This is a genomic window from Cupriavidus sp. 10L45, from assembly GCF_056395225.1.
On sequence record NZ_JBFTJC010000004.1, the window covers coordinates 1 to 56,578 of the forward strand.

General features: G+C 66.9%; 51 protein-coding genes (1 of these 51 cut by a window edge). 23 read left to right on the forward strand and 28 right to left on the reverse strand.

Annotation, left to right across the window (positions count from 1 at the left end):
* Both AC1DFU_RS08060 and AC1DFU_RS08065 read right to left on the reverse strand, forming a co-directional pair.
* The coding region (locus tag AC1DFU_RS08060) for a bifunctional UDP-4-keto-pentose/UDP-xylose synthase (protein WP_441592685.1) at positions 1-446 on the reverse strand (446 nt) is incomplete at its 3' end.
* 39 nt (positions 447-485) lie between these two features.
* Positions 486-2,258 carry a glycosyltransferase family 39 protein gene (locus AC1DFU_RS08065; protein WP_441592686.1) on the reverse strand — a complete coding sequence of 591 codons (1,773 nt, stop codon included), beginning with the start codon at positions 2,256-2,258 and terminating at the stop codon, positions 486-488.
* Between the two features lie 139 nt (positions 2,259-2,397).
* Between AC1DFU_RS08065 and AC1DFU_RS08070 the strand changes: the two genes are divergently transcribed.
* Genes AC1DFU_RS08070 through chrA form a run of 3 tightly spaced genes read left to right on the forward strand, consistent with a single transcriptional unit; the run spans position 2,398 to position 5,689 of the window.
* Complete coding sequence (locus AC1DFU_RS08070) at positions 2,398-3,087, forward strand: response regulator (protein ID WP_092295131.1); 690 nt, start codon at positions 2,398-2,400, stop codon at positions 3,085-3,087.
* Entirely contained in the window at positions 3,084-4,478 is a 1,395-nt protein-coding gene (locus tag AC1DFU_RS08075; RefSeq protein WP_441592687.1) for an ATP-binding protein, read from the forward strand. Before AC1DFU_RS08070 ends, AC1DFU_RS08075 begins: the two co-directional genes overlap by 4 nt.
* Complete coding sequence (gene chrA, locus AC1DFU_RS08080) at positions 4,475-5,689, forward strand: chromate efflux transporter (RefSeq protein ID WP_441592688.1); 1,215 nt, start codon at positions 4,475-4,477, stop codon at positions 5,687-5,689. Before AC1DFU_RS08075 ends, chrA begins: the two co-directional genes overlap by 4 nt.
* Before the next feature lie 12 nt (positions 5,690-5,701).
* Here the strand turns inward: chrA and AC1DFU_RS08085 are convergent, their stop codons facing one another.
* Positions 5,702-6,133, reverse strand: a complete 432-nt coding sequence (locus AC1DFU_RS08085; RefSeq protein ID WP_441592689.1) for a VOC family protein — start codon at positions 6,131-6,133, stop codon at positions 5,702-5,704.
* Positions 6,134-6,225: 92 nt separating this feature from the next.
* Between AC1DFU_RS08085 and AC1DFU_RS08090 the strand changes: the two genes are divergently transcribed.
* Both AC1DFU_RS08090 and AC1DFU_RS08095 read left to right on the forward strand, forming a co-directional pair.
* Positions 6,226-6,819: a TetR/AcrR family transcriptional regulator gene (locus AC1DFU_RS08090; protein WP_092295068.1), complete on the forward strand. Its 594-nt coding sequence runs from the start codon at positions 6,226-6,228 to the stop codon at positions 6,817-6,819.
* The gene (locus tag AC1DFU_RS08095; protein ID WP_092295067.1) at positions 6,819-7,460 is read left to right on the forward strand and encodes a DUF2459 domain-containing protein; all 642 of its coding nucleotides are present in this window, start codon (positions 6,819-6,821) and stop codon (positions 7,458-7,460) included. The genes AC1DFU_RS08090 and AC1DFU_RS08095 overlap by 1 nt, the downstream gene beginning before the upstream one ends.
* 54 nt (positions 7,461-7,514) lie before the next feature.
* Here the strand turns inward: AC1DFU_RS08095 and AC1DFU_RS08100 are convergent, their stop codons facing one another.
* A complete protein-coding gene (locus AC1DFU_RS08100) occupies positions 7,515-9,053 on the reverse strand; it encodes a catalase (protein ID WP_092295065.1) in 1,539 nt (512 codons plus the stop codon).
* A gap of 232 nt (positions 9,054-9,285) precedes the next feature.
* On the opposite strand from AC1DFU_RS08100, the gene AC1DFU_RS08105 reads away from it, so the two are divergent.
* The gene (locus AC1DFU_RS08105; protein WP_441592690.1) at positions 9,286-10,770 is read left to right on the forward strand and encodes an alpha/beta hydrolase; all 1,485 of its coding nucleotides are present in this window, start codon (positions 9,286-9,288) and stop codon (positions 10,768-10,770) included.
* A 59-nt stretch (positions 10,771-10,829) separates the two neighbouring features.
* On the opposite strand, the gene AC1DFU_RS08110 is transcribed toward AC1DFU_RS08105, so the two are convergent.
* The 3 genes from AC1DFU_RS08110 to AC1DFU_RS08120 form a co-directional block, all read right to left on the reverse strand.
* On the reverse strand, positions 10,830-11,270 hold the full coding sequence (locus AC1DFU_RS08110) for a hypothetical protein (RefSeq protein WP_441592691.1): 441 nt from the start codon (positions 11,268-11,270) through the stop codon (positions 10,830-10,832).
* Positions 11,271-11,380: 110 nt separating this feature from the next.
* Positions 11,381-11,821 (reverse strand): hypothetical protein, encoded by a 441-nt coding sequence (locus tag AC1DFU_RS08115; RefSeq protein WP_144203527.1) that lies wholly within the window; start codon positions 11,819-11,821, stop codon positions 11,381-11,383.
* A gap of 12 nt (positions 11,822-11,833) precedes the next feature.
* A complete protein-coding gene (locus AC1DFU_RS08120; protein WP_441592692.1) occupies positions 11,834-12,841 on the reverse strand; it encodes a M35 family metalloendopeptidase in 1,008 nt (335 codons plus the stop codon).
* A gap of 471 nt (positions 12,842-13,312) precedes the next feature.
* Between AC1DFU_RS08120 and AC1DFU_RS08125 the strand changes: the two genes are divergently transcribed.
* Positions 13,313-13,621: a hypothetical protein gene (locus tag AC1DFU_RS08125; protein ID WP_092295057.1), complete on the forward strand. Its 309-nt coding sequence runs from the start codon at positions 13,313-13,315 to the stop codon at positions 13,619-13,621.
* 137 nt (positions 13,622-13,758) lie between these two features.
* On the opposite strand, the gene AC1DFU_RS08130 is transcribed toward AC1DFU_RS08125, so the two are convergent.
* A complete protein-coding gene (locus AC1DFU_RS08130) occupies positions 13,759-14,832 on the reverse strand; it encodes a porin (protein WP_092295055.1) in 1,074 nt (357 codons plus the stop codon).
* 302 nt (positions 14,833-15,134) lie between these two features.
* Between AC1DFU_RS08130 and AC1DFU_RS08135 the strand changes: the two genes are divergently transcribed.
* Positions 15,135-17,690: a penicillin-binding protein 1A gene (locus tag AC1DFU_RS08135; RefSeq protein ID WP_441592693.1), complete on the forward strand. Its 2,556-nt coding sequence runs from the start codon at positions 15,135-15,137 to the stop codon at positions 17,688-17,690.
* A 12-nt stretch (positions 17,691-17,702) separates the two neighbouring features.
* Here the strand turns inward: AC1DFU_RS08135 and AC1DFU_RS08140 are convergent, their stop codons facing one another.
* Entirely contained in the window at positions 17,703-18,551 is an 849-nt protein-coding gene (locus AC1DFU_RS08140; protein WP_255370827.1) for an EAL domain-containing protein, read from the reverse strand.
* A gap of 406 nt (positions 18,552-18,957) precedes the next feature.
* Here AC1DFU_RS08140 and AC1DFU_RS08145 point away from each other — a divergent pair, with 406 nt between their 5' ends.
* The 10 genes from AC1DFU_RS08145 to AC1DFU_RS08190 all read left to right on the forward strand — a co-directional run bounded on the left by AC1DFU_RS08145 (position 18,958) and on the right by AC1DFU_RS08190 (position 29,295).
* Positions 18,958-20,049 (forward strand): substrate-binding domain-containing protein, encoded by a 1,092-nt coding sequence (locus AC1DFU_RS08145; protein ID WP_092295125.1) that lies wholly within the window; start codon positions 18,958-18,960, stop codon positions 20,047-20,049.
* 75 nt (positions 20,050-20,124) lie between these two features.
* Positions 20,125-21,159, forward strand: coding sequence for an ABC transporter substrate-binding protein (locus AC1DFU_RS08150; protein ID WP_441592694.1), 1,035 nt, complete (start codon positions 20,125-20,127; stop codon positions 21,157-21,159).
* A gap of 92 nt (positions 21,160-21,251) precedes the next feature.
* A complete protein-coding gene (locus AC1DFU_RS08155; protein ID WP_092295123.1) occupies positions 21,252-22,070 on the forward strand; it encodes an ABC transporter permease in 819 nt (272 codons plus the stop codon).
* Between the two features lie 32 nt (positions 22,071-22,102).
* On the forward strand, positions 22,103-22,987 hold the full coding sequence (locus AC1DFU_RS08160) for an ABC transporter permease (RefSeq protein WP_092295121.1): 885 nt from the start codon (positions 22,103-22,105) through the stop codon (positions 22,985-22,987).
* Positions 22,980-24,047 (forward strand): ABC transporter ATP-binding protein, encoded by a 1,068-nt coding sequence (locus AC1DFU_RS08165; protein ID WP_092295051.1) that lies wholly within the window; start codon positions 22,980-22,982, stop codon positions 24,045-24,047. The genes AC1DFU_RS08160 and AC1DFU_RS08165 overlap by 8 nt, the downstream gene beginning before the upstream one ends.
* A complete protein-coding gene (locus AC1DFU_RS08170; RefSeq protein ID WP_441592695.1) occupies positions 24,044-24,892 on the forward strand; it encodes a phosphodiesterase in 849 nt (282 codons plus the stop codon). The genes AC1DFU_RS08165 and AC1DFU_RS08170 overlap by 4 nt, the downstream gene beginning before the upstream one ends.
* A gap of 161 nt (positions 24,893-25,053) precedes the next feature.
* On the forward strand, positions 25,054-25,746 hold the full coding sequence (pepE, locus tag AC1DFU_RS08175) for a dipeptidase PepE (protein WP_441592696.1): 693 nt from the start codon (positions 25,054-25,056) through the stop codon (positions 25,744-25,746).
* Positions 25,747-25,824: 78 nt separating this feature from the next.
* Positions 25,825-26,793 carry a chromate resistance protein ChrB domain-containing protein gene (locus AC1DFU_RS08180; protein WP_441592697.1) on the forward strand — a complete coding sequence of 323 codons (969 nt, stop codon included), beginning with the start codon at positions 25,825-25,827 and terminating at the stop codon, positions 26,791-26,793.
* A gap of 48 nt (positions 26,794-26,841) precedes the next feature.
* Positions 26,842-28,050, forward strand: a complete 1,209-nt coding sequence (locus AC1DFU_RS08185; protein ID WP_092295044.1) for a chromate transporter — start codon at positions 26,842-26,844, stop codon at positions 28,048-28,050.
* An 18-nt stretch (positions 28,051-28,068) separates the two neighbouring features.
* The gene (locus tag AC1DFU_RS08190) at positions 28,069-29,295 is read left to right on the forward strand and encodes an MFS transporter (protein ID WP_092295042.1); all 1,227 of its coding nucleotides are present in this window, start codon (positions 28,069-28,071) and stop codon (positions 29,293-29,295) included.
* 39 nt (positions 29,296-29,334) lie between these two features.
* Here AC1DFU_RS08190 and AC1DFU_RS08195 read toward each other — a convergent pair whose 3' ends face one another.
* On the reverse strand, positions 29,335-29,715 hold the full coding sequence (locus AC1DFU_RS08195; RefSeq protein ID WP_092295119.1) for a hypothetical protein: 381 nt from the start codon (positions 29,713-29,715) through the stop codon (positions 29,335-29,337).
* A 198-nt stretch (positions 29,716-29,913) separates the two neighbouring features.
* Here AC1DFU_RS08195 and AC1DFU_RS08200 point away from each other — a divergent pair, with 198 nt between their 5' ends.
* Positions 29,914-30,936, forward strand: coding sequence for a class I fructose-bisphosphate aldolase (locus AC1DFU_RS08200; protein WP_441592698.1), 1,023 nt, complete (start codon positions 29,914-29,916; stop codon positions 30,934-30,936).
* Between the two features lie 60 nt (positions 30,937-30,996).
* Here AC1DFU_RS08200 and AC1DFU_RS08205 read toward each other — a convergent pair whose 3' ends face one another.
* Positions 30,997-31,422, reverse strand: coding sequence for an amidase family protein (locus tag AC1DFU_RS08205; RefSeq protein ID WP_441592699.1), 426 nt, complete (start codon positions 31,420-31,422; stop codon positions 30,997-30,999).
* A gap of 110 nt (positions 31,423-31,532) precedes the next feature.
* Between AC1DFU_RS08205 and AC1DFU_RS08210 the strand changes: the two genes are divergently transcribed.
* From AC1DFU_RS08210 to AC1DFU_RS08220, 3 genes are all read left to right on the forward strand, one after another.
* A complete protein-coding gene (locus AC1DFU_RS08210; RefSeq protein WP_092295038.1) occupies positions 31,533-32,195 on the forward strand; it encodes a response regulator transcription factor in 663 nt (220 codons plus the stop codon).
* Between the two features lie 18 nt (positions 32,196-32,213).
* The gene (locus AC1DFU_RS08215; RefSeq protein WP_441592700.1) at positions 32,214-34,022 is read left to right on the forward strand and encodes an ATP-binding response regulator; all 1,809 of its coding nucleotides are present in this window, start codon (positions 32,214-32,216) and stop codon (positions 34,020-34,022) included.
* Positions 34,023-34,189: 167 nt separating this feature from the next.
* Positions 34,190-35,644 carry an aldehyde dehydrogenase family protein gene (locus AC1DFU_RS08220; protein ID WP_441592701.1) on the forward strand — a complete coding sequence of 485 codons (1,455 nt, stop codon included), beginning with the start codon at positions 34,190-34,192 and terminating at the stop codon, positions 35,642-35,644.
* Positions 35,645-35,684: 40 nt separating this feature from the next.
* Here the strand turns inward: AC1DFU_RS08220 and AC1DFU_RS08225 are convergent, their stop codons facing one another.
* From AC1DFU_RS08225 to AC1DFU_RS08250, 6 genes are all read right to left on the reverse strand, one after another.
* Positions 35,685-35,852 (reverse strand): hypothetical protein, encoded by a 168-nt coding sequence (locus tag AC1DFU_RS08225; protein WP_177219923.1) that lies wholly within the window; start codon positions 35,850-35,852, stop codon positions 35,685-35,687.
* A 181-nt stretch (positions 35,853-36,033) separates the two neighbouring features.
* Entirely contained in the window at positions 36,034-38,625 is a 2,592-nt protein-coding gene (locus tag AC1DFU_RS08230) for a hypothetical protein (RefSeq protein WP_177219922.1), read from the reverse strand.
* A 161-nt stretch (positions 38,626-38,786) separates the two neighbouring features.
* The gene (locus AC1DFU_RS08235; RefSeq protein WP_441592702.1) at positions 38,787-39,902 is read right to left on the reverse strand and encodes an NADH:flavin oxidoreductase/NADH oxidase; all 1,116 of its coding nucleotides are present in this window, start codon (positions 39,900-39,902) and stop codon (positions 38,787-38,789) included.
* Between the two features lie 110 nt (positions 39,903-40,012).
* Positions 40,013-41,260, reverse strand: a complete 1,248-nt coding sequence (locus tag AC1DFU_RS08240; RefSeq protein WP_441592703.1) for a YbfB/YjiJ family MFS transporter — start codon at positions 41,258-41,260, stop codon at positions 40,013-40,015.
* A gap of 116 nt (positions 41,261-41,376) precedes the next feature.
* Positions 41,377-41,985: a TetR/AcrR family transcriptional regulator gene (locus AC1DFU_RS08245; RefSeq protein WP_092295024.1), complete on the reverse strand. Its 609-nt coding sequence runs from the start codon at positions 41,983-41,985 to the stop codon at positions 41,377-41,379.
* Between the two features lie 151 nt (positions 41,986-42,136).
* Positions 42,137-44,542 carry an acylase gene (locus AC1DFU_RS08250; RefSeq protein WP_441592704.1) on the reverse strand — a complete coding sequence of 802 codons (2,406 nt, stop codon included), beginning with the start codon at positions 44,540-44,542 and terminating at the stop codon, positions 42,137-42,139.
* 133 nt (positions 44,543-44,675) lie between these two features.
* Here AC1DFU_RS08250 and AC1DFU_RS08255 point away from each other — a divergent pair, with 133 nt between their 5' ends.
* Entirely contained in the window at positions 44,676-45,698 is a 1,023-nt protein-coding gene (locus AC1DFU_RS08255; protein ID WP_092295020.1) for a helix-turn-helix domain-containing protein, read from the forward strand.
* On the opposite strand, the gene AC1DFU_RS08260 is transcribed toward AC1DFU_RS08255, so the two are convergent.
* From AC1DFU_RS08260 to AC1DFU_RS08310, 11 genes are all read right to left on the reverse strand, one after another.
* Positions 45,695-46,963, reverse strand: a complete 1,269-nt coding sequence (locus AC1DFU_RS08260) for a serine hydrolase domain-containing protein (protein WP_441592705.1) — start codon at positions 46,961-46,963, stop codon at positions 45,695-45,697. The genes AC1DFU_RS08255 and AC1DFU_RS08260 overlap by 4 nt on opposite strands.
* Before the next feature lie 33 nt (positions 46,964-46,996).
* Positions 46,997-47,386, reverse strand: a complete 390-nt coding sequence (locus tag AC1DFU_RS08265) for a type II toxin-antitoxin system VapC family toxin (RefSeq protein WP_092295016.1) — start codon at positions 47,384-47,386, stop codon at positions 46,997-46,999.
* Positions 47,383-47,649, reverse strand: coding sequence for a type II toxin-antitoxin system Phd/YefM family antitoxin (locus AC1DFU_RS08270; protein WP_441592706.1), 267 nt, complete (start codon positions 47,647-47,649; stop codon positions 47,383-47,385). The genes AC1DFU_RS08265 and AC1DFU_RS08270 overlap by 4 nt, the downstream gene beginning before the upstream one ends.
* Before the next feature lie 62 nt (positions 47,650-47,711).
* On the reverse strand, positions 47,712-48,344 hold the full coding sequence (gene pssA / locus AC1DFU_RS08275) for a CDP-diacylglycerol--serine O-phosphatidyltransferase (RefSeq protein ID WP_092295012.1): 633 nt from the start codon (positions 48,342-48,344) through the stop codon (positions 47,712-47,714).
* Between the two features lie 14 nt (positions 48,345-48,358).
* A complete protein-coding gene (locus AC1DFU_RS08280) occupies positions 48,359-48,649 on the reverse strand; it encodes an antibiotic biosynthesis monooxygenase family protein (RefSeq protein ID WP_092295010.1) in 291 nt (96 codons plus the stop codon).
* Between the two features lie 100 nt (positions 48,650-48,749).
* Positions 48,750-49,220, reverse strand: a complete 471-nt coding sequence (locus AC1DFU_RS08285) for a DUF2127 domain-containing protein (protein ID WP_092295008.1) — start codon at positions 49,218-49,220, stop codon at positions 48,750-48,752.
* Between the two features lie 69 nt (positions 49,221-49,289).
* Positions 49,290-49,697, reverse strand: a complete 408-nt coding sequence (locus tag AC1DFU_RS08290; protein ID WP_441592707.1) for a hypothetical protein — start codon at positions 49,695-49,697, stop codon at positions 49,290-49,292.
* Positions 49,698-49,828: 131 nt separating this feature from the next.
* Positions 49,829-51,346 (reverse strand): efflux transporter outer membrane subunit, encoded by a 1,518-nt coding sequence (locus tag AC1DFU_RS08295; protein WP_092295006.1) that lies wholly within the window; start codon positions 51,344-51,346, stop codon positions 49,829-49,831.
* 37 nt (positions 51,347-51,383) lie between these two features.
* A complete protein-coding gene (locus AC1DFU_RS08300) occupies positions 51,384-54,572 on the reverse strand; it encodes an efflux RND transporter permease subunit (protein ID WP_441592708.1) in 3,189 nt (1,062 codons plus the stop codon).
* A 104-nt stretch (positions 54,573-54,676) separates the two neighbouring features.
* Complete coding sequence (locus AC1DFU_RS08305) at positions 54,677-55,942, reverse strand: efflux RND transporter periplasmic adaptor subunit (protein ID WP_441592709.1); 1,266 nt, start codon at positions 55,940-55,942, stop codon at positions 54,677-54,679.
* A gap of 181 nt (positions 55,943-56,123) precedes the next feature.
* Positions 56,124-56,578, reverse strand: partial view of an alpha/beta hydrolase gene (locus AC1DFU_RS08310; protein WP_092295001.1) — the 3' end only. Its footprint extends 463 nt past the window's final position; 455 of the gene's 918 nt are visible here — the last part of the coding sequence; the start codon falls outside the window, past its right edge; its stop codon occupies positions 56,124-56,126.

Below are 56,578 nucleotides of genomic sequence, written 5' to 3' on the forward strand. Positions count from 1 at the left end.
CAGCGCGGCTTGTTGATCGGGCCGTAGACCAGCGGGGACGCTTCCGGGTCGAACTCATCGTCGGCGCACATGCCGTAGACCTCGGAGGTCGACGGGAACACCAGGTGCTTCTTGTACTTCACGGCCGCGCGGACCATCGGCAGGTTGGCTTCGAAATCGAGCTCGAACACGCGCAGCGGGTGACGCACGTAGGTGGCCGGGGTGGCGATGGCCACCAGCGGCAGCACCACGTCGCACTTGCGGATGTTGTACTCGATCCACTCCTTGTTGATGGTGATGTCACCTTCGGAGAAGTGCAGGCGCGGATGGTTCACGAGATCGCCGAGGCGGTCGGAGGCCATGTCCATGCCGTAGACCTCCCAGTTGGTGGTCTCGAGGATGCGGCGCGTGAGGTGATGGCCGATAAAGCCGTTGACGCCAAGAATCAGGACTCGCTTGGGATGCATGGTTTCAGACAGGAACAGAAAGGTAAGCAGGAAAGCCGGTCAGCGCGACGTCGGGCTCGGGGTGGGCACGTTGGTCACCACCACCCGGCGCCAGTCGCGCGCCACCACGTACAGCGGCAGCGTGGGCGACAGCGCCAGATAGTTCTCCGGCGACATCACGGCCATGGCGGGCTGGCCGTTGCGCCAGACCTTGGCGAACGCGGCCATATCGGGCAGCCAGCGCTCCGGCTCCACCTCGGTGCCGAAGGACAGTTCGTCCGCCTCCGCCACCATGGTCAGCGGGTGCTGGACGTAGAACGGCAGGGTGTGATCGAGCATCTTCACGCCATAGAACGGCATGCCCGGGGTGAGCTTCTGCTGGACCAGCGGGGCGATGTCCGCGCCGGACGCCGGGCCGCCCACGGTTTCATGGCCGACCAGCGCCACCGTGAAGCCCAGGTACATGCCGAGCGCATACACGGCCACGCTGGGCAGCACGCCGCGCCGCAGGAGCCAGCGCGCGGCGGCAATGCCCAGCAGCATCACCACGAACGCCGCCGCTGCCCAGATCGCATAGGCGCGATAGAAGGCGTTCGGCGTATGGTTGGCGTTGAGCGTGGCCACCACCGGGCTGACCAGCAGGCCGCACGCGGCCACGATGGCCATGCCGCCGAGCTGGCGCCGCCAGGCGCGCACGTCGAGGCGGTCCAGCGCCACGCCGGCCAGGATGCCCATCGCCGGGATCACGGGCACGATGTAGCCCGGCAGCTTCGAACGCGACAGGCTGAAGAACACGAAAATGGCGATGGCCCAGATGCCCGCCAGCAGCGCCGGGCGGAAGCGCTCCGCCGCATCATCCGGCTCATCGACCGGCGGCGTACCGATGGCACGCCACAGGCGCGGGAACAGTCCCACCCACGGCAGGAAGCCGCCCACCACCAGTGGCAGGAAGTACCAGATCGGCCCCGGCCGCGAGTGGACGCCCGAGGTATAGCGCTGCCAGTGTTCGTGGATAAAGAAGAAATGCAGGAATTCCGGGTTCCGCACCGATACGAGCCAGAACCACGGCACGGCCACGGCCAGCAGCACCAGCATGCCGGTGAATACGTGCAGCCGACGCCACAAGCGCCAGTCGCGCGTGATGCCTATATAGATAACGAGGACCAGCCCCGGCAGCGCTACGCCCACCAGCCCCTTGGTCAGCACGGCGGCGCCCATCGCCGCCCAGCAGGCGAGCATCCAGCCGCGCCGCGCGCTGGCCGAAGCGGCGGGATGCTGCGCCAGCAGCATGCAGGCGAGCACGCAGGCCATCACGCCGGCCAGCGTCATGTCGAGGGTGTTGAAATGCGCCGCGACGCTCCACATCGGCGCCGCCAGCAGGGCCAGCCCCGCAAAGGCCGCCGCGCGGATGCCGAACCAGCGCCACGTGGCCAGCATCGACATGACGATGCCCGCCAGCCCGGCCAGCGCCACGCAAAGCCGCGCCTGCCATTCGCCCACGCCCCACAGCGCGTACGTCAGCGCCGTGACCCACATATGGAACGGCGGCTTCTCGAAGTACTTCAGCGCGTTGTAGCGGATGGTGACCCAGTCGCCGGTAGCCAGCATCTCGCGCGAGATTTCGCCGTAGCGGCCCTCGTCCGGCCCCAGCAGGTGCCGCATGCCGAGCGTGCCGAACCAGACCAGCAACGCCACGGCGATGAACGCAGCGGCCCAGGCCATGGCTGGCGACCAGGCGCCCAGGCGCCAGCCCTCCAGCGGACGGGCCGGGGTGACGGCGGGCTGCTGAGTGGACAGGGAGGGGGACTGCGGATGAGACTGCGATTGCGGCATGCGCGCGGGGGGACTGGGTGAGACGAGCGCGCAGGTTAGGAGAGCAACCTTAATCCCACATTAAGCGTGCGACGCCGCCCGCGCGGTGCTACGCTTCACGCCGTTCCCCGTGCCGTATGCGCCCTTTTTCGCACCCAAGATGAGAATCCTTATCGTTGAAGACGACCCCATGCTCGGCGACGGCCTGCAACGCGGGCTGAAGCTCAAGGGGCATGCCGTGGACTGGTTCACCACCGGCGCGGAGGCGGATCGCGCCATCGCCAACATGCAATACGACGCCGTGGTGCTCGACCTCGGCCTGCCCGACGACGACGGCGTGGCCCTGCTCGCCCGCTGGCGCCAGCAGGGCTGCCAGACGCCGGTGCTGATGCTGACCGCGCGGGATGCGGTGTCCAGCCGCATCGGCGGCCTCGATGCCGGCGCCGACGACTACCTGATCAAGCCCGTCGATCTCGACGAACTCGCCGCCCGGCTGCGCGCCGTCACGCGACGCAGCGCGGGCATGCCCGAGCCGGTCTGGCACCACGGCGCGCTGGCCTACCAGCCGGCTGCCCGACAAGCTACGTGGCAGGGCCAGCCCGTGGACCTGACTGCCCGCGAGGCCATGCTGCTCGAGGTGCTCCTGGCGCACCCGAGCCGCGTGCTGACGCGCGAATTCCTGCGCGAAAAGCTCTACGCCTGGGAACAGGGTTCGGAGAGCAACACGCTCGAGGTCCACATCCATCATTTGCGCCGCAAGATCCACCCCGGCATCGTCCGCACCCTGCGCGGCGCCGGCTACACGCTCGGCACGCCGGAAGCCATCGCCAGCCCCGGAGACGACGCATGACCCTGCAGCGGCGCCTGATCCTGGCCGTGCTGGTGGGGGTGGCCCTCGCCTGGAGCCTCACCAGCGTGTTGATCTACCTCAGCACACAGGAGGAGATCAACGAGCTGTACGACACCGCCATGGTGCGCATGGCCCAGCAGATGCAGGCCGTGCTGCCGCTGATCAATGTGGGCGCGGTGCCGCAGCCGCCGCCCCAGAACGGTCCCCTGCCCGGCGATGCCGATCTGGGCGACATGGGTGACGCGGGCCTGGGCGACCTCGCCATCGCCGCGTGGCGGCCCGGCGGCGAGCCGCTGCATATCGATCCGGACGGCGACCGCCTGCCCCGCGCGCCGCGTGTGAAGGGCTTCACCAACGTCTCCATCGACGGTGTGCCGTGGCGGCTTTACTACCTCGACGATCCGGTGGAAGGCTGGCGCGTCTGCGTCGGACAGATCCAGGCCGAGCGCGAGGAACTGGTGGTGTCCTACCTCCAGGCCCAGGTGCTGCCGTGGGTGCTGGGCGTGCCGCTGCTGATGGCGCTGGTGGTGTGGGCCGTGCGCGCCACGCTGCGGCCGCTGCGCGCGCTCTCCACTGCCATCGCCGCGCGCGCCCCCGGCGACCCCGCGCCGTTGGAATTGGCCGATGTGCCGCCGGAACTGGCGCCGTTGGTCGGCGCGATGAACACCCTGCTCCACCGCGTCTCGGCGCTGATCGAGCACGAACGCCAGCTCACCGCCGATGCCGCACACGAGATGCGCACCCCGCTGGCCGCGCTCAAGGCGCAGTGGGACGTGGCGCGCCAGTCGAACGATCCCGAGGAACGCGCGCAGGCCTCTGCGAACGTGGAGGCCGGCATCGACCGGCTGAGCCATCTGGTGTCCCAACTGCTGACCATGAGCCGGCTCGAGGACGAGGACACGCAGCCGGTGCGCGCGGCGGTGGACTGGCGCGAGATCGTCCAGCAGGTGCTGTCCGATTGCCTGACGYTGTCCGAGCGTCGCCAGGTGGACATGGAGGTCACGTGGCCGGCGGCCATCCACCCGCCCCTGCCGGTGTGCGGCGATCCGGCACTGCTCGGCATCATGCTCCGCAACCTGATGGACAACGCCATCCGATACAGCCCCGCCGGCACGCTGGTGACGCTGGCCTTCGCCCCAGACGCGATCACGGTGTCCGACCACGGCCCCGGCGTGGCGCCCGGCCTGCTGCCGCGCCTGGGCGACCGCTTCTTCCGGGGCGTCGGGCAGCGTGAACAGGGCAACGGGCTGGGCATCTCCATCGCCCGGCGCGTGGCCACGCTGCACGGCCTGTCATTAACTTTCGATAACCTCGCCAGCAGCGGCCGCACCGGGCTGCTCGCCACCATCCGCCCCGCCGAGGGCCAGACGCCGCCCCCCCAATCGCCATGAGTGCCGTGCCAGACCTCGAACACACAGACGCCCGCGGCAACGCCTGGGCGGTCTTCCTGATCTTCCTACGGCTGGGGCTGACGTCGTTCGGCGGCCCGGTGGCGCATCTCGGCTATTTCCGGGAGGCCTTCGTCACGCGGCGGCGCTGGTTCAGCGAGCAAGCCTATTCCGATATCGTCGCGCTCTGCCAGTTCCTGCCCGGGCCGGCCAGCAGCCAGGTCGGCATGGTGATCGGGCTGTCCCGGGCCGGCTACCGGGGCGCGCTGGCGGCATGGCTGGGCTTCACCATGCCATCGGCCATCGCGCTGATCGTGCTGGCGATGGGGCTGTCGGCCACCGGCAACCATGTGCCGGAAGGCCTGCTGCACGGCCTGAAGGTGGCGGCGGTGGCCGTGGTGGCGCAGGCCGTGTGGGGCATGGCGCGTTCGCTCTGCCCGGACGCGCCGCGTCTGAGCGTGATGGCGCTGGCGGCGACGGCGGTCATCGTCGTGCCGTCGCCGTGGTGCCAGGTGGCCGTGATGCTGGCGGCGGGGCTGGCCGGCGCGCGCTGGTTCCGGCCCGCGCAGGCGCAGCCGCACGCGGCGCTGCCGGTGCCCATCGGCCAGCGTGCCGGCGCGGCCTTCCTGCTGGCGTTCGTCGTATTGCTGGTGGCACTGCCGCTGGCCCATCGGCTGTTTCCGAGCCAGCCGTTGGCAATGTTCGATGCCTTCTACCGGGCCGGCGCGCTGGTGTTCGGCGGCGGCCACGTGGTGCTGCCGCTGCTCCAGGCGGCCGTGGTGCCTACGGGCTGGGTCGACAACGACACCTTCCTGGCCGGCTATGGCGCCGCGCAGGCCGTGCCGGGCCCGCTGTTCACGTTCGCCGCCTTCCTCGGCGGCGCGATGCAAACGGCCCCCTCAGGATGGGCGGGCGGCATGCTCTGCCTCGTGGCGATCTTCGCGCCATCGTTCCTGCTGGTCTTTGGCGCGCTGCCGTTCTGGGAGCGGCTGCGCCGCAACGCCGGCACGCAGGCGGCGCTGGCCGGGGTGAACGCCGCCGTGGTCGGCCTGCTGGTGGCGGCGCTGTACTCGCCGGTCTGGACCAGCGCGATCCACGCCCCGGCGGACTTCGCGCTCGCGCTGCTGGCACTGGTGGCCTTGGCCGCGTGGCGGCTGCCGCCGTGGGGCGTGGTGCTGGCCTGCGCGGCGGCGGGCTGGGCGCTCGGGGGCTGAAGTGTCGAGGTATTAGCCCGGCAGCAATGCGCTGGCGTCGTACATCGCCGCGAACTCGGGGCTCGGCGGAATGGGCTGGATGATGTCCAGCATCACGCCGCTGGGGTCCACGGTAATGAAATGGCGCTGGCCGAACGCTTCGTCGCGCAACGACAGCAGGATCGGCAACCCCGCCGCCTGCATGCGGGCGTGCACCGCGTCCACATCCTCCACTTCGAAATTGAGCAGCAGCCCCGCCGCCCGCTGGCCGCGCGCCGGGGTGGGAATCGTCTCATGCGTGCAATCGAGAATGGCGAGGTTCGTGCGCGCGTCGGCGTTGGACTGCAGGTGCACGTACCAGTCGCTCTCGAACAGCGGGCGGAAATCCACGTGCTGCGTGTAGAACGCCACCGTCTCCGCCACGTTCGTGGTCATGATCACCGGGTAGTAACTCGTGGTTTTCATCGCAAGTCTCCGTTGTGGCGCGCCGGCCGGGCGCGGATCGCATAACATACAGCCTGTATCTTTCCAGAATTTATAACATACAGGCTGTATGTATGCAAAGTAAAAAGACCCGTTCGAACCAGGAACGGACAGAAGCGACGCGCGCTGCCCTGCTATCCGCCGCGCGCAAGCTGTTTGTCGAAAAGGGCTATGCGGCCACTTCCACGCCCGAGATTGTGGCGGCGGCAGACATCACGCGCGGCGCGCTCTATCACCATTTCGCGGACAAGCAGGACCTGTTCCGCGCCATCCTGGAGGAGGAGGCGCGCGCCGTGGCCGGGGAGATCGAGCTGGCCGCGCCGGACGCGCTGCCGGTGCGCGCGGCATTGATCGCCGGCAGCGAGGCCTATCTGGCCGCCATGACGGTGCCGGGCCGCACCCGGCTGTTGCTGATCGACGGACCGGCCGTGCTCGGCACCGAAGCGATGTTCGCGCTCGATGCCGCCCACGCGGGCCGCACGCTGCGCGAGGGTCTGGCGATGGCGGTCGGCCACGGGCTGCCCGGCGGCACGCCGATCGATGCGCTGGCCGCCCTGCTCTCGGCCGCCTTCGACCGCACCGCGCTGGCCATCGCATCCGGCGCGGACGCCAACGCATTCCGCGCGGCGATGATCGGCATGATCGAACGGACAGTGGCGCCATCGTGATGCGCGCGTGGCGGTGGCTCGTCGGCAGCGCAATGGCCGCCACGCTGGCAGGCTGCAACGCCACGCCTGCTGCCGCCCCGGTCACGCCGGTCACCACCATCGACGTCGTGGAAGGCGACTGGCACACCGAACTCTGCATCCGCACCGAGGACGCCGATGCGCGTCTGCTGCGGCTGACCGTGGGCTACGCCGGCTCGCGTTTTCTTTGTTTTGGATTTGGGGATCGTCAATACCTGCTGAGCCGCGAGCGCGGCCCGATGACGCTGATCTCGGCGCTGTTCCCCGGAGAAGGCGCCATCCTGCTGACGATCCTGCGGGATACCCCAGCGGCGGCCTACGGCGCCGGTAACGTGGTGCGGCTCGCGCTCGACGAAGCCGGCATCTCGCAATTGCGCGAGTTTCTTGGCGATGCGGTGCAGACGGACGCGTCGGACAAGCCCATCGGCCTCGGGGATGGTCCCTACGAAGGCGGCCTGTATTTCGCGGCCACGGCCACCTACGCGGGCTTCTACACCTGCAATACGTGGACCGCGCACGCCCTGCGCACGGCCGGCGTGCCGGTGCGCGGGCCGGTGCTGTTTGCCGAAGGGGTGATGCGGCAGGTGCGCGAGATTGCGGCGGCGGCCCCGGAGGCGCCCTGAGACAGCTAGCGGGGCCGCCGCCCGCCGTTCTCCTAACGGCGTGGCGTCACGCCATCAGTCCTTCAGCAGCGCGGCGCGTCGTTGCACATCGGCAAGATCGCCGCTGACCGCCTTGGTCAGCCGCTGGCCATAGTCGGCATCGGCCTTGTAGAAGTGGCTCAGCATGATCTGCTTCACTTCCGCATGCTTCACCACGCCGAGGTCGGCCGCCAGGTTGCCGATCAGGTTCTCCTGCCCCGATTTGGACAACTTGCGATAGTAGTCGCCGGCTTGCGTGAAGTTGTCCGTGCGAGCGATCGGCGCCTGCTGGGTCGTGCCCGCCAGCGGCGTGCGTGCAAAGCGATAGTGCGGATTGTCGGAATACGCCCCGGCCATCCGCGACGGCTGGTAGTTGATATCGCCCGTCGTGCCGCCGATATCGCCATGCCCGTCGCTGTTGTAGTTGCGGACCGCCACGCGCGGACGGTTGACCGGCAGCTTCTGCTTGTTGGCGCCGAGCCGGTACGTCTGCGCGTCGTAGTACGAGAACAGCCGGCCCTGCAGCATGCGGTCTTCGGACGGCTCAATGCCCGGCACAAGGTTCGACGGCGCGAAGGCCGACATCTCCGAGGTCTCGAAGAAATTCTCCGGCACGGTATTCAGCGTCATGGTGCCGAGCTTGCGGAACGGCACGTCGGGCCAGACCTTGGTCGAATCAAGTGGATCGAATCGATATTTGCCGAGATCCTCGGGCTTCATCAGCTGCACGTAGAAGTCCCATTTCGGGAAATCGCCCCGCTGGATGGCGCCGAACAGATCGCTGGTGAGGTTGTTGAAGTCGGCGCCCTGGATCTTCGCGGCCTCTGCCCGGGTGAGATATTTCTCGCCCTGGCGCGGACGCCACTGGAACTTGGCGTAGTGCACCTCGCCCTTGGCGTTGATCAGCTTGTACGCGTGCACGCTGTTGCCCTGCATCATCCGGTACGACGCCGGGATGCCGAGGTCCGAATAGAGCTGCGTCAGCATATGGGTGCTCTCCGGCACGCTGCTGAAGAAGTCGAAGAAACGGTTCGGGTCCTGCAGGTTGGTCACGGGCGACGGCTTCAGCGAGTGAACCATGTCCGGGAACTTGATCGCGTCACGGATAAAGAAGATGGGCGTGTGGTTGCCCACCAGGTCCCAGTTGCCCTCGTCCGTGTAGAACTTGGTGGCGAAGCCGCGCGGATCGCGCACGGTCTCGGGCGATCCCTTGCCGTGGATCACCGTCGAGAACCGCACCGTGACCGGCGTGCGCTTGCCAGCCCCGGCGAACACCTTGGCGGTAGTCAGGTCCGAAAAATCGCCTTCGGACACAAATTCTCCCTGTGCTGCAGTGCCGCGTGCGTGCACCACGCGCTCGGGAATCCGCTCCCGATGGAAGCGCTGGAGCTTCTCGATCAGGTGGACGTCCTGCAGCAGCGTGGGACCGTTCGGGCCGGCGGTCTGGGAGTTCTGGTTGTCGCCGATGGGCGCGCCGTTGTCGCGCGTCATGGTCTGGGCACCGGCGGAGAGGGAAAACAGGGCAGCAAGGCCGTAAGCGACGGGTCTGAGTGCGAATCGTCTGAATCGAGCCATTTTGTGGGTCCTCGGAAATGCCTGAAAACAGGCAAGTGAGGGGGCGCCGCGCCATCTTATTTGGCCCGCCTGCCACGGCGCCAATTGTGATGTTCAATGACCCTGATGCATTGCATCAATCGATGCGCCGCACCATTTCTTACACCCGTTTGAGATGTTGGATGCCGCGTGCGCCAGCGCTACAGTGACGCGGCTTCACCTATCGAATAAAAACGAATTCCAAGGAGACATCATGCATCGAGCTGTTTCGCAGGCAGCCCTGTTCGTCGTGGCCGGCCTCCTCTTGTCGGGATGCGGCGGTAGTGACGATCCACCACCTGCTCCGCCTGTCGCCGAAACCCCGCCGCCCACCGTGCAGCCCGAGGACGCGCGACCGCAGGACACCCGCACGTTCACCATCGACACCGCCGCCGTGACGCAGAAATTCACGCCGATGGCGGGCGCACCCGCCGCCGACCGCTGGTCCGGCGTGCTCGGCAAGGCCGGCTACATGGTCGAGGTACCTGCGGCCTGGAACGGCAAGCTCGTGATGTATGCGCATGGCTACGCCGGCACCGGCAACGCGCTCGACGTCAATCCGCCAAGCATCCGCCGTCACCTGCTGGAAGCCGGCTATGCCTGGGCCGCGTCCAGTTATTCAACGAATTACTATGACGTGCGGGCCGGTGTGGAAGACACGAACGCGCTCGCGCTGGCCTTCGTCAACATCGCCAAACAGAACGGCCGCACGCTGGCCGCGCCGACGCGCGTGTACATCATCGGCCATTCGATGGGCGGCCATGTCAGCGCGGCGGCCGTGGAAGCCGAGACGATCGCCACGGCCAACCACAAGGTCACGTACCACGGCGCGGTGCCGATGTGCGGCGTGGTGGGCGACACCGAGCTGTTCAACTACTTCGGCGGCTACCAGACCGCCGCCCAACTGCTGGCCAACGTGCCGGCCACGTCCTGGCCCGTGAGCAACTGGGCGCAGATCGTGACCTCGGTGCAGGCGGCGCTGTTCACCACCTACCCGGTCACCAACACGGGCCAGGGCGAGAAACTCCGCCAGATCGTCAAGAACCTGACCGGCGGCGAGCGGCCGATGTTCGCCATCGGCTTCAGCGGCAGCCCCGCCTCCAAGAGCCTGCAGGACGCGGTCTGGAGCACCTTCGGCCAGGATGGCACGGTCAACGGCGTGCTGACGCAGAACGTGGTGGACACCACCGGCCTGACCTTCCAGATGGATGACGACGCGGCGCTGACGCCCGAGGAGCAGGCGATCAACACCTCGATCTTCCGCGTGAAGCCGGTGGCCGACGCCAACCGCCTGCGCCGCGACGGCCTGCGCTGGATCCCGAAAACGGCCGCGCAGATCAGCGTGCCGGTGCTGACGCTGCACACGCTGGGCGACATGTACGTGCCCTTCAGCATGGAGCAGATCTACAAGCGCCGCGCGGACACCAACGGCACGGCGAAATGGCTGGTCCAGCGTGCGATCCGGGGCATCAGCCACTGCGATTTCACCGTGGCCGAGCAAGTGCGCGCGTTCGACGACATGGTGGCCTGGGAGCAAACCGGCACCCCTCCCACCGGCGACGACGTGCTGACGCCATCGGTGGTGGCCAACGCCAACTACGGCTGCAAGTTCACCGACAACACGCTGGGGGCGGACGACTCAGACACCAACAAGGCCCTGCGGCAGGGGGCGGCGATGGCGGCGCCTTGTTTGCCGTAGCGGGCTGGAAATGAAAACAGAGCCGTCGGGAGACGGCTCTGTTTGTCAACTAGCGTGGATTATCTGGCGATATGGTCGGAAGCTGGACAGCAGTAATTGGGGCACCGTGCCGCGACAGCAATCTCGACTGTGTGGAGCATTTGGTCGTCGGCTCCCCTCATGTCCGTGTGGCGGATCTGCGGAGGTTCAGCCAACGCGCTATCCGGCATACCCGAGTTCTTCAGCAGTCGCTGCACGTGTTCCACTCTCGTTTCGGCCGTTTTACGGGTAACCCCATAGCCCTCCCACGCGACGATTATTATTGCGTCGAACCCCGAGGGAAAATACTTTCGCGTCTGGATCCGCCAATCCGCAAACCGCTTGACCTCCGTGGTCGAGAGCGTCGTCGAACCGGGAAGAAACTTCACTTCGTGCGTGGCTGCCGACAGACTGCAGGTGTGGGAACCAAAGCTTGTGAGCGTGAACGTTGCGATCACTGCGAGGCACGTCAGGGTTTCCATTTGTGGTCTCCGGAGCCGTGCGGGAACATAGCCGACGGCCACCAGATTTTCTCGGCTGAACCGCTCGAAGAGCCGTCGGGAGATGGCTCTGTTTGTCGTGTTGGATTGAATCAGCGGACGACGTTGTCGGGGAGTGGTTCGAGGCTGCAACAGTAGTTGGGGCAGTGAGCAAGGGCGTCGATACGCACCACATCTGGCCCATCGGTTATTGATGCGGTATACCACGGCCGTATTTCCACCTCTTTCAGCGCATCCTGAGGCAGGCCGGAGTTCAATAACAGCCTCTGAACCTCTGAGATCCGCTTCTTCGCCATTTCACCGGTAATGCCGCGCCCTTCGAATCCCAAAAGGTAGACATCGAAGCCAGAATAGAATTTCTTGCGGGTGCCAACTCGCCATTCGGCAAATTTCTTGATCTGGTGGACTCCCACAGCTGTAGCGCCATTTTCGAAGTACACGGTGTGCTCCACTTCGAGCATATGGCAGGCGCCGGCATTAAATGTTATGGCGGCGAGAATTAATGCAACTGTAAGGCGACTCAAGGATTTCATCGTCCCCCTCCATTACCAGTTCGGAACGTCGGCGACATATGCAGCGATGTTATCGGCATTTTCAATGACGAATCTATTGCGGAGCTTCGCCAGCAGCCGGGCCGCCTTGATGCCAGAATAGCGATCTACCGTGTCCATTGCAGCGGGAAAATGGGAAACCTCATGAATAAAAACCGTGGTCATACTGCTGACATTTTCGATTATTCCTTGATAATTCCTCTTTTCCTCATGCAAATAACAAAACGTGGTGCCAATGAATATCGCAAACGTCTTATCGGGCTTACAGACGCTCGCCCATGCCGGTTCAGCGCCTTTCCCGGCGGCGGGCACACAGCCAACGCGCCGCACCGCTTCCTCACTAAAGCGCTCGAAATTTTTCTCGGTAAGCGATAGAGAGATTTTCCGAATTCTCGTGATTCCCTCACGCAAGCGTTTGCGAATGTCCGGCGTGGCATTCGCAAACCAGATGCGTACCTTATCCTTATCCGACTCGCTCCAGCGCGCCAGTTCCATCAAACGCGCCTCCATGTGTGCGACGGCAATATCCCGTACCCGCATGACCGCCGCATAGAATTCCGCGTTGGTCATATTGGGACAAATCATCGTCGGATCCGCCTCGTACGCGGCAAGACTCGCTGCGTCAGGCGTGGTTGTACGGCCCGCCAAATTGTTATGGGTGTACGGCATTTTCGAATCGGCGCCCGCCGCCGCGCCCTTCACATTGCCGCTGACAACCTCCGTGGACATCGTGAACTGCGATGCAAACACCCGCGGCTTTTCCTTGCATTGGCAATACACGCGCGCGCCTTCCACCAGCACGGATTTCCCCATGTCGGTCCAGCGTGGATCGCAGTCGTTGTAGACCGGGCCGCCGACCTTGCAGGCGGGGCACGTGGCGTGGTCCCCTTCCAGGCCAAGGCGTTTGCCCATGTTTGTAGAATCGCTGGTGGCGATCAGCCAGCCACCAGTGCCGGTGCGGCTCGCCCCATCCAGCATGTGCCGCTTGTCGTTTCGCATCATGTCCTCTTCCATTCATGGTAAGAGCACACAGCATCACGTGACGCGATTGAGGCGGTCTATAGCAGTTCTCTGAATTCGCGCGGCGTGCGGGGAGTTTCCCGCCGCGGCTTCCGAATCGTCGTGGGACTGCAATGGAAATGTGCCGGCGCACAAACAAATAGAGCCGTCCTTAGGACGGCTCCGATTCCCCGCTTGCTTGGCAATCCACCCGACCCATCCCGTAGCTCTATGGCTTGTCGTGGATATCGGTCAGGCGGTGTTTTGTCGGGCCCGTGGCAACCCCTCCGGTCGCATTATTCAGTGCGATATATACAGCGGACGCGACAAGATGACATTCTGCGCACGCAATATTTCCGTAATAAGTCGCAGTGGGGCAGCATCACGCACATCCAGCCTCTGCTGACACAAATTTCGAAAACTACGCGACCTGATCCATCGTTAGAATGAAACGGCCCTTAACTCGGAGTTGCCATGAAACGCCATCCCATTGCCGTGACGGAAACGACACCAGAGGGCCTAGCTGCCCTCGTCTATCACCTTGCCCATGGTGCCAGCCAGGGGCAGCTCGACCCGGAATTCGTGCGTAAGCTTGCCAAGCGCGTTGGCAAGGAGCTGGAGGCCATGGAAGCCGCCGACATGCTGTCGCCGCACGACAAGACGCAGTTGCATCAGGCCATCAACACGCTGTGCCACACCGCTGAAGCCGAAGAGGGTGCGATGTTGACCAAGGCGCTGGAGCGCCTGCGCGCCGAGGACGCGAGCCACGCCCGTCCCATCTGATCCATTTCCGCGCCGCCCCCAATACCGAACACAAAAAGCAGAACGCCCCTTCCCGCCAAGCCGGGTAAGGGGCGTTGTGCTTTCCGGCAGGACGAGGGGAAAGGCCTCGCCTGCCGGCTCTCGCTCAAGCGTGGTGCTTAGAAGCGATGACGCACGCCGACGACTGCGCCGGTCTGGTTCTGGCCGGCCACAGCCGTGCCAACACCGCTCAGGCCCAGGTTGGACGTGCCCTTGTTGCGCACGTAGCCAACGTTCAGGTAAGCGTCCGTACGCTTCGAGAACGAGTAGTCGGCCGACAGGACAAACATCCACGGATCGTTGCCGCTGTCGTTGGCATCGGTGTAGTACGCGGCGCCGGTCAGCGACAGGGCCGGCGTCACGCGGTACAGGCCGCCGAGCCAGTAGACGTTGCTGCGGGTCGCTGCCGTGGCTGCGGTAGCGATGCCGTCATCGCGCATCCAGCGGTAGCCGGCAAACACCTTGGCCACGCCGAAGTCGTACGACGAGCCCACGGCCAGGCGCTTGGCAGCGCGGTCGGACGTAGCCGACGTGGCGCCCTGGTACTGGTCATACGCCGTGCCGATCGAGAAGCCGCCGGCGGTGTAGGCCACGCCTGCGCCCACGTTGCGGCCAGCCTTGTAGTCGCCCGGCAGTTCGCCCGGCGAGCCAGCCACGGCGTCACGGCCCGTGCTGTAGAAGGCCGTGGCGGTCAGGCCGCCGAACTTGCCGGTGTACTTCAGGGCGTTGTCGGCGCGGCCGTTGAAGCCCGAATCGACGCTGTTCAGCGAGTAGCGCGGGCCCACGCCCATCGGGTCATAGGCACCGAACAGGTCGTACAGCGAGTTCTGCTGGCGACCCAGGGTCACGGCGCCGAAGCTGCCTTGCAGGCCGACGAAAGCCTGGCGACCGAACAGGCGGTTGCCCTGGCCGGACACGCCGGTGTCAATATCGAAGCCCGATTCCAGGGTGAAGATGCCCTTCAGGCCGCCACCGAGGTCTTCCACGCCACGCAGGCCCCAACGCGAGCCGGACAGGTTGCCCGAGTTCATGCGCACGGCCGTCTGACCATTGCCGCCCGGCACGTGGGTCGCCACTTCTACGCCGGCGTCGACGATGCCATACAGCGTGACGTTGGATGCGGACTGGGCGAGGGCTGCGCCGGACGTTGCGCAGGTAGCGGCTGCCGCCAGGGCAAATAGAGCTTTCTTCACTGTGGTTTCTCGTTTTGTTAAGACATTGAGATGCTTCCCCGTTCCGGTCGCGGCGCGCGCGCGGCGGCGCCTTGCTGGACCAGATGCCCGTGCGGGTCTTTGGGGGGCGAGGCGGATTGTTACAACCCAATATGAAATGAATGTGTCGTAGGCATTACTGCAACACCCCACTACCGGGGGATACGCGCACGCAAAACATGCAAAATCCGGGTTTTCCCGACCCGGGTTTTGGTAGGATTCACACCTTTCGAGATTGGCGTGTGAGCGGACCGGATGTGATGCGGACGCAACATGTCTGCGTCATGCCCCTGGACCCCATCAGAAGACCTGTCAAGCCAAGGCTTGCCGCTCCGCTGGCTCGACTGCGCACCCACCTGCAATCGCGGTGGCTGCCGGTCTTGCAACCGGCAATCCAGCGGCTGCGCCGGCCCACCCGGCGCGAAGTCCTGCTGGGCCTCGCGGCCATCCCGGCGCTGTTCCTGCTTTATCTGCTGGTCCTGATTCCGTTCACGCCGGGCATCAGCGACATCCGCAAGGCCAAGTCCGAACAGCCAGCGCAGGTACTCTCCGCCGATGGCAAGGAACTGGCCGTCTACCGCTGGGCCAACCGCGACTGGGTCGGGCTCAAGGACATCTCCCCCAATGTCATCGATGCGCTGATCGCCACCGAGGACCACCGCTTCTACCAGCACCACGGGCTGGACTGGCGCCGCACCGCCTCCGCCGCGTTCCACACCTTCTCGGGCGACCGCCAGGGCGGCTCCACCATCACGCAGCAGCTGGCCCGCAACCGCTATCCCGAGGACATCGGCCGCGCGCCCACCATGACGCGCAAGCTCAAGGAAGCGATCACCGCGTTCAAGATCGAGGCGCTGTATTCCAAGGACGAGATCCTTGAGACGTATCTCAATACGGTGCCCTTCCTGTACAACGCGTTCGGCATCGAGATGGCCGCGCGCACCTATTTCGACAAATCCGCCGACAAGCTCGACGTGCTGGAAGCCGCCACGCTGATCGGCATGCTCAAGGGCAACAGCTACTACAACCCGGTGCTGAACCCCGAGCGCGCGCTGGAGCGGCGCAACATCGTGCTGGCGCAGATGGTCAAGCGCGGCAAGCTCGACGCCGGCCGCTTCGAGACGCTCAGGAAACGGCCATTGCGGATCGACTTCGAGCGCCAGACCGAGGCCCCCGGCCCGGCCGCCCACTTCGCCCAGCAGCTACGCAAATGGCTGATCGGCTGGGCCGATCGCAACGACTACAACCTCTATACCGATGGGCTGGTCGTCCGTACGACCATCGATTCGCGCCTCCAGGCCATGGCCAACCAGGCGGTCACGCGCCAGGGCAACCAGCTTCAGTCGATTGCCAACGCGGCCTGGGCGCCGCGCGCGGGCTGGGCGGAAAGCCGGGCGCTGGTGCAGGCCTTCGTGCGGGAGACGCCCGAGTTCCGCAACGCCGTCGCCAGCGGCCAGAGCGAGGAGGACGCGCTCAAGCGTCTCTTCGCCGACCGCGCGTTCATGCAGGCGCTGCGCCAGCAGAAGACGCGCGTGCAGGCCGGCTTCATGGCGCTGGACCCGTCCACGGGCGCCATCCGCGCCTGGGTCGGCAGCCGGGACTTCACGGTCGATGCCTTTGACCACGTGGCCCAGGCGCGCCGCCAGCCGGGCTCCACGTTCAAGCCCTTCGTCTATGGCGAAGCCTTCGCGCACGGCCACGCCCCCGAGGAAACGCTGTTCGACAACCCGGTGGAAATGCAACTGGCCGGCGGCGAGATCTGGCGCCCGACCGACGAGTCCCCCGCCACGGGCCGCGCCCTGAGCCTGCGCGACGGGCTGGTCTATTCGAAGAACACCATCACCGCGCAACTGGTGCAGGCCGTGGGGCCAGACCGCGTGGCGCGGCTGGCGCGGGCCATGGGCGTGCGCGAGAGCAAGCTCGATGCCGTACCGTCGCTGGCGCTGGGCACCAGCCCGGTCACACTCAAGGAGATGGTGTCGGCCTACGGCACCATCGCCAACGGCGGCCTGTACATCGCGCCGACCATGGTCACGCGCATCGAGGACCGCGAAGGCAATGTGCTGGCGCAGTTCCGCGAGCCGTCACCCGAGCGTGCGCTGTCGGCCACGGCCACCGAGACGCTGGTCGATGTGATGCGCGATGTGATCGACCGCGGCACCGGCACCGCCATCCGCAGCCGCTACGGCATCCGCGCCGACGTGGCCGGCAAGACCGGCACCACGCAGGACAACGCCGACGGCTGGTTCATCCTGATGCACCCGCAATTGGTGGCGGGCGCCTGGGTGGGCTTCAACGACAGCCGCGTGACGCTGCGTAGCGACTACTGGGGCCAGGGCGCCCATAGCGCGCTGCCCATCGTCGGCGATTTCTACCAGCGCGCGCTACGCACGCGGGTCATCGACGGCCGCGCGCGGTTTGCGGAGGCGGACGAGAAGACCTGGTACACGTCGATCACGGGGCAGGTGCGTGGCTGGTTCCAGCGGCTGTTCGCTTCGAACAAGTCTGATCAGGCGCCGGCCACCCCGCGCCCGTCGCCGCGCCGGCCGGTACTGCCGGCCACGGAGGCGGAGGCCATGCCATCCGGAGGTTCGGGAGGTTCGGGGGGAACTGGTGCCTCTGCGGCGATGGCTGGGAACAGTCAGGCAGGCGGGGCAAATACCGAGCACGGGGAAGCCGCCGAGCCCGGCATGGCGCTCGATGCCAATGAAGTCGTCGAGGTCATCCCGGCATCGGAGCCAGAACCGGTGATGGCTTCTGCGCCAGGCGCGCCGATCGGACCCAGCGCACCCTCCCCGCTCCCTGCGGGCCCGTCGATGGCGCCGGCGCCCGTCCGCTAAGGACGGCCGGGCTTACTCGCCGGACCGCAGGCGCATGGCTGGGTCGGTGCCCGGCTCGGACACCTTGTCGCCCGGCAACACCTCCACCGGGCCGGAACGGATCACGCGCAAGGCGTCTTCCGAAATCGTCAGCGGCGGCTCGGCCGTGGGCCGTGCCAGCAGGTAGCCCTGCGCGTAGTCGATGCCAAGGTCGCGGCAGATGCGCAGATCCGCTTCCTGCTCGATACCCTCTGCCACCAGCGCCGTGCCGCTGCTATCGGCCAGCCGGCGTATGGCGCGCAGCGCCTCCAGCTGGAACGGCGACGTCGCCACGCCATCCACCACCACGCGGGCGATCTTCACGTAATCAGGTTTCAGGGCGATCCACTGCCCCAGGCTGGCGTGGCCGGTGCCGTAGTCGTCCAGCGCGAACTGGGCGCCGCGCCCACGGATGGACTCCACCGCCCGCGACAGGCTATCCAGCGAGCCCAGCGGGGCCTGCTCGGTCAGTTCGATGACGATGCGGTCCGAAGTAATGCCGTGGGTTTTCAGGAAGGCGCGCACTTCGTCGCGATGGCTGTCCACCTCGCGAATCGAATCCGCGCTGTAGTTGATGAAGAGCTTGCCGGGGAGCCCGGCGCGCATGAACGCGGCAATACAGATGCGTGACGCCAGCCGCTCGAGCCGCACCAGACAACCCAGACGCGCCGCTTCAGCGAACAGCGCAACAGGGCTCTCCAGCGGCGTCCCGGCGGGACCGCGGATCAGGGCCTCGTAGCCAATGATCTCGCCATTGGCGAGCGACCCGATCGGCTGGAAGACAGGCCGCAGGCGTTGGTGTTCGAGGCAATCGGCAATAGTAGGCGTCAGAGGTCGCGACAAGGGCTTGCACTCAAACTGGCTGTGGATCGTGCTGTGGGCAAAAGCCACTCCCACTGTTGGCTAACGGCGCGCCCAAGACGCAACTTGATCCCCCACTTGCAGGGGGGATGCCATGCAGCGTGCACTTTGCGTCACACCGGTGCCGTACCCGCGACAAGGCGGCGGTCCATGCGCCCGGTCCGGCATATTCCCGATCTTGTGTGGCAATTTTGTGACGAAAGGCGCATGGGTGCTGTCATGGCGGCGTCATGAAACGGCCGGAGAATCCACCCCGATTCAACAGGCGCAAGCCCGCCGGGCCTGCCGCAAATGCGGCACCGCAGCGACGGAATACCTTGACGCCTGATTTTTTGGCGCTTCAATGAAAACGTTTTCATTGCTCGCCGACTACCCGCCGAACCTGCCCATGCCCAACGCCCGCCGTTCCGTTTTGCTGTCTGCCGATACCGAAGGCGAACGCGGCAATGGCGTGACGCTGGCGGACGTGGCGCTGGCCGCCGAAGTCTCGTTGGCCACGGCCTCGCGCGTGTTCAGCCATCCGCAGCTGGTGCGGGAGACCACCGCCCAGCGCGTGCACGAGGCCGCGCGCCGGCTGGCCTTCCGGCCCAACCTGCTCGGCGCCAAACTGCGCTCGCAGCAGACGCGCATCCTGGGCGTGATGCTGCCCACGCTGGAGAACGCGGTGTTCGCCGAATGCTGGGCCGGGATCGAGGAAGTCTCGCTGGCCACCGGCTATTCGCTGATGCTGGTGACCAGCGGCTACGACTCCGCCCGCGAGCGCGAACGTGTGGAATATTTGCTGCGCCACCGCGTGGACGGCATGGTGCTGACCGTCTCGGACGCCGCGCAGAGCGCCGTGCTCGACCAGCTCGACAGTGAAGGCGTGCCCTACGTGCTGGCCTACAACCAGGCCAGCCCGGCCGGCCAGCGGCACTCGGTCTCCGTGGACAACCGCACCAGCGCCTGCGAGGGTGTGAACGCGCTGATCGCTGCGGGCCATCGGCGTATCGCGGTGGTGTCGGGCGCGTTCATGGCGTCCGACCGCGCCCGCCAACGGTTTGCCGGCTATGAGGATGCGATGCGCGCCCATGGCCTGCCGCCGCTGCCGCCCGTGAACCTGCCCTCCCATACCGCCAGCCATAGCGAGCGGATTGGCACGCTGATGGGCGGCGCCACCGCGCCCACCGCGTTCTTCTGCACCAACGACCTGCTGGCGATCGGCGTGATTTCGGATCTCAAGCGCCTGGGCCTGCGCGTGCCGCGCGACGTCTCCGTGCTCGGCTACGACGGCATCGCGCTCGGCGCACTGGTGGAGCCGCCGCTGGCCACCGTGGTGCAGCCCAATACCGACATCGGCGCCACCGCCGTGCGCCTGCTGCTCAAGCGCCTGCACGCCGGCACGCGTCCGGAGGCGCTGTCCGCCTCCGCCCCGAGCGTGACCCTGCTGCCCCACGCGCTGCGCGTGGCCGGCACCGTGGCCGCGCCGCCTGCATCCTGACCGATCGCCTGACTGACCGTTTCGCCTGCCGCCCTGCTGTCCTTATCCAATCGATCTCAAACCCGGGAGCCTGACATGACAACGCAATTTTCCTGGCGCCGCCCGCTGCGCTGGCTGGCCACTGCCGTGGCGGCCACCGCCTTCGGCGTCGCCTTCAGCCAGGGCGCGGCCGCGCAGACCGCCATCTGCTACAACTGCCCGCCCGAATGGGCCGACTGGGCCGCGCAGATCCGCGCCATCAAGGAAAAGACCGGCGTGACGGTGCCGCTCGACAACAAGAACTCGGGCCAGGCGCTCGCGCAGCTGGTGGCAGAGCGCGCCAGCCCGGTGGCGGACGTGACCTACCTCGGCGTGACCTTCGGCATCCAGGCCAAGGCCGACGGCGTGACCCAGCCGTACAAGCCGGCCCACTGGGCCGACATCCCCGAGGGCCTGAAAGACCCGCAGGGCAACTGGTTCGCCATCCACTCGGGCACGCTGGGCTTCATGGTCAACGTCGATGCGCTGCGCGGCAAGCCCGTGCCGCAGTCGTGGGCCGACCTGCTCAAGCCGGAGTACAAGGGGCTGATCGGCTACCTGGACCCGTCCAGCGCCTTCGTCGGCTATGTGGGTGCCGTGGCCGTGAACCAGGCCCTCGGCGGCTCGCTGGACAACTTCGCGCCGGCCTACAAGTTCTTCAAGGACCTGCAGAAGAACCAGCCGATCGTGCCGAAGCAGACCGCCTACGCCCGCGTGCTGTCCGGCGAAATCCCGATCCTGCTCGACTACGACTTCAACGCCTACCGCGCCCGCTACAAGGACCGCGCCAACGTGGCCTTCGTGATTCCGAAGGAAGGCTCGCTGGTGGTGCCGTACGTGATGAGCCTGGTCAACAACGCGCCCCACCCGGCCGAGGGCCGCAAGGTGCTGGACTTCGTGCTGTCGGACGCCGGCCAGGCGCTGTGGGCCAACGCCTACCTGCGCCCGGTGCGTAACGTGCCGATGCCGAAGGACGTGGAAGCGCGCTTCCTGCCGGCCGCCGACTACGCCCGCGCCAAGCCGGTCGATTTCGGCAAGATGGCCGCCGCGCAGAAGGTGTTCAGCGAGCAGTACATGAAGGAAGTACGGTAAGCATTTGCAGCTTGCCGCGTGTGTTCTCCCCTCTCCCGCTCGCGGGAGAGGGGAGAACACCAATCTTGGACCAATCCGCCCCCGTCACTGCCATGACCAAGCGATCTCTCCCGCTGTTCCTGTTCGCCCTGCCCGCGCTGGTGGTCTTCCTGGCGTTCTTCTGCCTGCCGATGGCGCGCCTGATCGAGGTCAGCGTCACCGGCAAGCAGGGCGCGGGCGTCTACTGGACCGTGCTGACCAGCGCGCGCTACCTGCATAGCCTGCTGGTGACGGTGGCGCTCTCCGCCGCCGTCACGCTGGCCACGCTGGTGATTGCCGGCATCGCCGGCACCTTCCTCCAGCGCCACCCCGTACCCGGCAAACCCGTGCTGGTGGCCATCCTCACCTTTCCGCTGGCCTTTCCCGGCGTGGTGATCGGCTTCATGGTCATCATGCTCGGCGGGCGCAACGGCCTGCTGGCGATGGTCGGCGACGCGCTCGTCGGCGAGCGCTGGACCTTCGCCTACGGGCTGGCCGGGCTGTTCGTCGGCTACCTGTATTTCTCGATTCCGCGCGTGATCCTGACCGTGATGGCCGCCGTGGAGAAGCTCGACCCCTCGCTCGAGGAAGCCGCGCGCTCGCTCGGCGCCAGCCCGTGGCGCGTGGTGCGGGATGTCATGCTGCCCGCGCTGATGCCGGCCATGCTGTCCAGCGGGGCGATCTGCTTCGCCACCAGCATGGGCGCCTTCGGCACGGCCTTCACGCTCGCCACGCAGCTCGACGTCTTGCCGCTGACCATCTACAACGAGTTCACCAACTACGCCAACTTCGGCATGGCCGCTGCGCTCTCGCTGCTGCTCGGCGCGGTCACTTGGGCCCTGCTGGCTGTGGCGCGCTGGATCTCGGGCGACGCCGTCGCCGCCACCGCATGAGTACCGCGAAAAAAGCCATGAAGAAGCCGCCGATGACCGCACCGCGCCGCCGCGCCGGCTACTGGCTGCAACTGGCGCTCACGCTGGCCGTCTGCCTGTTCATGACCGTGCCGGTGGTGCTGTCCGTGCTGGCCGGGCTGACCAACAACATCTTCGTGGGCCTCTCCAGCGGGCTCACCACGCGCTGGCTGCTGGAGGTCTGGGCGCTCTATCGCAACACCATCTTCCTCTCGCTCGGCATTGCGCTCGCCTGCCTCGCCTGCACGCTGGTGATTGGCGTGCCTGCCGCCTACTACATGGCGCTGCGCCGCAACCGCGTGACGCGGCTGATCGAGGAACTGCTGATGCTGCCCGTGGCCGTGCCGGGGCTGGCCACCGCGCTGGGGCTGATCCTGCTCTATGGCGGCTGGCAGGCGCTGCGCACGAGCTGGGTGTTCATCCTGATCGGCCACGTGCTGTTCACGCTGCCGTTCATGGTGCGGGCAGTGCTGGCCATCCTGTCCGCCATCGACATCCGCACACTGGAAGACGCCGCCGCCAGCCTGGGCGCCACGCGGCTGCAGCGCTTCTTCACCGTGGTGCTGCCGAACTGCCGGCAGGGCATCCTGGCCGGGGCGCTGATGGTGGTCACGCTGTCCGTGGGCGAGTTCAACCTGACCTGGATGCTGCACACGCCCACCACGCAAACCCTGCCGGTGGGGCTGGCAGACAGCTATGCGTCGATGCGGCTGGAGATCGGCTCCGCCTACACCATCGTCTTCTTCGTGATGATCATTCCGCTGCTGGTAGCGATGCAGGCGTTCAGCGCCATGGGCGCCCGCGCGCGGCGCCATGTATCAGAACCTGCCGAGCCGGCCACCGCCCCACTCCCCGCCGCCACGCCCGTAACCGCCTCCGCCGAGACCCGCCATGCATGAGCCCACCCCGATTCGCCTGCGCCAGTGCGCCAAGACCTTCGCGGATGGCACGCTGGCCCTGCAACCGCTTGACCTCGACATCGGGGCCGCCGAGACCGTGGTGCTGTTGGGGCCGTCCGGCTGCGGCAAGACCACCACGCTGCGCATCATCGCCGGGCTGGAGCAGCCGGACGCGGGTGGCGAGGTCTGGTTTGGCGAGACCCGCGTGACCGACCAGCCGATCGAGCAGCGCGGCGTGGGCATGGTGTTCCAGAACTACGCGCTGTTCCCCAACATGACCGTGGCCGAGAACATCGGCTATGGCCTGCGCGTGCGGCGCGTGGATGGTGCCACGCAGCGCCGGCGCGTCGGCGATATGTTATCGATGATGCACCTCGAGCCGTTCGCCGACCGCCGCGTGGACCAGCTCTCCGGCGGCCAGCGGCAGCGCGTGGCCCTGGCGCGCGCCATCGCCGTGCAGCCGCGCGTGCTGCTGCTCGATGAACCGCTGACCGCGCTGGACGCCAAGCTGCGCGACGCCCTGCGCGCGGACATCAACCAGCTGCTGCGCAGCCTCCATATCACCGCGGTCTACGTCACCCACGACCAGGCCGAGGCGATGGCGCTGGGCGACCGCATCATCGTCATGGACCGCGGCCGCATCGCCCAGTCCGGCACGCCGCAGGAGATCTACCGCGCGCCGGCCAACGCCTTCGTGGCGGACTTCATCGGCACCATGAACCACCTGCCCGCGCAGGCCGAAGCCGGCCTGTGGCGCGTGCCAGGCGGCAGCGTGCCGATGGGGCCGCCCAGCGACGCCCCCGCGACGCCAGCCGCGCGGCTGATGTTCCGGCCCGAGGACGTGGCGCTGGTGCACGCTGATAGCGCCGATCGCGCCCATGTGGAAGGCACCGTGGTCACCGCGCTGTTCCTCGGCAACCACACACGCCTGCTGGTGGACGTGGGCGCCGCCACGCCGCTGATTGTCGATACCGCGCGCCGCGACGGCTGGCCGGCTGGCGCGCGCGTCGGCCTGCGCATCGACACCGCCCACCTGATCACCCTTCCCGACGCTGCATGACCGCTCCTTCCCCCTATCTCGTCGCGCAACTGAGCGACCTCCATATCAAGGCCGGCGGCAAGCTGTCCTACCGGCGGGTCGATACGGCCGGCGCGCTCCATCAGGCCATCGACACCCTGCTGGCGGCCCCGCAAATCCCCGATATGGTCATCATTACCGGCGATCTGGTCGACTTCGGCAGCGAAGACGAATACCGCTTCCTGCGCGACATCCTGCAACGGCTGCCGATGCCGGTGCGGCTGCTGCCCGGCAACCACGACCACCGCACCACGCTGCGCAAGGTGTTCCCCGACCACGCCTACCTGTTCGACCACGGCGACGGCGAGGCGCCCATCCACTATGCGATGGCGGCGGGCCCGCTGCGGCTGGTCGGCTTCGACTGCACCGTCCCCGGCCAGCCCGGCGGCCGGGTGACGCCCGAAGGACTGGCCTGGCTCGATGCCACGCTGGCCGCCGCGCCGGCCCAGCCGACGCTGCTGATGCTGCACCATCCGCCCTTTGTCACCGGCATCGGCCATATGGACCAGCAGGGGCTCGACAACGCCGCCGCGCTGGAGGCCCTGATCGCCCGGCACCCGCAGGTGGAGCGCGTGGTCTGCGGCCACCTGCACCGCCAGATCACGCGGCGCTTTGGCGGCACCATCGCCATCACCGCGCCGGGGCCGGCCCACCAGGTGGCGCTGGACCTCGATCCGCAGGCCGCCTCCCGCTTCCGCATGGAGCCGCCCGGCTACCTGCTGCACTGGTGGCACCCGGCCCACGGGCTGGTGACCCACCTCGCCGCCAGCGGGGACTACGGCCCGGCGCACCCGTTCTTCGACGCCAACGGGCGGCTGATCGACTGATCCGGCCCGGAAACCGCAAGACACACTAATAGATATAGGGAGATGAACAGGAGATGAGCGGGGCGCGGTTGTCATGCGCCCGCCACCTTGGGTACCATCGTCGGCTTACCCAACTTCCGGATCGCGGTTCCGCATAACGGAACACGACGACCTGCTTCGACATGGATCTCCTGCTGCTGAGCAATTCCACCTCCGACGACGGCTACCTCGTGCACGCGCACGCGGCCATCACGGAACTGGCCGATGGCCGTACCGACGCGCTGTTCGTCCCCTACGCCGGCGTCACGCGTGACTGGGACGCCTACACCGAACAGGTCCGCGAGGCGCTGGCGCCCATCGGCATCACCGTGCGCGGCCTGCACGCCGAGGCGGACCCGCTGGCGGCAGTCAACGCGGCCACGCTGATCGTGGTGGGCGGCGGCAATACCTTCCGCCTGCTCCAGGTACTGCGCCAGCAGGCGCTGCTGGCCCCGATGGCCGCCCGCGTGCGCGCCGGCGCCGCGCGCTATATCGGCTGGAGTGCCGGCTCCAACCTCGCCACGCCCAGCATCCGCACAACTAACGACATGCCCGTGGTAGACCCGGGCGGCCTCGACGCCCTCGGCCTGATCCCGTTCCAGCTCAACCCGCACTACTACAACCTCGTGATCCCCGGCTTCCGCGGCGAAACCCGCGACCAACGCCTGGCCGAGTTCACCACCCTCTCCCCCGACACCCCCGTCCTCGGCCTGCCCGAAGGCAACTGGGTCCGCGTGTCGGGTAATCGCCACACTTTGCACGGCCCGCATGCGGCGCGGTGGTTTTTGGGGGATCGGACTTGGGATGTGGCGGCGGGGCCATTGGCAGCGCCTTGACTTCATAATCGGCGACCATTGGGCTGTAGAGATCTCTACAGCATTGAAGCAGGGCCTACGACCCATTAAGCTGGGCGCATGACTGCTCTTCAATTCGCTTCCCCCTGGGTGGTGCTGGTTGTCAGCCTGCCCACCTCGGCCGCCACCGCTCGCATGCGATTCTGGCGCGGCATCAAGGCGTTGGGCGCGGCGGCATTACGCGATGGCGTCTATGTCGTGCCCGACGTCGCAGGCTTGCGAGACCCGTTGCAAGCCCTGGCCACAGACGCGACCAGCGAGGATGGCAAGGTCTGGACGCTTTCCGTGCAGGCCACCGACACACAGCAAGATGCCGAGTACCGCGCGTTGTTCGATCGGACTCCCGAATACGCCGACTGGATGGCCGAACTCTCCCGCGCCCGTGCGACGTTGGCGGAAACGGACGAAGCAAGCCTCCTACGCATGGCTCGCCGGTACGGCCGTGGATTCGAAGCGATCCGCAAGATCGACTTCTTCCCGAATGAGGCCTCGGCCCGCGCCGAAGCACAGTGGCGCGATTTCAATGCGGCCATCGACATCATGCTGTCGCCGGGCGAACCACAGGGCATGGCGGGCAGCATTCCGAGACGCGACCCAAGCCAATACCAAGGCCGACGCTGGGCAACGCGCCGGCACCTCTGGGTGGACCGCGTTGCCTGTGCCTGGCTGATCCGGCGCTTTATCGATCCCCACGCCAACTTCCTCTGGCTGGAGGACGTTCGCCAATGCCCAAAGGAGGCGCTGGGGTTCGACTTCGATGGTGCGACATTCACCCATGTCGGCGACCGGGTCTCCTTCGAGGTGCTGCTCGCCAGCTTCGGGCTCGACGAGAACAAGGGACTGGCGCGCGTGGGCCAGATGGTTCACGTACTGGACATCGGCGGGACACCCGTTGCGGAGGCCAGTGGTTTTGAAGCGGTACTGGCAGGCGCACGCGAGCGCCTGCCCGATGACGATGCGCTACTGGAGGAGGTAGGGAATGTCCTCGACTCGCTCTATGCGCACTTTTCCAGCGCGCGCAAACGCTAGGTCGTTGCCTGCTGCCAGACTGCCGGACCGCTCTCCACGCAAGCCAAGATGAACTCACCCCAGCCGCCTGCTTCCGCCCCTTCCGGCCCTTCTGCGCACGAACGCCCCGGTTACACGCTGCGGCAACTGGTGATGTACTTCCTGCGGCTTGGCACCTTGGGCTTCGGGGGACCGGTGGCGCTTGCGGGCTATATGCACCGGGATCTGGTCGATGCGCGGCAGTGGATTACCGATGCCGACTACAAGGAAGGCCTTGCCCTCGCGCAACTGGCGCCGGGCCCGCTTGCCGCCCAACTCGCGATCTACCTCGGATACGTGCACTACCGCATCCTCGGGGCCACACTCGTCGGCGTCGCCTTCGTGCTGCCATCATTCCTGATGGTGCTGGCGCTCGGCTGGGCCTATGTACGCTTCGGCGGTCTCACCTGGATGCAGTCGGTGTTCTACGGCGTGGGCGCGGCGGTGATCGGCATCATCGCGATCAGCGCCTACAAGCTGACCAGGAAGAGCGTAGGCAAAGACAAGCTGCTGTGGTTCATCTATCTGGTGCTCGTGGCGGTCACGGTCATCACCGAATCGGAGGTCGCGTGGCTGTTCCTCGCGGCCGGGGTGCTGGTCTGGTTCTGGCGCGCACCGCCAAAGTGGCTGCGGCAAGGCAGGCTGAATGCGATCGCGGCAGCCCCATTACCGGCCGCAAGCGGCATGCTGAGTACCGTGGATTGGCCGCTGCTCTCGCAGATCGGTGTGTTCTTTGCCAAGGCCGGTGCATTCGTCTTCGGCTCCGGGCTTGCCATCGTGCCCTTCCTCTATGGCGGCGTGGTGACCGAACATCACTGGCTGAACGACAAGCAATTTGTCGACGCCGTGGCGGTCGCCATGATTACGCCCGGCCCGGTTGTCATCACCGTCGGCTTCATTGGCTACCTTGTTGCGGGCCTGCCTGGTGCCTGCGTGGCGGCCGCGGCGACGTTCCTGCCTTGCTACCTGTTCACCGTCCTGCCGGCGCCTTACTTCAAGAAGTACGGGAAGCTGCCGGCCATCCTGGCGTTCGTCGACGGCGTCACCGCGGCGGCCATCGGCGCCATCACCGGGGCGGTGATCGTCCTGGCCAAGCGCTCGATTGTCGATATCCCGACCGCGCTCCTGGCGCTCCTTACCGTCGCCTTGCTGATCAGGTTCAAGAAGCTGTCCGAACCCATGATCGTCGCGGCTGCGGCCTTGATTGGCCTGGTGGCCTATCCGTTGCTCCATCACTGACGTGTTGCGGCACAGCAAATGATTCGCGCATTGCTTTCCGACCTTGCCTTTCCACCCGGCACCGACGCAGGCGTGATGCCGCTGCTCGCCGGGCGGGCGTTGCGCGGTTTCTGCGATGGATTCGTGGCTGTACTGCTGCCCGCGTACCTGCTGGCCCTGGGCTTCGACCCACTCGCCGTGGGACTGATCAGCAGCGTCACGCTGATTGGCTCCGCGATGACGACCATTCTGGTCGGACTCGTCGGGAACCGCTTTCCGCAGCGCCGTCTGCTGATACTGGCGGCCGCCCTGATGGCCGGCACCGGGGCGGCCTTTGCGGGTCTGTCATCGCTCTGGCCGCTCTTGATCGTTGCCTTTATCGGCACGCTGAACCCGAGCTCGGGGGATGTCAGCGTGTTCCTGCCGCTCGAGCAGGCGCGGCTGGCCGAGGCCGCGACACCTGACGCGCGCACGGCATTGTTCGCGCGCTACGGACTTGCGGGTTCCCTCTCCGCGGCGTTCGGAGCGTTGGCCGCAGCGATACCTGGTTGGCTTGGCAGGCATACCGGCCTGTCCTTCCTGGACGGCATGCGCCTGATGTTCCTCGTCTACGCCTTGACGGGCATGGCGCTCTGGGTGCTCTACGCGAGGTTGCCCGAACCCCATCCGCAGTCGATGTCGACGGCCGCGCCGTTGGGGCCATCGCGCCAGATCGTCATCCGGCTCGCGATGCTGTTCAGTGTCGATGCGTTTGCGGGCGGCCTGGTCGTCAATGCCTTGCTGTCGCTTTGGCTGATGCAGCGTTTCGGGATGTCCCCGGGTGCGGCGGGCCAGTTCTTCTTCTGGGCCGGGCTGCTTACCACGGCTTCCCAGCTCGCCGCTGTGCCACTGGCCCGAAGGATCGGGCTACTGAACACCATGGTGTTCACGCATATCCCTTCCAGCGCGTTCCTGATTGCCGCCGCGTTCGCACCGTCGTTGAGCTTGACGTTACTGTTGCTGCTGGCGCGCAGCGCGCTGTCTCAAATGGATGTACCAACACGGACGGCATTCGTGATGGCGGTGGTCACCCCCGCCGAGCGGACGGCGGCAGCAAGCCTGACGGCGGTGCCGCGCAGCCTGGCTGCCGCGATCGGCCCAGTGCTGGCCGGTGGGCTCATGGCAATGGGGTGGGCTGGAGCGCCATTGCTGGCTTGTGGTGTGTTGAAAATCGGCTATGACCTTGCCATGCTGGTCGCCTTCCGGCGTGTTGGCACCCTGAATTGATGGGAACACGGCGTTGAATATCGCCATGAGCGCACCACGTCACGGCAGGGTGCCGGGCGGCAACACGCTCCATCCTGAAACGCTACTGGATGTCGTCCTCCCATGACTCCGGAGGACGCCGTTTTGGTCGAATTCGAAAAGGACCATCACCGACCGAATCTCGCCGCCTGAGAACAGCGGGCCAATGAACGGCAGAAAGCTCTCGGGATGTGGCCTGGAGCTGGCAAACGAATAGATCAGGACCGTCGAGCCGCTACTTAGGGATGCCCGCCAGGTCGGATTTCCGAGCTGCCCGGTAACGTCGTCGAGCGTGGAGAAGCCGATCATGAAGTACGACAACTGTTCCTGCTTCACATCGACGCCAGTCGACACGCAGGCAGCCAACCCGAACGTCGCCAAAAGAATGTGAACACCCGTCATGGCGAACCGGGCTCGTCCATGGAAGACCAGTGTGAGGAAGGACATGGCGCTTCTGGCGACTGACCGTTGACGGCAACCACCGGCCAGATGGATTCCGTGAATCGTTCACAAACACGTGGCCGTCTCCTACATTTATAGGCGCCTGAAGAGCACAACCCCATGCCGTGGGGGCTCATGCCACGCGTCCCGGAGCACATCATGGATACAAAAAGCGAATTGCAAAGCACCATGGATGCGCTGGTTCAGGCCGGCAAAGGCCTCTTGGCCGCCGACGAGAGCGGGCCAACGATTGCCAAGCGGTTCGAGCACATCGGTGTCCCATCAAGCGAGGAGACGCGCCGCGCGTGGCGCAGCCTGCTCTTGTCCACACCGGGGCTCGGCGAGTTCATCAGTGGCGTGATCCTGTACGAGGAAACGCTGGGCCAGCGCGCCGACGATGGCACACCGTTACCGGAGATGGCGGCGCGCCAGGGCATCGTGCCCGGCGTCAAGGTGGACAAGGGCAAGCTGGCGCTCGCCCACGCACCCGGGGACGAGATCACCGAGGGCCTCGATGGGCTGGCGAAGCGGCTCGCGGGCTATCGCCAGCAGGGCGCGCGCTTCGCTAAGTGGCGCGCGGTGTACAACATCTCGGACACGCTCCCGGGCCGGCTCGCCATCACAGCGAACGCGGAAGCGCTGGCGCGCTATGCCGCGACCTGCCAGGAAGCGGGCGTGGTGCCGATCGTCGAGCCCGAGGTGCTGATGGACGGCGCGCACACCATGGCGCGTTGCGCCGAGGTGTCCGAGGCCGTGCTGCACGAAGTCTTCCACGCCTTGCACCGGCACAGGGTGGTGCTCGAGCACATGCTGCTGAAGCCGAGCATGGTGCTGCCCGGCAAGGCGTGCGGGCTTGCTGCAGCGGCCGAGGTGGCCATGCATACCGTGCAGATACTCAGGCGCACGGTGCCGGCGGCGGTGCCGGGCGTTTTCTTCCTGTCCGGCGGCCAGACACCCTCTGAAGCCACCGCCAATCTCGATGCGATGAACCGACTCGCCCCGCTGCCCTGGCGGCTGTCGTTTTCGTACGGGCGCGCCTTGCAGGAACCGGCGCTGCTGGCGTGGAGAGGCGAGGCAGGCAACGCGGCGCTCGCACAACGGGCCCTGTTGCAACGCTCCCGCCTGAACGGCATGGCCTGCCTGGGCCAATACCAGGCGGCGCTCGAGGATGCCACAGGCTGAGCCTGCAACACGCTCAGTGCGCCACGTGGGACGTCGGCATCCGAGCGGCGTCTCGTTCGTTCAGAGGGATGGGCGAAGACCGTGGAATTGGCTCGCCCTTTCCAGCAGGCCGGCGAGATGAAGAATCGTCGACTCGGCCTGCCAACTGGATACCAATTGAACGTTGATCGGCATGCCGTCGTGGCTTGAACCGAACCGAATCGACAATCCCGGAAGGCCGGTCAGGTTCAGGGGCACGGTTGCTCCCTGCAGATAGGTAGCGTCCACGGTTTGGCCATTGATGAGGAATGTCGAGACGCCATGCTTGTGTGCCGGAATCGGTAACACGGGCGTACGGCGGGACTGCTGCCGGCGTAAGCCCGGCCCCGCACACCGTCGACAAGCAAAAGCCCAAAAAAATACCCACTGCCGGGAGGGAGTGGGTATCCAAAGTGGTATGGACAAGTCGCGGAATTCGTCCACGTGGCGATCCTCGCACCCCGGCACGCGAGTGCCAATAATCTTTCCGGACTAGCCGGGCGTCTGCGCAACGCCCCGCATGGACAAGCTGGCCGGAATCGAGTCCAATCGTCTCCTCCCCCGCCCCCCGCCGTTCCATGCCCCGTGCCCGCCTCCTGCTGATCGATGACCACACCCTGTTTCGCACGGGGCTCAAGCTGTTGCTGGCGGACAGTCCGAGCGTGGATACGATCATCGAGGCCGGTTCGGTGATGGAGGCCGTGGCGCAGCATGGCGAGAAGCCGGTGGACATCGTCCTGCTCGACATCCAGATGCCGGGCCTGAACGGGATCGAGGGCGTAAAGGTACTTAAGCGTCACTTTCAGACGGCGAAATTCCTGATCGTCTCGGGCACCTCCGGGCTCGACGCCATATCAGCCGAGGCGCGCAAGGACATTGCCGGATTCCTCCCGAAGTCCGCCGATGCGCGCGAGATCGAGGAAGCGATTGCCTGCTGCCTGAGCGGCGGCACGCATTTCGCCACGGATGGCAACGGCGGCTGCCTTGATGGCCTGAATGGGCTGAATGGCGCCCCGCAGGCGGCGCACTATGCGCCGAGCCAGCTCACGCCGCGCCAGTTGGAGGTGCTGGGGCAGCTCAACCTGGGGCGGTCGAACAAGGTCATCGCCTATCACCTGGGGCTGTCCGAGAACACCGTGCGCGTGCACGTGGCGGCCATTCTCGGCCACCTTGGCGTGGTCAGCCGCGTGGAAGCCATCCTCGAGGCCCAGCGCCGCGGGCTGGTGCAGGCGCAACGCTGACTGCCCGCCGCCATCCGCATGACATCGACTCCATTCGGCCTGCTCCCGCGCTACGACGAGCCGCGCCTGCTGACGGCGCAGATGGAGTTGATCGACCAGAGTTTTGGCATCGCCATGCTCGGCTGCGCGCTGGCCGCGCTGATATTGGCCAGCGGGCTGACCATCACCGGCGGGCACCCGGGCGCGCTGCCCTGGGCGGCGGCAATGGCCATCGCCTGCGCGGCGGCCTATTTCGGCCGGCTGGCGGTACCGAACCGGCTCACCGAATCCGGCTCGGGCCGCTACGCGCGGGTCATGACCGTGATGCTGGTGCTGATCGGCAGCCTGTGGGGGCTGGTGGCCTGGCTCTATCTCGATATCCGCTCCCCGGCCGTGGTGATCTGCGTGCTGTCGCTGATCGCCGGCATGAGTGCAGCGGCGCTCGCGGTGTTCTCGGCCTGCCTGCCGGTGGCGGTGGGCTTCTTCATCCCGTCGATCGTGCCGGTCTGGATGGTCTTCCTGGCCACGGGCGATATCGCCTACCTGCCGATGTTCCTCGGCACGCCGCTCTATCTGGTCGTGCTGATGATTTTCGCGCGCAACTACGCGCGCGTGGCGCGGCATGCCATCGCCCTGCGCTTCGAAAACGTCGAACTCATTTCGCAGTTGCGCGACCAGACCGCGCGCGCCGGCCACGCCCAGCGCGGGGCCGAGGAAGCCAACCGGGCGAAGTCGGTGTTCCTGGCCTCCGCCAGCCACGACCTGCGCCAGCCTTTGCACGCGCTGGGGCTGTTCGTGGTCTCGCTGGGCCGCACGCGGCTCGATGACCACCAGCGCCAGCTGCTGGCCCATATCGAGGCTTCCTCCGGCGCGGCCCGCGAGATGCTGAACACGCTGCTCGATTTCTCGAAGCTCGAAGCGGGCGTGATCACGCCCCGGCCGCGCCCGTTCCGTCTGCAGCCGCTGCTGTACAAGCTCGAGAACGAGTTCGCGCCGCAAGCCAACGCGCGCGGGCTGGTCTACCGCACGCGCGACACCACCGCCACGCTGTTCGGCGACCCGACGCTGGTGGAACTGATCCTGCGCAACCTGATTGCGAACGCCATCCGCTACACGCGCACGGGTGGCGTGCTGGTGGCCTGCCGCACGCGCCGCTTCCATGTGTCGGTGGAGGTCTGGGACACCGGCATCGGCATTCCGGCCGCGCAGCACCAGGACATCTTCCGCGAGTTCCACCAGCTCGGGAATCCCGAGCGCGACCAGCGCAAGGGGCTGGGCCTCGGGCTGGCCATCGTCGAAGGACTGGCGCGCACGATGCAGACGCGCGTGACGCTGGCCTCCGCGCCAGAGCGTGGCTCGGTGTTCCGGCTACGGCTGCCGCTGGCCTGGACCGCGCCCGAGGAAGTCGCCCATCCGCGCGCCGCGATGCGGTTGGACGGGCTGCGCGTGCTGGTGATCGACGACGACCCGGCCATCCGCGAGGCCATGGCCGGGCTGCTGGCGGTCTGGCACTGCCAGTGCCGCACCGCCGAGAGCGAGGAAGAGGCGCTGGCCACGCTGGAGGCCTTCACCCCGGACCTGATCCTGGCCGATTACCGCCTGCGCGGCCATCGCACCGGGCAGGAAGCCATGGCGGCCATCCGCGAGCGCGTGGGCCGTGCGCTGCCGGCCATCATCATCACCGGCGACACCGCCGCTGACCGCCTGCGGCATGCCCATGCCGGCGGCACCGCCCTGCTCCACAAACCCGTGGTGCCGGGCGAACTCCACGCGGCCATCAGCACCCTGCTGCGCGAGTCCCACTGGGTGGAAATCGACCAGGGTGAATGCTCGCGGGCGGAACAATAAGCCCCACCCCCATTCATGCATTAAAAGCATGAATGAATCAGTCCTATTAATTGGACTTAGATCAGCACGCCCACCACACTGCAAGGCAGAAGCGGGCGCGGCACCGCAGCTCGTCCGGCCAATGCGCACGTCATCCCCAACAATGACCCAGCAGCGAGGAGCCTTCCATGCCTTTGTCCCCATCCGGCGACCTGCCGACCCATGATCTGCTGATCGACGGCCAGCGCGCGCCGCCCGGAAGTGGCGAATACTCCACTGACATCAATCCGGCCAACGAAACGCCCATCGCCCGCGTGGCGCAGGGCAATGCCGCCGACGTCGACCGCGCCGTGCAGGCCGCGCGCGCCGCGCTGAAGGTCTGGAACCGCATGCGCGCCGCCGAGCGCGGGCGCATTCTCTACCGCTTCGCCGACCTGCTGGAAGCCCACGCCGAGGAACTGGTGCAGCTGGAAAGCCAGGACTGCGGCAAGCCGCTGGCCGGCGTGCGGCGCCAGGACGTGCCGGCCGCCATCGACACCGTGCGCTACTACGCCGGCTGGTGCGACAAGATCAACGGCCAGGTGATTCCCGCCCGCAACGACGCGCTGACCTACACCGTGCGCGAGCCGGTGGGCGTGGTGGCCGCCATCGTGCCGTGGAATTTCCCGCTGATGATCGGCATGTGGAAGATTGCCCCGGCGCTGGCATGCGGCTGCACGCTGGTGGTGAAGCCGGCCGAAATCACCCCGCTCTCCGCGCTGCGCGTGGCCGAGCTGGCGCTGGAGGCTGGCGTGCCGCCGGGCGTGTTCAATATCGTCACGGGCAAGGGCAGCGTGGTCGGCAACGCGCTGGTGGCGCACCCGGGCGTCGACAAGGTGACCTTCACGGGCTCGCCGGGCGTGGGGCGCGGCATCATGCAGGGCGCGGCGGCCAACTTCAAGCGCGTGACGCTGGAGCTGGGCGGCAAGTCCGCCAATGTGATTTTTGCCGATGCCGACCTGGACGCCGCCACGCGCGCGGCGGCCTCCGGCATCTTCTTCAACGCGGGCCAGGTCTGCTCGGCGGGCTCGCGCATCCTGGCGCAGCGGCAGGTCTACGACGAAGTGGTCGAGCGGATGGCCGCGCGCGCCCGCGCGATCCGCGTGGGCGACCCGGCCGAGCCCGGCACGACCATGGGCCCGGTGGTCTCGGCGGCGCAGATGAAGACCGTGCTGGACTACGTGGAGATCGGCAAGAAGGAAGGCGCGAGCGCGGTCACCGGCGGCGCGCGCATCGGCGAGCGCGGCTTCTACGTGGCGCCCACCGTGTTCGCCAACGTCGAGCACGAGATGCGCATCTCGCAGGAGGAAATCTTCGGCCCGGTGGCCAGCGTGATCCCGTTCGACGATGAGGCGGACGCGGTGCGCATCGCCAACGGCACCGCCTTCAGCCTCGCGGCCGGGGTGTGGAGCGCGGACATCGCGCGCGTGCACAAGGTGGCCGGCGAGCTGCGCGCGGGCACCGTGTGGATCAACACCTATGGCTATACGGACGTGAGGCTGCCGTGGGGCGGGTCGGGCGACTCGGGCCTGGGGCGCGAGCACGGCGATGCCGCCATCGAGAACTTCACGGAACCAAAGGCGATCTGGCTGTCGCTACGCTAGCGTCAGCCAGAACGGAGGAGGATGGGATGCGGAGGGTCGGTCAGCCGACCATCCGCATCGGCAGCAGCGCGTAGGCGATCGTCAGCACGCCGACGATGGCCGGGGAGCCGTACTTGAGCGCCAGGCTCTGCGACTGCACGCCCAGATACGTGTACGCGCAGATCAGCATCATGGCGCAGGCAAAAACAAGGCCGTCATAGACTTGCATGGATGTCTCCCAGAGTTCGTTCTTCGACTACTTCTGTGATGGCGGGCTGGCTCGAATCGGGGCGCCCGCGGTACTGCCCAACGCAATCTATTGAGGCCCATGGTCGTCACTTCACCGGGCCGTGACAATCATGGAAATCCCTGCTCCTGCCGCGCCTGGCTCATCGCCTATGGCGCGTGCCTTATTTGCCGCATCGCACCAATCCGCGCCGCCGCAGCCGGCGCTGCGGACGGGGCGTGCCCAGCGACGCGGCGTCGTTGCCGAACGGGATCGGGTGGTCCATGTACGCGTTGAGCTTGTCGCGCACGAAGGAGGTGTCATCGCCCACCGTCGAGATGATGCCCGTGGTGGCGCCGCCGCCCAGCAGCAGCGTGAAGATGCCGCGATACGGGAAGTCGCCATAGGCCGGGGCGCTGACGTCGAACGGTATCGAGCGCTCGAACATGTCCTCGGCGCTCGTGCCCATCGCCCAGTGGAAGGCATCCGGGAACTGCAGGGCGATGATCTTCGGATTGATGTTGTGGTAATCGCTGCCGATGGCCGGATCGCCGAGGATGTACGTGCCGCCCGTGCCCCAGTTCTGCGTGTCGAAGTTGTCGTTGACCGGGTCCGTGACCAGCGGCGCATGGCTGGCCGGCACCTGCCACGGCATGATCGGCACCTTGAGATCGCGGCTCAGTTCGGCGCAGAAGTCGAAGAAGCGCTTCCACTCGTGCACCCAGTAGCAATAGCCGTTGGCGTAGGCGCGGATGGTGAAGTCGTCGGCCTCGTAGCGGTCCACGGCGAGGAAGTCCGGCGCGTACGGCCCCTCGTGGACCTTCAGCGCCCGCACATACGCGGCGGTGACCCGGCCGTTGCGGACCGGTGAGTCGTCGGATGCGTAGATCCACTCGGACGCCCCCACCCCCCACAGGTTGACCTGCCAGCCGAAGGTGACCGCCGGCGCCACGGTGCGGATCAGCCAGTTCACGGCCGCCACATAGCCCCGGATGTTCTCTTCGATGTTCTGCGGAATCGTGGCGACCACCTTCCAGTGGGCCAGGGCCTGCCGCAGCGGCTCGCGCACCGGCATGGCGTAGTCCGGCGCGAATCCGCCCTGCTGGCAGGCGCCGAGGAAGTCCGGGTTGACCACGAAGCCGCACGGCACCGGATGATCGACATCGGTGTGGGCCTTCGCCAGGTTCAGCGACAGGATGAGGTTGCCGAAGCTGTGAGCCAGCCCCTGCGTGTTGGCGAGCTGCGTGGGCGTGTCGCCGAGCGACAGGTTGCAGGTATAGGACACCATCACCGGCAGCACCTTGTGGCCGCCGCCAATCTGCTGCTCCACATCGCGCGCCAGCAGGATGGTGCGCGTGGTCTGGGCGTCGTCGGTCAGGTATTGGCCGGGATCGCCGGCCCCATCGAAGCCCGCGTACTTGAACACCGATGACGCGCGCGCCGCGACGAAGTCCACCGCATTGCCCGGCGTCAGGTCGGCGCAGCCGCCGAAGCTCAGGAAATCCGGGAAGCCGCGCACCTTGAGGTTCGCGCCCTGCGAGACGTCGATATGCAGCTGCGCCTTGCCCGTGGACAGCACGACGAGGTAGTCCGCGGTCTGCGTGTTGTACACCACGCCGTCGTAGATGAAGTCCGACACCTCCACGGCGTACGTCTGCGGCTGCACCGGCACGGCGAGGTTGTAGCTATGCGTGCCCGCCACGAGGTGGAAGGTCTGGTGATAGCTCATGTTCGGCGCCACCAGACGCACGTCCAGCGGCGCGTTGACGGTCACGTCCGAGGTGATGACGACCGGCAGCGTCACGAAGCCGGCGGTGCTGACCGCCGTGGAATGCATGTCGGCGGCCGTGAACGCAACGAACTGGAGCTTGGTATCGAGCGAACGGTGCTGGGACGGGAACGTGTGGCGAACGTTGTTCACCGCGATGCTCGCCACGCTGATGTCGACCACGCCGACCAGCGGCAGCCCGTGCAGTTGCGTGAGATGCCCGGGCGGGCTCGAGAACGCGGCGAGCGGGTCCTGGCTGTTGCGGGACACCACCGTGACGTCGAGCAGTTCGTCCGCCAGCACGGGAATATCGCCAATCGACACATCGAGCGCCGCGGTGTACTTCGCCGGGTCGTAGACGACCATGATGACTGCATTGCTGCCGGGCGTGACCGTGACGGTCGACGGCTGCACATGGGCAGTGGACACGACCGTGCCGGCATGGTTCGACAGCGGGCTGGCGGTAATCGAATACGTGCCGGCCGGCAGCGCCAGCGGCGTGGTCGTGCCCGGCGCCACTGTCTCCACATGGACTTGGGTGCCCTGCGTGAAGTACAGGGTCTGGGCGGACGAGTACAGCCGCTCATCGGGCGCCGAGTTGGCCTGCACGCTGACGATGCCGTTGGTATCCGGCAGCGTATCCGCAGCCAGCGCGAACGACGACAGGTAGTCGGCCGCGTCGGGGCCGGTCAGGTCGCCATTGATGCCGATATTGATCTTGTCCTGGGCGGCAAACGTGTGCCCCAGTTCGAAAATGAGCTTGGCGGTGACGTCCCAGGTCTGGCTGTCGATCTGGTCATTCGTGGTCTCCGCCGTGGTCGGCGTCCACATCCAGAACTGCGGATTGAAGTCGGTGGGCTGCACCGATGCCGGGGAATGGAACCCCATGCCGAGGAAGTCGTTGACCCGGACCGCGCTGCCATCGGCGTAGCGGATATTCGTGACCGAGATCACGCCATACCACTGCGACGCCCCGCTCTCCACCTTGATGTCGTAAAGCACTGCCATGATCCCTGCCTCCGCATGTTCGTCAGCGCGGCGCCCCGTGCGCCAGCGTCAGCGCAGGTTAGGCGGCAAGGCAGGATCGGAGAATGGATTGGCGATGCGCGCCGGATGCATCAGATGGATCAGGCGCGCCGGGAAAGGCTGGACAAGTGGAAGTCAGGGACTCAGCGCTGGCCGAAATGCGCGTCGCGGAACAGCTTCTCGAGCCCGCGCGGCTGGGAGCGCCAGTACTGCTTCGGGGCGTCCACGCTGGCGCCGAGCTTGGCGGCGGCATGCCACGGCCAGCGCGGGTCGTAGAGCATGGCGCGCGCAATCGAGATGACATCGGCCTCGTGGTTGGCGACGATGGATTCGGCCTGCTCGGGTTCCGTGATCAGGCCCACGGCCAGTGTCGGCAGGCCCACCTCGGCCTTCACGCGCTGCGCGTACGGCACCTGGTAGCCCGGTCCGAGCTTGATGGCCTGCTGCGGGGACACGCCGCCCGTGCTCACATGCACCGCCGCGCACCCGCGCGCCTTGAGCGCGTGGGACAGCGCCAGCGTGCCGTCGATGTCCCAGCCGTTCGGCACCCAGTCCGTGGCGGAGACGCGCATCCACACGGGCCGCTCGGCCGGAAACGCCTCGCGCACGGCATCGAACACTTCCAGCGGGAAGCGCATGCGGTTCTCCAGGCTGCCGCCGTACTCGTCGGTGCGATGGTTGGCCAGCGGAGACAGGAACTGGTGCAGCAGGTAGCCGTGCGCGCCGTGCACCTCGATACCGTCGATACCAAGCCGCGCAGCGCGCTTGGCCGCCGCGACGAAGTCGTCACGAATCTTGCGCATGCCGGCCTTGTCCAGCGCCACGGGCGGCACTTCGTCCGCGCCATGCGGCACCGCCGACGGCGCCAGAGTCTGCCAGCCGCGCGGCTGGTCCGGGCGGATCTGCGCGCCGCCCTCCCAGGGTGCCTGGCTCGACGCCTTGCGGCCCGCATGCGCGAGCTGCACGCTCACGGCGATGGGCGAGTACTTGCGCACCGCGTCCAGCACGCGGCCCAGCGCGGCCTCGTTGGCATCGCCGTACAGGCCGAGGTCGTCCGGCGAGATGCGGCCCTCGGGCGACACCGCCGTGGCCTCGACGATCAGCAGCCCGGCGCCGGACAGCGCCATGTGGCCCAGGTGAATCATGTGCCAGTCGGTGGCCGAGCCCTCGTCGGCCGAGTACTGGCACATCGGCGCAATCGCGATGCGGTTGGCAAGTTCGAGATTGCCGATCTTGTAGGGCGTGAAAAGTTGGGACATGAACAGGTTCCTTCGGAGGCCTTCAGGCGTAGGCGGGTGTCACGATGTTTGGCGATTGTAGTGGCGCGCGGAAAACCTTGCTCGCAACGCCCCTACAGCGCCGCCGACCCTTATCGCACCCGTCCCCGCAGCGCCAGATCCGCCCCCAGCGCAATCACGAAGGCCACCGCGCCGCAGGCAAAGATCAGCGCGTAGTTCTCGTGCGTGTGCGCGAACAGGTAGGAGTAGCCGTAGCCGGCCAGCACCTGGAACAGCGCGAAGGCGCTGGTCACGCGGCTCCAGGCGGCGCGCTGCGCGCTGGGGTCGTGCGGCAGCGCGTCGTGCACGCGGCCGAGCATCAACGGCACCACGCCGGGCGTGAACGCGCCGAGCACGATGGTGGCCGCCACGATCGCCACGGGGCCGTCCCACAGCGCCAGCGCCGCCACAGCCAGGGCCTGGAGCGCCAGCGCCAGCCGGTAGGCATTGCGGAAGCCCATGCGGTCACCCATGAAGCCGGAGACCAGCGGCCCGGCGATGGCTGCCACGCCGTAGAGCACCCAGTAGCCGGCGCCCACGTTGGCGCCCTGCCCCAGCCCGCGCGCCACGTAGTCCACCAGCAACACCATCGCCGGCACCAGCCCCAGCGCATTGGCCGCGTATTGCAGGCTCAGCAGCCGCAGCGTGGGCCGCTCGGCGCGGAGCGCTGCACCAATTTCGGGGTGCCCGGCGGGCGAGGCCGGCGTGCCGGCCGGCGCATCGGTGGTCGGCCAGCCGAACCAGCTCAGCGCCGTCAGCACCAGCGACAGCGCGCCAAGGCCGAGCCACGTCTCGCGCAGGCCCAGCGTCAGCAGCGCCGGCACCAGTGTGCCGGATGCCGCGATGCCCAGCCCCAGGCCGAGAAAGATCATGCCGCTGACGAAACCGCGCCGCGCCGGGGCGATATGGGGCAGGATGGCCGTCGCCACGAGCACCATGATGGCGCCGCCGGACAGCCCGGACAGGAAGCGCCAGAAGAAGAACCAGCTCACCGAGAGCGGGAACGCGCAGGCGAAGAACGCCGCCGTGGCGGCCACCATCAGCCAGCGCAGCGCATGGCGGTTGGACAGCCGCGCGGCGATCGGCCGGCCAAACAGCGCGCCGGCGAAGTAGCCCGCGAAATTGGCGGCGCTGAGCGTGACCGTATCGGCGGCCGTGAACCAGTGCGCGTGGATCAGCGGGGGAATCAGCGGCGTGTAGGCAAAGCGTGCGAGGCCGATGGCGACGAGGCTCGCGCAGAGGCCGGCCAGCGCGGCATAGAGGGCCCGGGCATCGAGCGCCCCGTCCGCGGAGGGCCGGATCGCGGTGGGTGTTGGTGCCGTAGCGGCATCTTGAGACATGACGGAACTCCTTGGGGACGAACGCCGCCCCCGCGCTGCGCCGGCAGCACGTTGGCGAATGGATCAGGGGGAATGCGAGGCGGGCCGGGGGCCCTCAGCGGATCAGCGGATCGGCATCAACACGATGGCGGGGACGTGGACGGCAGACCCAGCATGGACAGCGCCTGCCGCACCATCGCCTCGAGCAGCGGGCGCTCGGGCATCACGCGCGACAGCACGCGCAGGCCCACCTGCACGGCCAGCAGGTTGGCGGCCACGTCCTCGGGGACGAAGTCGGCATCCAGCGTGCCGGCGGTCTGAGCGGCGCGCACGGAACGTTCGAAGAACGCGCGGAGATCGTCCAGTTCCTCGGCTACCACCTCGCGCAGCGCGGGGTCGTCGGACGAGGCATCCAGGGAAGCATTGATCAGCATGCAGCCGCGATGCTGCGGGTCCGCCAGTGCGCGCTCCACGCTCTCGGCGAAGAACGCCGAAATGGCCTCCGCCGGCGGATGGTTCGCTTCCGCGCGCGCGATGCGGGCACGCAGCGACTTGTTCAGGTAGTCGTCCAGCGCCAGCAGGAACAGCGAGCGCTTGTCGCCAAACGCGTTGTAGAGGCTGGGCTGGGTCAGGCCCATGGCCTGCGTCAGCTCGCGCGTGGACGTGGCCTGGTAGCCCTTGTCCAGGAAGGTGTTCTGGGCGGCGGCCAGCGCAGCCGCTGCGTCGAATTGCCGGGGTCTTGCCATGACGATTCCGTTTTGTATCGGTCGATATGAAACGGATTATAGAGCGATCGATACAAAACGCAAGGTCGGATGCTGCGTCGCCACAAAAAACAAACCGCCCGGCGGGGAACCGGGCGGTGTCTTTTGGGAATCGGGGTGACRCAGAGCCCTCTTATTGACTCAGTTTCACCACGGTGAGGTGCGGGTCCGCCGCAATCGCCTGTTCCGTGAACGGCAGCGAAATCCAGCGTTTGGCCGAGAACTGCCGCATCTGGTCCCAGGCGTGCGGCGAGTTGGGATCGACCGACTGGCCGTAGACGAGCAGCGCCTGCGCCACCGGCCCTTGGTCATCGAACCCCACCGTCTGGACATAGCTGGTGCCGAAATAGACGTGCAGGCCCTGCGCCGACACCGGCTGGCTGGTCAGCTTGTTCAGCACGCCCTCGTACTCCTCGCCGCCGTGGAGCGCGATGCGGCCCGCCGGGGAAATCGCCGCCTGGACGTCTCCAAGTGGCGCATCGAGCGCAAATCCAGCCGTGCGCATGGCCCCGACCGCGTCCTTGAGCGCCTTGAACACCGCCGGGCCCACCGTGCCGTCCTGCATGCGCAGGCCGCGCGGCGTGTTGACCGGGTCCGCCGCATTGAACGCCACGGCGTAGACGTTGGGGATGGTGTGCGCGCGCATCCAGAACTCGCGGAACAGGGGTGCCGCGCGGCTCTCCACGTTGCTGCGGCGGTCCCACTGGCCCAGCGCCGCGCACCCATCGCGCAGATCCGCATCGGCCTGCGCCGCCTTGCCGGCACAGGCGCGCAACAGGTCGTCCAGTACGATTTCGGCCGCCAGGTTGCGGTCACGGAACAGCACGGCTTGCAGGCTCGGCACATCGAAACGATTGCCGGGCAGGCCATCCACGCCCGACAGCCGCTTGCCGATCTCCATCAGGCCCACGCGTGTGCGCAGCCGCTGTGGCACGCCCTGCGGGCCGAGCACCGGCGAGAAGCCCTCCAGCTTCTGCGCCGGGTTGGTCAGCCAGGAGCTGTCGTTGCTATTGGCCACGAAGTCGTCGCGCTCCAGCACCGGCATGGCCGATGGCGGCACAAGGCCCGGCACCGGCGAGGCGGCGTCCACGGTCCAGTTGCACGCGGCGCGTGAGCCGTCCAGCAACACCATGCCGGTGCCCACGAGCAGCTTCTTCGCCAGCGCGGCGCCCTCGCCGGCCGGCGCACACTGGCCGAGCATCGCCGTCGAGACGTTCGGCGTGACCGAGACATCGGCGAACAGCGCACGACCATGGCGGTCCGTGGCGATCGTGTTGACCCAGGGGATGCCGAGGTTGCCGATGGCCTGGCGCACATCGCCCACATTGCCGGCGCGGGCGATATCCAGCCAGGTGTCGATGGCGCGCATGTTATTGCGGTTGGCGTCGCGCAGCGTGTAGGCGCGCTGGGCGGTCCACGGCAGGCCGGCAGCCGGCATCGCCACCACGGGGCCGTACTCGGTCAGGTAGATCGTGTGCGTACGCGCCGCCAGCGTGCCGTCAGGCTGGCGCACGTCGTAGCGCACCGTCTTCGTGGTCATCTTGTGCGGCTTGCCGTCGATCAGGTAGGTCGTCGGGTCGCCCTCGGCCAGCTTCAGTTCGAACAGCGTGAAACGGCGCGCGGTGGACACCGTGTGGGTCCACGCCACGTCCTTGTTGAAGCCGATGCTGATGATGGGGAACGAGGCGATGGACGCGCCCATCACGTCCAGCTTGCCCGGGACGGTCAGGTGGGCTTCGAAAAAGCGGTTGGTGGTGGTCCACGGGAAGTGCGGATTGCCGAGCAGCAGGCCGCGCCCGTTGACCGTGGCGGCCTTGCCGAAGGCCCAGCCGTTGCTGCCGATGGGCGGATCGAGTAGCTGGAGGTCACGGTTGACGGCGTCGACGTCGATCGACGCGACATCGATCTTGTCGGACAGCGCCGCAGCAGCCTTGCCGGCGGCAGGCGGCGCAGCGGCCAGGATGCCGGCCGCGAGGGCGCCGGCGCTGGCCTGGATGCTCTTTTCCTCGGCCAGCCGCGCCATGTCCAGCGCGGTGATGGGCCGCACCCACGCGGCATTGCGGCAGGCGGCGGGGCGCTGCGCCGGCGGGGTATCGCGCAGATAGCGGTTGTAGCCGGCGATGTAGCCGCGCAGCAGTTCGCGCGCCTCGGGCGACTGCGTGGCCATGCCGGCCTGCAGGGCGTCGTCGTCCAGAATCGCGCGGAAGAACGCGTCTGCGTCAGTGTTGCGCATGCGCTTGAACGAGACCTCGGTGGTCTGGTCCGGGCCGAACACGGCCGAGCGCTCGCCGCTGACCGTAACAAGCTGGTCGGCCATCAGGCAGACGTTTTCCTGCGCATAGGCGTAGGCCATGCCGAACGCCACGCCGGCGTAGTCGTTGGCACGGATGTGCGGAATGCCGTACGACGTGCGCCGGATTTCCGCGCTCAGGCCCTGCTCGCTGCCATATCCCCCGCTGGTGGCGCAGCCGGTCAGCGCGGTGGCTGCCAGGGCCAGCGTGGCGAGCGCGATCGCGCCTCGCGCAATGCGATGCTTCATCTGTCTCTCTCCGTCTCTTGTGATTGTTCTGGGTGCCGCGTGGCCAATGGTCGGGTAAATCGGGGCATGACAGGTAGGGGGAATCTCGCCAGAATTGGTGGCAATGCCGCCATGCGGCGCCGCCCCCGCTCCGATGACCATCGTCTATCTGATCTGCTATCCCGCCGTGGCGGTCTCCACGCTGGCCGTGGCGGCCGATACGCTGATGATCGCGAACACGCTCGCCTCCATGCAGCCACGGCGGCGCGGCCACGCCACGCCCTTCCAGTGGCGGATCGCAGCAGCCGAGCCCGATCGCTGGCGCGCCGCCGCCGAGGTCATGCGGGCCGAGGTGGTCGGGCTGGACGCCCTCGCGCAGGCCGACAGCGACAGCATGGTCGTGATCGGCCCGCCGCTGTTCGACCATATCGCCGGGCTGGAACTGCTGCTATCAAAGATCGATGCCGAGCGCGCGGCCATCGCGGCGGCGGCGGCCAACGGCGCACTGCTGGTGGCGCCATTCACGGCGGTGGCGCTGCTGGTCGGCCTGACACTGCCCAAGCCGTGGCGGCTGGCCGTGCCGTGGCTGATCGGGAACTGGATGCGCGCCGGGGAGCCGGCGCGGCGGCTGCCGGCCGATCAGGCCATCGTGGAGAGCGGCAACCTGCTCAGCGCGCGCGCGATGGAGCAGATCCACGTGCTGATGCAGCGGGCCGTGGCGCGCATGGCCGGCGACGCGCTGGCCCGCACCGTCGGCAATACCCTGCTGGACCAGCCCGAGCGCGGCGCGGCGCTGAAGATATGGCTCCGCGCTGGCGACGCGCCCCGAGAAAGCGTGGTGCTACGCGCCCGCCGGCACCTGCAACAGCATCTGGCCGATCCCTACGACCTGGCGCGGCTGGCAGCGGTGGCCGCCACCAGCGAGCGCACGCTGCTGCGGCATTTCATGAAATCGGTGGGGATGTCGCCGCTGCAGTTCCTGCACAAGCTGCGCGCGGAACGCGCCTGCCATCTGCTGGAGGTGACCACGCTGAGCCTGACGGCGATTGCCGAGCAGTGCGGCTATCAGGATATGTCAGCGTTCCGCTCCGTGGTGCGCAAGCACACCGGCCTGCCGCCCGGGGCGCACCGGCGCGCGCACTCGGTGCGGGCCGAGTTGCGCGCGGGGGCGGCTTAGCCCCTGCCACGTGCTGCGGGGCCGGGCTCGGTGATCGCGCTATAGACCAGCGTCCGCAACTGGCGCCGCACGGGGAACGCGGACGACGGCAGCAGCTGCGTCAGGAACACGCCGATCAGGTCTTCCTGGGGATCGACCCAGAAGAAGGTACTGGCGGCGCCGCCCCAGAAGAAGTCGCCCGCACTGCCCGGCATCAGCGTGCTCGCCGGCGTGACCGTGGTGGCGAAGCCGAGACCGAAGCCCACCCCATCGTAGGTGGCCTCGCTGAACATCGAGCGCGACAGGCGCGGGATGTCCTGCCCGCCCGGCAGATGGTTGGCGGTCATCAGCGCCAGCGTCTTGGGGCCGAGCAGGCGCACCCCATCGAGTTCACCGCCTTGCAGCAGCATGCGCGAAAAGCGCAGGTAGTCGGCGGCCGTGGAAACGAGCCCGCCGCCGCCGGAAACCAGCGTGGGCGGCTTCAGGTACGGGCTGGTGCGCGGGTCGTCCTGCAGTGTCGGACGGTCCTGGGACACCACTTTGGAGCCAAGCACGCCCACGGCATAGCAGGCGCTGAAGCGCGAGACCTTGTCTTCCGGCACGTGGAACGCGGTGTCCACCATGCCCAGTGGATCGAGGATGCGCTGCTTGACGAAGCTCTCGAACGGCATGCCACTGACCTTGCCGACCAGATAGCCCAGCACGTCGGTGGAAACCGAGTAGTTCCACGCCTCGCCGGGCGAGAACTCCAGCGGCAGCTTCGACAACTGCCCGACCATGTCGTCCAGCGTCGTGCCCTCGGTGGTCCGGTCGGCAATCTTCAGCTTGCGGTAGGCGGCATCGACATTGCTGTTCTGCTGGAAGCCGTAGGTCAGGCCGGACGTATGGCGCAGCAGGTCCACCACCAGCATCTGGCGCTTGGCCGGCCGGGTCTGGAAGCTATCCATATAGCCGCCCGCATAAACGCCGAGGTTCTCCCAGGACGGGATGTACTTGCTGACAGGATCATCGAGGGCGATCTTGCACTCCTCCACCAGCATCATGATCGCCACCGAGGTGATCGGCTTCGTCATCGAGTAGATGCGGAAGATCGAATCCTCGGCCAGCGGCGTCTGCCGCTCGCGGTCGGCCACGCCCAGCACGGAATTCAGCACGACTTCGCCGCGCCGCCACACCTGGACCAGCGTGCCGGGCAGCTTGCCGCTGGATACGTAGTTGGTATCGAGGAACTGCTCGACCCGCTCCAGCCGGGCCCGGGACATACCTTGCACCGTCTTGTCTTGCATCGCCGAATCTCCTGGTTGTTTTTATCGCGATGATCACACAATGCGGACCAGCACCGGATGGTAGCCGGACATCTTGGCATCCGCCGTCAGCAGCGTCATGCCTTCTGACAGGGACTGTGCCACCAGCATGCGGTCGAACGGATCCTTGTGGTTCGGATTCAGCGCGAGTCCGTCAAGCGTGCGCGCATGCAGCTTGGTCAGGTCCAGGGAGCGGTATCCACACAAGTCGAACACAGTCGAGGCTTGCGTAGCCGTGAGTTCGAGCTTGCCGATGGACGACTTGATCCCAATCTCCCACAGGCTGGCCGTGGACACAAAGATGTCGTTGATGGGATTGGCGATCAACTCGGCGGCGGCTGGCGGCAATTGGGGGGCATCGAAGGCCGCCCACAAGGCGATGTGCGTATCCAGCAGCAGCCTCATTCACGCTCCCCATAGAACAGCGCGGCAACGTCCTCGTCCACTTCGTTGAACTTGGCCAGCGTCGTGTCGTCCATCACCGCCCCGAACAACGCCCTGCCGCCGCCGATGCGCCTGGACACATCCACCGAAGCCGATATCGGCACCAGCCTCGCGGCCGGCTTCCCATTGCGGGCAATGATGACTTCGGTCTCCAGGCCGGACTCGACCGCATCCACCAGCCTGGACAACTGACTCTTGGCCTCATGCATGTTGATGGTTGGCATCTTTTATCCTAGCTAATCTTCTTAGCTAAGTATAGCCCATCCGGCGGCAGGACGAAAACGCCCTAAAACTTCGGAATCCGCAGCGTCTTGCTGATCATGAACGAGCCGCTCAGGACGAACAGCAGCGCCATCGGGTGGAAGGTGCCGGGGCCGATCAGCCAGGCGCCGGCGGGCAGGGCATCGCCGATGCGGCCAGCGGCGGCGCACCAGGCCAGGATGCCGGTCAGGACCACGCTGGTCGGGATCGGGGTGCCTTCGAAGTACTTGACCTTGCCGGTGCCCTCGGCCAGCGTTTCGGCGGTCACGTTGAAGCGTGCCAGCCGGCTGACGCCGCAGCAGACGAAGTAGATCAGCGCGGCGAGGTCCCAGCCGCCGCGCATGCCGGCGGCGAAGGCCAGCGTGGCCGGGCCCACGCCGAAGGAGATGATGTCAGACAGCGAATCGAGTTCGCGGCCCAGCGCCGAATGGGCGTGGCGCCAGCGCGCGATACGGCCGTCGAGCACATCGAAGATGAAGGCTGCCGGCGCCAGCGCCGCGGCGATGTAGAAATAGGTCAGCATCGGCTCGGCCACGTAGTACATGGCAAAAAATACCGATCCCATTCCGCACGCCGCGTTGGCCAGTGTAAAAAAATCGGCCAGCTGCAGGTCGCGTAGCATCGAGAAATGCCGTGGGCGCTCCTGGGGTGTCGCCATGCGCAACCTCCGGGTCAGAGCACGGTGGTGACGTGATGCACCTGGGGCGGCGCGGCAAAGCAGTCGCCCACGAGCTTGCGCCAGGTCTGGAAGTCGTCGGACTCGCGGAAGTGGACCATGTGGTCTTCCACGGTTTCCCAGGCCACCACGAGCGCGTATTGCGACGGCTGCTCGATCGAGCGTCGCAGGTTCATGCCGTGGCAGCCGCGCGCACGCAGGAACAGCGGCTTGGCCTGCGCCACAGCGCCTTCGAACTGCGACTCCATGCCGGGCTTGATGGTGATCTGGGCGATTTCGTGAATCATGATGGTCTCGTGTTCGGGTGGGATCAGAGTCTTCCGATCAGTCAGCAATGCGCCGCGAAGCGGCTTGCTGTCTACCTTAGCAGATTTTGGCGCGCGCTCGTCACGTCACGCGGTGCCGCGCCAGCCCCATCACGAGGTAGGCCACCACGAGCGCGTTGGCCACGGCCAGCCCCACATGGAGCCATGTGGGATGGCGGATCGCCTCGTAAACCTCCACCGGAATATAGATGCCGCCGGACCACACGCCGAGCCAGTTGCCCCATGCGCGCCCACGCCAGAGGCCATAGGCTTCGGTGAACCGCATCAGCGCGTACATCGCGGCCGAGCCGCCAATGGCCCAGAGCCGCCCATCCGTGGGATGGGCAAGCAGCGACAGGAAGATGGTGGGATACCGGCTCGCCGGGTTGATATGGAAGCGGCTGACGATGGCTTCCGCCAGTGCCTGCGCGTCGCGGTGCAGCAGCGCCACGAGGCCGATGCCGGCCAGGATGACGAGCGCGCCCTTGGCGGCTTCGAACATTGCAATGCTCTTGAGGCCCAGTTGCGGGCTGGCTGCTGCCCCTTTTGCCATGGCGAGTTGCGGGAGTCGACGAAGCCGCCATTGTGCAGCATTCGCGGCGGGACGGATCGCCCGGCTGGCCTAGCGCGCCTGCCGCTCCACCATCGGGCCGCCGGCGTCGATGCCACCGCCGGCCTCGAGCGGGCCGGTGACCGTGAGCGGCCCATCGACATGCAGGTCGCCGTGCACCACCATCGTGCCATGTACCGTCAACGGCCCATGGAACACCTTGAGCAGGCCGCGCGCCGGCGGCGGCGGATAGCCGCGCCCCGGGGAGGAGAACCACGCGGCGGTGATCGGACCCTCTGCGTAGACGCTGCCGTCCACGCTCAGGGTGCCCTGCACCGTGACTGGCCCCTTCACATGCGCCGAGCCGCCTACCGCGATCGATCCCGTGGTCGAGGGCTGGGCGCCTGCCCACTGGGGCCACAGCATGCCCAGCGACAACTGGGTGGCGGCCATCATGGCAACAAGCAGTCTCGATGGCATGGCGCCCTCCTCTTTCATGGCGCCGCTACAAAAAGAAACTGGCGCGATGCATCCAGTGTAGTGCTCTGGATACCTCGCGCCAGCGTGCCCCTGCCGGGGCTTACGACTTGTTACGCCGCTTACTGCCTAGGCTACTGGGCGGTTTGTTGCGCCGCCGGTTGCGCGGTGCCGTTGGCCGCCACAGACTCCGGCAGCGGACCCCAGCCGCCGCCGAGGCTGCGCACCAGCGACACCGTCGCCGCTGCGCGCAGGCCCGCGACCTGATTAGCCTCACGCTGCGACTGAAGCACCGTGCGGTCCGCGTCGATCACGGTCAGGTAATCGACCGCACCGGCATCGTAGCGGCTGCGCGAGATGCGCTGCGCGCGGCGGGCGCCGGCCAGCGCGCCGTCCAGCGCCGTACCCTGCTGGCTCAGCCAGCGCACGTCGGCCAGGCTGTCTTCCACTTCGCGGAAGGCCACCAGCACGGTCTGCCGGTACGACGCCACGGTTTCCTCGTGCGCGGCGCGGGCGCCGGCCAGATTGGAGCTGTTGCGGCCACCGTCGAACACGGTCTGCGCGACGGTCGTGCCAATCAGCGGCCCCAGCATCCACGTACGCGACGACCACTTGAACAGGTTCGACAGATCGGCCGATTCGAAGCCGAACAGCGCGGTCAGCGAGATACGCGGGAAGAACGCGGCCTTCGCCACGCCGATCCGCGCGTTGGCGGCCGCCATCTGCCGCTCGGCGGCGGCGATATCGGGACGGCGCTCCAGCAGCTCCGACGGCAGGCCGGCCGGCACCGCCACAGGTGCCGTGTCGAACGGCCGCGCAGCCAGCGTGAACTGCGCCGGCGGCACGCCGGTCAGCACGGCCAGCGCATGCTCCTGATTGGCGCGGCGACGCTCGATACCGGCCAGGTCCGCGCGCGCGGTGCCCAGTTCGGCTTCGGCACGGGCCGGATCGAGGTCGGTAGTCTCGCCGGCGTCGTAGCGCTTCTTCAGCAGCGACAGCGCATCCTCGCGCAGCTTGATCGTCGCGTTCAGCAGTTCGCGTTCGCTATCCAGCGTGCGCAGCGCGAAGTAGGCCTGCGCGGTGTCAGCCTGCAGCGCGAGTTGCACCGAGCGATACAGATCCTCGGCAGCCTGGGTGTCTGCCCGGGCGGCGTTCACACTGCTGGCCACGCGGCCGAACAGGTCCAGCTCGTAGCTGGCGAAGGCACGGGCCTTGTACACGGTCTGCGGCGACACACGGGTGCCGTCAGGCAGGCCCTGCGAGGCGGCTGACGCCTGCGTACGCGTCGGATCGAGCCCGACGCTCAGTTGCGGATAGAGGTCGGCCTCGGTCGCGCCCATGAAGGCCCGCGCCTGCTTCAGCCGGGCGGCTGCGGCAGCGAGGTCCTGGTTGCTGCCGTTGGCGGCCGTGATCAGGCGGTCCAGGTCGGCATCGCCGAATACCTTCCACCAGTCACCGCGATGCTGGCCCTCGGCCGGCGTGGCGGTCTTCCACTGCGCGCCTTCGGCCTGCGCCGCTTCCGCTTCCTTGAACGCGGGCACGGAGGCGGTCTCGGGCACCTTGTAGGTCGGCGCCAGCGAGCAACCCGCCAGCACCAGCGCGGCGGCCAGTGTGGCCAGGCGGGGCAGCGTGCGTGTCAATTGCGCAATCATGATGTGTTCCCTTTTTGCTTTCATGTCTCTGATTGGCTTATTCCGCCGATGCCACCGCGTGCGAAGCCGAGGCGTCATTCGCCACGGCCTTACGCTGGCCACGGGTGGCCCACAGGCGCAGCGCCACGTAGAACACCGGCGTCAGGAACAGGCCGAAGAACGTCACGCCGAGCATGCCCGCGAACACCGCCACGCCCATCGCATGACGCATTTCCGAGCCGGCGCCGGTCGAGACCACCAGCGGCACCACACCCATGATGAACGCGAACGACGTCATCAGAATCGGGCGCAGACGCAGGCGGCTCGCTTCGATCGCGGCCTGCACCACCGTACGGCCGTGGTGCTCCAGTTCCCGTGCGAATTCGACGATCAGGATCGCGTTCTTCGCGGACAGCCCCACCAGCACGATGAAACCGATCTGCGTGAAGATATTGTTGTCACCACGCGTCAGCCACACGCCGGTCATGGCGGCCAGCAGGCTCATCGGTACGATCAGGATCACGGCCAGCGGCAGCGTCAGGCTCTCGTACTGGGCTGCCAGCACCAGGAACACCAGCAGCACGCACAGCGGGAAGATCCACACACCCGCGTTGCCGGCCAGGATGTCCTGATAGGTCAGCTCGGTCCATTCGAACTTGATACCCTTCGGCAGCGTTTCGGCGGCGATGCGCTCGGCTGCAGCCTGCGCCTGACCCGACGAGAAGCCCGGTGCCGGACCGCCGTTCATGTCAGCGGCCGTGAAGCCGTTGTAGCGCACCACGCTGTCCGGGCCAAAGCCCTGCTTCACCTGGACCAGCGAGGACAGCGGCACCATGTCGCCATTCACGTTGCGGGTCTTCAGTTGCAGGATGTCCTCGGCATGGGCGCGGAACTGCGCATCTGCCTGCACCTTCACCTGATACGTACGGCCGAACTTGTTGAAGTCGTTCACGTACGCCGAGCCAAGGTAGGTCTGCAGCGTATCGAACACGTCCGTCACCGGCACGCCGAGCTGCTTGGCCTTGGTACGGTCCAGCTGCACGTCGAGCTGCGGCACGTTCACCTGGTAGTTGCTGAAGATGCCAGCCAGCTCCGGCGTGGCGCGTGCCTTGCCCATGAACGCATTGGTCGCATCGAACAGCGCGTCATAACCCAGCGCGGCGCGATCCTCGATCATCAGCTTGAAACCGCCGATGGTGCCCAGGCCCTGCACGGGCGGCGGCGGGAACACGGCGATGAACGCGTCCTGGATCGCACCGTACTGCTTGTTCAGATCCGCTGCGATGGCATCGCCGGACAACTCCTTGCTCTTGCGCTGATCGAACGGATCGAGCGAGACAAACACAATGCCGGCGCTCGGGCTGTTGGTGAAGCCGTTGATCGACAGGCCCGGGAACGCAATGGCCGATTCCACGCCCGGATGCTTGAGGGCGATATCCGACATGCGGCGGATCACGTCTTCCGTACGGTCCAGCGTGGCGCCGTCCGGCAGCTTGGCAAAGCTCACCAGGTACTGCTTGTCCTGCGCCGGCACGAAGCCCTTCGGCACCATCTGGAACACGCCCCACGTCGCCACCAGCATCACGGCATAGACGCCGAACACTGCACCCTTGCGACGGATCACACCCGTCACGCCGCGGCCATAGTTATCGGAGCTGCGGTGGAAGAACCGGTTGAAGCGCTTGAAGAAGCCGCCGAAGACCTTGTCCATGCCACGCGTGAGCCAGTCCTTCGGCGCATCATGGCCGCGCAGTAGCAAGGCCGACAGCGCCGGCGACAGCGTCAGCGAGTTGAAGGCCGAGATGATCGTCGAGATCGAGATCGTCAGCGCGAACTGCTTGTAGAACTGGCCGGTCAGGCCCGTCATGAAGGCCAGCGGCACGAACACGGCGATCAGCGTCAGCGCGATGGCGATAATCGGGCCGCTCACTTCGCGCATGGCCTTGTAGGTGGCCTCCTTCGGCGAGAGTCCTTCCTCGATGTTCCGTTCGACGTTCTCCACCACCACGATCGCATCGTCCACCACGATACCGATGGCGAGCACGAGGCCGAACAGCGACAGCGCGTTGATCGAGAAGCCGAACGCATGCATCAGGCCGAAGGTACCGACGATCGACACCGGCACTGCCAGCAGCGGGATGATCGACGCGCGCCAGGTCTGCAGGAACAGGATCACCACCAGCACCACCAGCGCGATGGCCTCGAACAGGGTGTGAACCACGGCCTCGATACTATGGCGCACGAACTGCGTGGGGTCATAGACGATGCTGTAGTCCACGCCTTCCGGCATGTTCTCCTTGAGCTCGGCCATGGTCTTGCGCACGTCATCCGAGATCTGGATGGCGTTGGAGCCCGGTGCCTGGAAGATCGGCAGCGCCACGGCGGACTTGTTGTCCAGCAGCGAGCGCAGCGCGTACTCCGACGCACCGAGTTCGATGCGGGCGATGTCCTTCAGGTAGGTCACCACGCCGTCGGACGAGGTCTTGACGACGATGTCGCCGAATTCCTCGACGGTCTGCAGACGGCCCTGCGCGTTCACCGACAGTTGCAGGTCAGTGCCAGGCAGCGACGGCGACTGGCCGATCACACCGGCTGCCACCTGCACGTTCTGCTCGCGGATGGCCTTGACCACGTCTGACGCGGCAAGATGGCGCTCGGCGATCTTCTCCGGGTTCAGCCACACGCGCATCGAGTAATCGCCCGCGCCGAACATCTGCACCTGACCCACGCCCTGGATCCGCGCAAGGCGGTCCTTCACGTTGATCAGCGCGTAGTTGCGCAGGTACGTCATGTCGTAGCGGTCGTTCGGCGAGACCAGGTGGACCACCATGGTCAGGTCGGGCGAGCTCTTGACGGTCGTGATACCCAGGCGGCGCACGTCCTCGGGCAGGCGCGGCTCGGCCTGCGAGACGCGGTTCTGCACCAGCTGCTGGGCCTTGTCCGGGTCCGTGCCGAGCTTGAAGGTCACCGTCAGCGTGAGGTTGCCGTCACTGTTGGCCTGCGAGTTCATGTAGAGCATGTCCTCGACGCCATTGATCTGCTCTTCCAGCGGCGTGGCCACCGTTTCGGCGATCACCTTCGGGTTGGCGCCCGGGAACTGCGCGCGCACCACCACCGACGGCGGCACCACCTCGGGATACTCCGAGATCGGTAACTTGAACATCGAGATGGCGCCGATCAGGAAGATCAGCACCGACAACACGCCCGCGAAGATCGGGCGATCGATAAAGAATTTCGAGAGATTCATCTTGGTCTCGGCGAAAGCACTCCCCCTGGCCGTCCGCCGGAGCGGACGCCATATGCTGCAAGGGAGAAAAAATTAAGCTACCTGTGCGTACTGCGGGGTAGTGCTCAGCTCACGGTCTTGGCCGCTGCGGCTTCGACAGGCTTGTCGGTCTGGCCCGCCTTGTCCTCGGCAGCTTGCTTGCGGTCCGGCGTGGTGCCGCGCGGTTCCAGTTCGCTGCGATAGGCCATGGCCACCGGCTTCGGCGCCACCGTGTCGCCCGGGCGCACGCGCATCAGGCCGTTCACGACGATGTTCTCGCCCGGCTGCAGACCCTTGCGGATCACGCGCAGCCCTTCGAACGACGGCCCGAGGTTCACCTCGCGGTAGACCAGCTTGTTGGCCTTGTCCACCACCAGCACGAACTTCTTGCCCTGGTCCGTGCCAATGGCGCGGTCGTTGATCAGCACCGCCGGGTGCGGCGTGCCGCCCCCGAGCTTGACCTTGGCATAGAGGCCCGGCAGCAGGCGGCCGTCGGCGTTGTCGAACACCGCGCGCACGCGGATGGTGCCGCTGCGCGTATCGAGGCGGTTGTCCACCGAGTGGATCTTGCCCTTGTGCGGGTAGTCGTCCTCGTTGGCCAGGCCGACGAACACCGGCAGGTCGTTCTTGCCGCCGCCGGCGCCCGGCGCCGTGTAGCGCAGGTAGCTCTGCTCGTCCACGTCGAAGCTCGCGTACACCGGCGAGACCGACACCACCGTGGTCAGCGGCGGCGAAGCCGCACCCGCCGCCACGAGGTTGCCCACCGTGATTTCCGCACGCGACACCTTGCCCGAAACCGGTGCAACGATGCGCGTGTAGCTCAGGTTCAGGCGCGCCACTTCCAGCGCAGCCTGCGCGCCACGCACGTCGGCGGTGGTCTCGCTGGCAGCGTTGATGCGCTCGTCGAACTCGCGCTTCGAAATGGCGTTGTCATCCAGCAGGCGCTGGGCGCGTACCTTTTCGCTCTGCGCGTGGCTGGCGCGCACCTGGGCCGCGTTCAGCGCGGCGTCGGCACGGGCCACTTCGGCCGCATAGGGACGCGGGTCGATCGTGAACAGCGGATCGCCCTTCTTCACGATGGAGCCTTCGCGGAAATGCACCGTGTCGATGGTGCCGGAGACGCGCGGACGAATCTCCACGCGGTCCACGGCCTCGATGCGGCCCGAGAATTCATCCCATTCGGTGATGGTCTGCCCCACAGCCGCCGCCACTTCCACCGCAGGGGCGGACGGTGCCGGGTTGGCCTGTGCTTCCCCGCCGTGCCAGGGACGCAGAACCGAGGTCGCCACGCCGGCGCCCAGGATTGCCACGATGGCAATGGCGATCAGCGTGCGTCGAGACTGATGATTCATTTTTCTTCACTCCGTGTTCGTCGGGTTTTCTTCAACTGGAAAAGCAAAAGGCCGAACGCCCCCCGCCGGGCTGGAAGGCCCGGAAAAATGGGAAACAAGGGTTCGTCCCCGCCTGGATGGACGGGGCTATGCCACTACCGCTGCCAGCCTCAAAGGGCGCTGGCTAACTTGCTCCGGTAGCTCAGGCTCCTTGAGCGCCGGGCCGGCGTTCGGCCGGTGATGAGGTATCGTCGGTTTGCGCAAAACACTCGCGCAAGAACCGCGCACCTTCGTTGACCCATGCCTGGCACTGCTCATGGGATTCTTCCACCCCGTCGCCACAGGCGCCGGGCATGATCAGGGTGCGGGCCGGAATGCCCGCCTTGACGAGTTTTGCCGCGAAGGCTTCGCCCTCGGCGCGCAACGCATCTTTCTCGGCCACCTGCACCAGCGTGGACGGCAGCCCCACCAGGCGCGATGCCATGGCCGGTGCCGCATACGGGTGCACGCTGGCGGCCGGCGTGGGCAGGTAATCACGATAGTTGCAGGCCAGGCGGCGCAGCATCTCCATCGGCACCTGGCCGGTCGTGCACATCGACGCGTGCTGGAGGCACGGGTCCGTTACGGGGCGGATCAGCCATTGCCCGGCGGGCTGCG

Coding starts and splice junctions, on each gene's coding strand:
- AC1DFU_RS08090 (WP_092295068.1), top strand. CDS start 6,226: ATGCAAAGTAAAAAGACCCGTTCGAACCAGGAACGGACAGAAGCGACG.
- AC1DFU_RS08070 (WP_092295131.1), top strand. CDS start 2,398: ATGAGAATCCTTATCGTTGAAGACGACCCCATGCTCGGCGACGGCCTG.
- AC1DFU_RS08225 (WP_177219923.1), bottom strand. CDS start 35,852: ATGCAAGTCTATGACGGCCTTGTTTTTGCCTGCGCCATGATGCTGATC.
- AC1DFU_RS08270 (WP_441592706.1), bottom strand. CDS start 47,649: ATGCCAACCATCAACATGCATGAGGCCAAGAGTCAGTTGTCCAGGCTG.
- AC1DFU_RS08085 (WP_441592689.1), bottom strand. CDS start 6,133: ATGAAAACCACGAGTTACTACCCGGTGATCATGACCACGAACGTGGCG.
- AC1DFU_RS08265 (WP_092295016.1), bottom strand. CDS start 47,386: ATGAGGCTGCTGCTGGATACGCACATCGCCTTGTGGGCGGCCTTCGAT.
- AC1DFU_RS08185 (WP_092295044.1), top strand. CDS start 26,842: ATGAACTCACCCCAGCCGCCTGCTTCCGCCCCTTCCGGCCCTTCTGCG.
- AC1DFU_RS08125 (WP_092295057.1), top strand. CDS start 13,313: ATGAAACGCCATCCCATTGCCGTGACGGAAACGACACCAGAGGGCCTA.
- AC1DFU_RS08235 (WP_441592702.1), bottom strand. CDS start 39,902: ATGTCCCAACTTTTCACGCCCTACAAGATCGGCAATCTCGAACTTGCC.
- AC1DFU_RS08170 (WP_441592695.1), top strand. CDS start 24,044: ATGACCGCTCCTTCCCCCTATCTCGTCGCGCAACTGAGCGACCTCCAT.
- chrA (WP_441592688.1), top strand. CDS start 4,475: ATGAGTGCCGTGCCAGACCTCGAACACACAGACGCCCGCGGCAACGCC.
- AC1DFU_RS08215 (WP_441592700.1), top strand. CDS start 32,214: ATGACATCGACTCCATTCGGCCTGCTCCCGCGCTACGACGAGCCGCGC.
- AC1DFU_RS08165 (WP_092295051.1), top strand. CDS start 22,980: ATGCATGAGCCCACCCCGATTCGCCTGCGCCAGTGCGCCAAGACCTTC.
- AC1DFU_RS08250 (WP_441592704.1), bottom strand. CDS start 44,542: ATGAAGCATCGCATTGCGCGAGGCGCGATCGCGCTCGCCACGCTGGCC.
- AC1DFU_RS08220 (WP_441592701.1), top strand. CDS start 34,190: ATGCCTTTGTCCCCATCCGGCGACCTGCCGACCCATGATCTGCTGATC.
- AC1DFU_RS08260 (WP_441592705.1), bottom strand. CDS start 46,963: ATGCAAGACAAGACGGTGCAAGGTATGTCCCGGGCCCGGCTGGAGCGG.
- AC1DFU_RS08210 (WP_092295038.1), top strand. CDS start 31,533: ATGCCCCGTGCCCGCCTCCTGCTGATCGATGACCACACCCTGTTTCGC.
- AC1DFU_RS08100 (WP_092295065.1), bottom strand. CDS start 9,053: ATGGCTCGATTCAGACGATTCGCACTCAGACCCGTCGCTTACGGCCTT.
- AC1DFU_RS08065 (WP_441592686.1), bottom strand. CDS start 2,258: ATGCCGCAATCGCAGTCTCATCCGCAGTCCCCCTCCCTGTCCACTCAG.
- AC1DFU_RS08230 (WP_177219922.1), bottom strand. CDS start 38,625: ATGGCAGTGCTTTACGACATCAAGGTGGAGAGCGGGGCGTCGCAGTGG.
- AC1DFU_RS08190 (WP_092295042.1), top strand. CDS start 28,069: ATGATTCGCGCATTGCTTTCCGACCTTGCCTTTCCACCCGGCACCGAC.
- AC1DFU_RS08285 (WP_092295008.1), bottom strand. CDS start 49,220: ATGGCAAAAGGGGCAGCAGCCAGCCCGCAACTGGGCCTCAAGAGCATT.
- AC1DFU_RS08305 (WP_441592709.1), bottom strand. CDS start 55,942: ATGAATCATCAGTCTCGACGCACGCTGATCGCCATTGCCATCGTGGCA.
- AC1DFU_RS08115 (WP_144203527.1), bottom strand. CDS start 11,821: ATGAAATCCTTGAGTCGCCTTACAGTTGCATTAATTCTCGCCGCCATA.
- pepE (WP_441592696.1), top strand. CDS start 25,054: ATGGATCTCCTGCTGCTGAGCAATTCCACCTCCGACGACGGCTACCTC.
- AC1DFU_RS08300 (WP_441592708.1), bottom strand. CDS start 54,572: ATGAATCTCTCGAAATTCTTTATCGATCGCCCGATCTTCGCGGGCGTG.
- AC1DFU_RS08150 (WP_441592694.1), top strand. CDS start 20,125: ATGACAACGCAATTTTCCTGGCGCCGCCCGCTGCGCTGGCTGGCCACT.
- AC1DFU_RS08180 (WP_441592697.1), top strand. CDS start 25,825: ATGACTGCTCTTCAATTCGCTTCCCCCTGGGTGGTGCTGGTTGTCAGC.
- pssA (WP_092295012.1), bottom strand. CDS start 48,344: ATGGCGACACCCCAGGAGCGCCCACGGCATTTCTCGATGCTACGCGAC.
- AC1DFU_RS08095 (WP_092295067.1), top strand. CDS start 6,819: ATGCGCGCGTGGCGGTGGCTCGTCGGCAGCGCAATGGCCGCCACGCTG.
- AC1DFU_RS08200 (WP_441592698.1), top strand. CDS start 29,914: ATGGATACAAAAAGCGAATTGCAAAGCACCATGGATGCGCTGGTTCAG.
- AC1DFU_RS08135 (WP_441592693.1), top strand. CDS start 15,135: ATGCCCCTGGACCCCATCAGAAGACCTGTCAAGCCAAGGCTTGCCGCT.
- AC1DFU_RS08120 (WP_441592692.1), bottom strand. CDS start 12,841: ATGATGCGAAACGACAAGCGGCACATGCTGGATGGGGCGAGCCGCACC.
- AC1DFU_RS08240 (WP_441592703.1), bottom strand. CDS start 41,260: ATGTCTCAAGATGCCGCTACGGCACCAACACCCACCGCGATCCGGCCC.
- AC1DFU_RS08195 (WP_092295119.1), bottom strand. CDS start 29,715: ATGACGGGTGTTCACATTCTTTTGGCGACGTTCGGGTTGGCTGCCTGC.
- AC1DFU_RS08155 (WP_092295123.1), top strand. CDS start 21,252: ATGACCAAGCGATCTCTCCCGCTGTTCCTGTTCGCCCTGCCCGCGCTG.
- AC1DFU_RS08145 (WP_092295125.1), top strand. CDS start 18,958: ATGCCCAACGCCCGCCGTTCCGTTTTGCTGTCTGCCGATACCGAAGGC.
- AC1DFU_RS08295 (WP_092295006.1), bottom strand. CDS start 51,346: ATGATTGCGCAATTGACACGCACGCTGCCCCGCCTGGCCACACTGGCC.
- AC1DFU_RS08280 (WP_092295010.1), bottom strand. CDS start 48,649: ATGATTCACGAAATCGCCCAGATCACCATCAAGCCCGGCATGGAGTCG.
- AC1DFU_RS08245 (WP_092295024.1), bottom strand. CDS start 41,985: ATGGCAAGACCCCGGCAATTCGACGCAGCGGCTGCGCTGGCCGCCGCC.
- AC1DFU_RS08290 (WP_441592707.1), bottom strand. CDS start 49,697: ATGCCATCGAGACTGCTTGTTGCCATGATGGCCGCCACCCAGTTGTCG.
- AC1DFU_RS08110 (WP_441592691.1), bottom strand. CDS start 11,270: ATGGAAACCCTGACGTGCCTCGCAGTGATCGCAACGTTCACGCTCACA.
- AC1DFU_RS08105 (WP_441592690.1), top strand. CDS start 9,286: ATGCATCGAGCTGTTTCGCAGGCAGCCCTGTTCGTCGTGGCCGGCCTC.
- AC1DFU_RS08255 (WP_092295020.1), top strand. CDS start 44,676: ATGACCATCGTCTATCTGATCTGCTATCCCGCCGTGGCGGTCTCCACG.
- AC1DFU_RS08160 (WP_092295121.1), top strand. CDS start 22,103: ATGACCGCACCGCGCCGCCGCGCCGGCTACTGGCTGCAACTGGCGCTC.